At 67.4% G+C, this 56,560-nt stretch carries 51 protein-coding genes, 1 tRNA gene, 1 pseudogene and 1 riboswitch (1 of these 54 cut by a window edge); of the genes and pseudogenes, 28 read left to right on the forward strand and 25 right to left on the reverse strand.

From position 1 onward, the window contains the following. Positions 1-80 precede the first annotated feature (80 nt). The 4 genes and pseudogenes from BFF94_RS29355 to ribB all read left to right on the forward strand — a co-directional run bounded on the left by BFF94_RS29355 (position 81) and on the right by ribB (position 4,390). Positions 81-1,301, forward strand: coding sequence for an ISL3 family transposase (locus tag BFF94_RS29355; protein ID WP_128849836.1), 1,221 nt, complete (start codon positions 81-83; stop codon positions 1,299-1,301). 4 nt (positions 1,302-1,305) lie between these two features. Continuing rightward, positions 1,306-2,346 (forward strand): annotated as a pseudogene (locus BFF94_RS29360) (MFS transporter); the annotation flags it as partial. A 195-nt stretch (positions 2,347-2,541) separates the two neighbouring features. Further along, the gene (locus BFF94_RS29365) at positions 2,542-3,225 is read left to right on the forward strand and encodes a helix-turn-helix domain-containing protein (RefSeq protein ID WP_219140126.1); all 684 of its coding nucleotides are present in this window, start codon (positions 2,542-2,544) and stop codon (positions 3,223-3,225) included. A 187-nt stretch (positions 3,226-3,412) separates the two neighbouring features. Next, positions 3,413-3,561, forward strand: a riboswitch (FMN riboswitch). A 118-nt stretch (positions 3,562-3,679) separates the two neighbouring features. Next, on the forward strand, positions 3,680-4,390 hold the full coding sequence (ribB, locus tag BFF94_RS29370; protein ID WP_128844583.1) for a 3,4-dihydroxy-2-butanone-4-phosphate synthase: 711 nt from the start codon (positions 3,680-3,682) through the stop codon (positions 4,388-4,390). A gap of 92 nt (positions 4,391-4,482) precedes the next feature. Here ribB and BFF94_RS29375 read toward each other — a convergent pair whose 3' ends face one another. After that, the gene (locus BFF94_RS29375) at positions 4,483-5,169 is read right to left on the reverse strand and encodes an HAD family hydrolase (RefSeq protein ID WP_128844581.1); all 687 of its coding nucleotides are present in this window, start codon (positions 5,167-5,169) and stop codon (positions 4,483-4,485) included. 64 nt (positions 5,170-5,233) lie between these two features. Between BFF94_RS29375 and BFF94_RS29380 the strand changes: the two genes are divergently transcribed. After that, positions 5,234-5,428 carry a hypothetical protein gene (locus tag BFF94_RS29380; RefSeq protein WP_128844579.1) on the forward strand — a complete coding sequence of 65 codons (195 nt, stop codon included), beginning with the start codon at positions 5,234-5,236 and terminating at the stop codon, positions 5,426-5,428. A gap of 83 nt (positions 5,429-5,511) precedes the next feature. On the opposite strand, the gene BFF94_RS29385 is transcribed toward BFF94_RS29380, so the two are convergent. The 3 genes from BFF94_RS29385 to glpD form a co-directional block, all read right to left on the reverse strand. Further along, positions 5,512-6,228: an MIP/aquaporin family protein gene (locus BFF94_RS29385; RefSeq protein WP_128844577.1), complete on the reverse strand. Its 717-nt coding sequence runs from the start codon at positions 6,226-6,228 to the stop codon at positions 5,512-5,514. A gap of 81 nt (positions 6,229-6,309) precedes the next feature. Continuing rightward, a complete protein-coding gene (gene glpK, locus BFF94_RS29390) occupies positions 6,310-7,812 on the reverse strand; it encodes a glycerol kinase GlpK (protein ID WP_219140127.1) in 1,503 nt (500 codons plus the stop codon). 111 nt (positions 7,813-7,923) lie between these two features. Next, a complete protein-coding gene (gene glpD, locus BFF94_RS29395) occupies positions 7,924-9,447 on the reverse strand; it encodes a glycerol-3-phosphate dehydrogenase (protein WP_128844575.1) in 1,524 nt (507 codons plus the stop codon). A 161-nt stretch (positions 9,448-9,608) separates the two neighbouring features. On the opposite strand from glpD, the gene BFF94_RS29400 reads away from it, so the two are divergent. Beyond that, positions 9,609-9,977: a hypothetical protein gene (locus BFF94_RS29400; protein WP_219140128.1), complete on the forward strand. Its 369-nt coding sequence runs from the start codon at positions 9,609-9,611 to the stop codon at positions 9,975-9,977. A 90-nt stretch (positions 9,978-10,067) separates the two neighbouring features. Here the strand turns inward: BFF94_RS29400 and BFF94_RS29405 are convergent, their stop codons facing one another. Together BFF94_RS29405 and BFF94_RS29410 are read right to left on the reverse strand one after the other, a co-directional pair. After that, positions 10,068-10,265: a hypothetical protein gene (locus BFF94_RS29405; RefSeq protein ID WP_006477892.1), complete on the reverse strand. Its 198-nt coding sequence runs from the start codon at positions 10,263-10,265 to the stop codon at positions 10,068-10,070. Between the two features lie 301 nt (positions 10,266-10,566). Further along, entirely contained in the window at positions 10,567-11,346 is a 780-nt protein-coding gene (locus BFF94_RS29410; protein WP_006493999.1) for a DeoR/GlpR family DNA-binding transcription regulator, read from the reverse strand. Positions 11,347-11,558: 212 nt separating this feature from the next. On the opposite strand from BFF94_RS29410, the gene BFF94_RS29415 reads away from it, so the two are divergent. The 3 genes from BFF94_RS29415 (at position 11,559) to BFF94_RS29425 (ending at position 14,936) form a co-directional block, all read left to right on the forward strand. Continuing rightward, a complete protein-coding gene (locus BFF94_RS29415; RefSeq protein WP_128844571.1) occupies positions 11,559-13,199 on the forward strand; it encodes a gamma-glutamyltransferase family protein in 1,641 nt (546 codons plus the stop codon). Between the two features lie 332 nt (positions 13,200-13,531). Next, positions 13,532-14,359: a ferritin-like domain-containing protein gene (locus BFF94_RS29420; protein ID WP_128844570.1), complete on the forward strand. Its 828-nt coding sequence runs from the start codon at positions 13,532-13,534 to the stop codon at positions 14,357-14,359. A gap of 70 nt (positions 14,360-14,429) precedes the next feature. Then, complete coding sequence (locus tag BFF94_RS29425; protein WP_128844567.1) at positions 14,430-14,936, forward strand: hypothetical protein; 507 nt, start codon at positions 14,430-14,432, stop codon at positions 14,934-14,936. Here BFF94_RS29425 and BFF94_RS29430 read toward each other — a convergent pair. The 3 genes from BFF94_RS29430 to BFF94_RS29440 form a co-directional block, all read right to left on the reverse strand. Then, positions 14,930-16,381: a DEAD/DEAH box helicase gene (locus tag BFF94_RS29430; protein ID WP_128844565.1), complete on the reverse strand. Its 1,452-nt coding sequence runs from the start codon at positions 16,379-16,381 to the stop codon at positions 14,930-14,932. The two genes, BFF94_RS29425 and BFF94_RS29430, sit on opposite strands and share 7 nt — an antisense overlap. A gap of 127 nt (positions 16,382-16,508) precedes the next feature. Then, on the reverse strand, positions 16,509-17,807 hold the full coding sequence (locus BFF94_RS29435; RefSeq protein WP_128844562.1) for a c-type cytochrome: 1,299 nt from the start codon (positions 17,805-17,807) through the stop codon (positions 16,509-16,511). A gap of 19 nt (positions 17,808-17,826) precedes the next feature. Next, entirely contained in the window at positions 17,827-18,591 is a 765-nt protein-coding gene (locus tag BFF94_RS29440) for a c-type cytochrome (protein WP_128844559.1), read from the reverse strand. 378 nt (positions 18,592-18,969) lie between these two features. Between BFF94_RS29440 and BFF94_RS29445 the strand changes: the two genes are divergently transcribed. Further along, complete coding sequence (locus BFF94_RS29445; protein WP_128844557.1) at positions 18,970-19,902, forward strand: CopD family protein; 933 nt, start codon at positions 18,970-18,972, stop codon at positions 19,900-19,902. A 123-nt stretch (positions 19,903-20,025) separates the two neighbouring features. On the opposite strand, the gene dgoD is transcribed toward BFF94_RS29445, so the two are convergent. Continuing rightward, entirely contained in the window at positions 20,026-21,174 is a 1,149-nt protein-coding gene (gene dgoD, locus BFF94_RS29450) for a galactonate dehydratase (protein WP_128844554.1), read from the reverse strand. Between the two features lie 134 nt (positions 21,175-21,308). On the opposite strand from dgoD, the gene BFF94_RS29455 reads away from it, so the two are divergent. Beyond that, a complete protein-coding gene (locus BFF94_RS29455) occupies positions 21,309-22,013 on the forward strand; it encodes a FadR/GntR family transcriptional regulator (RefSeq protein WP_128844551.1) in 705 nt (234 codons plus the stop codon). A gap of 27 nt (positions 22,014-22,040) precedes the next feature. Here the strand turns inward: BFF94_RS29455 and BFF94_RS29460 are convergent, their stop codons facing one another. Then, complete coding sequence (locus BFF94_RS29460; protein ID WP_128844549.1) at positions 22,041-22,286, reverse strand: DUF1272 domain-containing protein; 246 nt, start codon at positions 22,284-22,286, stop codon at positions 22,041-22,043. A 154-nt stretch (positions 22,287-22,440) separates the two neighbouring features. On the opposite strand from BFF94_RS29460, the gene BFF94_RS29465 reads away from it, so the two are divergent. Beyond that, the gene (locus BFF94_RS29465) at positions 22,441-22,788 is read left to right on the forward strand and encodes a GFA family protein (protein ID WP_128844546.1); all 348 of its coding nucleotides are present in this window, start codon (positions 22,441-22,443) and stop codon (positions 22,786-22,788) included. Positions 22,789-22,822: 34 nt separating this feature from the next. On the opposite strand, the gene BFF94_RS29470 is transcribed toward BFF94_RS29465, so the two are convergent. The 3 genes from BFF94_RS29470 to BFF94_RS29480 form a co-directional block, all read right to left on the reverse strand. After that, entirely contained in the window at positions 22,823-25,930 is a 3,108-nt protein-coding gene (locus BFF94_RS29470) for a transglycosylase domain-containing protein (RefSeq protein WP_219140129.1), read from the reverse strand. A 247-nt stretch (positions 25,931-26,177) separates the two neighbouring features. Further along, complete coding sequence (locus BFF94_RS29475; RefSeq protein WP_128844544.1) at positions 26,178-27,068, reverse strand: LysR family transcriptional regulator; 891 nt, start codon at positions 27,066-27,068, stop codon at positions 26,178-26,180. A gap of 291 nt (positions 27,069-27,359) precedes the next feature. After that, positions 27,360-28,277 (reverse strand): LysR substrate-binding domain-containing protein, encoded by a 918-nt coding sequence (locus BFF94_RS29480; RefSeq protein WP_128844542.1) that lies wholly within the window; start codon positions 28,275-28,277, stop codon positions 27,360-27,362. Positions 28,278-28,476: 199 nt separating this feature from the next. Here BFF94_RS29480 and BFF94_RS29485 point away from each other — a divergent pair, with 199 nt between their 5' ends. The 4 genes from BFF94_RS29485 to BFF94_RS29500 all read left to right on the forward strand — a co-directional run bounded on the left by BFF94_RS29485 (position 28,477) and on the right by BFF94_RS29500 (position 33,034). Further along, positions 28,477-29,793 carry an MFS transporter gene (locus tag BFF94_RS29485; RefSeq protein ID WP_128844539.1) on the forward strand — a complete coding sequence of 439 codons (1,317 nt, stop codon included), beginning with the start codon at positions 28,477-28,479 and terminating at the stop codon, positions 29,791-29,793. Positions 29,794-29,832: 39 nt separating this feature from the next. After that, positions 29,833-31,305, forward strand: coding sequence for an amidase (locus tag BFF94_RS29490; RefSeq protein WP_128844536.1), 1,473 nt, complete (start codon positions 29,833-29,835; stop codon positions 31,303-31,305). Positions 31,306-31,421: 116 nt separating this feature from the next. Next, positions 31,422-32,624: a porin gene (locus BFF94_RS29495; protein ID WP_128844534.1), complete on the forward strand. Its 1,203-nt coding sequence runs from the start codon at positions 31,422-31,424 to the stop codon at positions 32,622-32,624. Between the two features lie 125 nt (positions 32,625-32,749). Further along, a complete protein-coding gene (locus BFF94_RS29500; RefSeq protein WP_085042324.1) occupies positions 32,750-33,034 on the forward strand; it encodes a PAAR domain-containing protein in 285 nt (94 codons plus the stop codon). Positions 33,035-33,092: 58 nt separating this feature from the next. Here the strand turns inward: BFF94_RS29500 and BFF94_RS29505 are convergent, their stop codons facing one another. Both BFF94_RS29505 and BFF94_RS29510 read right to left on the reverse strand, forming a co-directional pair. Continuing rightward, entirely contained in the window at positions 33,093-33,404 is a 312-nt protein-coding gene (locus tag BFF94_RS29505) for a cupin domain-containing protein (protein WP_128844531.1), read from the reverse strand. A gap of 59 nt (positions 33,405-33,463) precedes the next feature. Beyond that, a complete protein-coding gene (locus tag BFF94_RS29510) occupies positions 33,464-34,147 on the reverse strand; it encodes a DJ-1/PfpI family protein (RefSeq protein ID WP_128844529.1) in 684 nt (227 codons plus the stop codon). 115 nt (positions 34,148-34,262) lie between these two features. Between BFF94_RS29510 and BFF94_RS29515 the strand changes: the two genes are divergently transcribed. Together BFF94_RS29515 and BFF94_RS29520 are read left to right on the forward strand one after the other, a co-directional pair. Then, positions 34,263-35,234: a GlxA family transcriptional regulator gene (locus BFF94_RS29515; RefSeq protein WP_219140130.1), complete on the forward strand. Its 972-nt coding sequence runs from the start codon at positions 34,263-34,265 to the stop codon at positions 35,232-35,234. A 176-nt stretch (positions 35,235-35,410) separates the two neighbouring features. After that, complete coding sequence (locus tag BFF94_RS29520; protein WP_128844527.1) at positions 35,411-36,382, forward strand: LysR family transcriptional regulator; 972 nt, start codon at positions 35,411-35,413, stop codon at positions 36,380-36,382. Between the two features lie 199 nt (positions 36,383-36,581). On the opposite strand, the gene BFF94_RS29525 is transcribed toward BFF94_RS29520, so the two are convergent. The 4 genes from BFF94_RS29525 to BFF94_RS29540 all read right to left on the reverse strand — a co-directional run bounded on the left by BFF94_RS29525 (position 36,582) and on the right by BFF94_RS29540 (position 40,994). Next, positions 36,582-36,658 (reverse strand) — tRNA-Met (locus tag BFF94_RS29525). A gap of 157 nt (positions 36,659-36,815) precedes the next feature. Further along, positions 36,816-38,474, reverse strand: a complete 1,659-nt coding sequence (locus tag BFF94_RS29530; RefSeq protein ID WP_128844525.1) for an MFS transporter — start codon at positions 38,472-38,474, stop codon at positions 36,816-36,818. A gap of 220 nt (positions 38,475-38,694) precedes the next feature. After that, positions 38,695-40,248, reverse strand: a complete 1,554-nt coding sequence (locus BFF94_RS29535; RefSeq protein ID WP_219140131.1) for a sensor histidine kinase — start codon at positions 40,246-40,248, stop codon at positions 38,695-38,697. Between the two features lie 17 nt (positions 40,249-40,265). After that, positions 40,266-40,994 carry a response regulator transcription factor gene (locus BFF94_RS29540; RefSeq protein WP_219140132.1) on the reverse strand — a complete coding sequence of 243 codons (729 nt, stop codon included), beginning with the start codon at positions 40,992-40,994 and terminating at the stop codon, positions 40,266-40,268. A 191-nt stretch (positions 40,995-41,185) separates the two neighbouring features. Here BFF94_RS29540 and recA point away from each other — a divergent pair, with 191 nt between their 5' ends. The 9 genes from recA to BFF94_RS29585 all read left to right on the forward strand — a co-directional run bounded on the left by recA (position 41,186) and on the right by BFF94_RS29585 (position 50,441). After that, a complete protein-coding gene (gene recA, locus BFF94_RS29545) occupies positions 41,186-42,256 on the forward strand; it encodes a recombinase RecA (RefSeq protein WP_128844868.1) in 1,071 nt (356 codons plus the stop codon). Next, positions 42,256-43,125 (forward strand): recombination regulator RecX, encoded by an 870-nt coding sequence (gene recX, locus BFF94_RS29550; protein ID WP_128844861.1) that lies wholly within the window; start codon positions 42,256-42,258, stop codon positions 43,123-43,125. The genes recA and recX overlap by 1 nt, the downstream gene beginning before the upstream one ends. A 146-nt stretch (positions 43,126-43,271) precedes the next feature. After that, positions 43,272-43,880 (forward strand): DUF2889 domain-containing protein, encoded by a 609-nt coding sequence (locus BFF94_RS29555; protein WP_128844864.1) that lies wholly within the window; start codon positions 43,272-43,274, stop codon positions 43,878-43,880. 68 nt (positions 43,881-43,948) lie between these two features. Then, a complete protein-coding gene (gene sucC / locus BFF94_RS29560) occupies positions 43,949-45,115 on the forward strand; it encodes an ADP-forming succinate--CoA ligase subunit beta (RefSeq protein ID WP_096471695.1) in 1,167 nt (388 codons plus the stop codon). Positions 45,116-45,263: 148 nt separating this feature from the next. Continuing rightward, positions 45,264-46,145 (forward strand): succinate--CoA ligase subunit alpha, encoded by an 882-nt coding sequence (gene sucD, locus BFF94_RS29565; RefSeq protein ID WP_034178933.1) that lies wholly within the window; start codon positions 45,264-45,266, stop codon positions 46,143-46,145. A 157-nt stretch (positions 46,146-46,302) separates the two neighbouring features. Then, positions 46,303-47,007, forward strand: a complete 705-nt coding sequence (locus tag BFF94_RS29570; protein ID WP_128844866.1) for a TerC family protein — start codon at positions 46,303-46,305, stop codon at positions 47,005-47,007. 97 nt (positions 47,008-47,104) lie between these two features. Further along, on the forward strand, positions 47,105-47,701 hold the full coding sequence (locus BFF94_RS29575) for a pilin (RefSeq protein ID WP_219140133.1): 597 nt from the start codon (positions 47,105-47,107) through the stop codon (positions 47,699-47,701). 155 nt (positions 47,702-47,856) lie between these two features. Continuing rightward, positions 47,857-49,635, forward strand: a complete 1,779-nt coding sequence (locus tag BFF94_RS29580; RefSeq protein ID WP_128845492.1) for a PglL family O-oligosaccharyltransferase — start codon at positions 47,857-47,859, stop codon at positions 49,633-49,635. A gap of 455 nt (positions 49,636-50,090) precedes the next feature. Next, complete coding sequence (locus tag BFF94_RS29585) at positions 50,091-50,441, forward strand: TonB family protein (RefSeq protein WP_128845489.1); 351 nt, start codon at positions 50,091-50,093, stop codon at positions 50,439-50,441. Positions 50,442-50,544: 103 nt separating this feature from the next. Here BFF94_RS29585 and BFF94_RS29590 read toward each other — a convergent pair whose 3' ends face one another. The 3 genes from BFF94_RS29590 to moaC form a co-directional block, all read right to left on the reverse strand. Continuing rightward, positions 50,545-51,759 carry a hypothetical protein gene (locus BFF94_RS29590; protein ID WP_128845487.1) on the reverse strand — a complete coding sequence of 405 codons (1,215 nt, stop codon included), beginning with the start codon at positions 51,757-51,759 and terminating at the stop codon, positions 50,545-50,547. Positions 51,760-51,970: 211 nt separating this feature from the next. Further along, complete coding sequence (locus tag BFF94_RS29595; protein WP_128845484.1) at positions 51,971-53,110, reverse strand: WD40/YVTN/BNR-like repeat-containing protein; 1,140 nt, start codon at positions 53,108-53,110, stop codon at positions 51,971-51,973. 199 nt (positions 53,111-53,309) lie between these two features. Continuing rightward, positions 53,310-53,789: a cyclic pyranopterin monophosphate synthase MoaC gene (moaC, locus tag BFF94_RS29600; RefSeq protein ID WP_128845482.1), complete on the reverse strand. Its 480-nt coding sequence runs from the start codon at positions 53,787-53,789 to the stop codon at positions 53,310-53,312. A gap of 177 nt (positions 53,790-53,966) precedes the next feature. On the opposite strand from moaC, the gene BFF94_RS29605 reads away from it, so the two are divergent. Then, positions 53,967-55,661, forward strand: a complete 1,695-nt coding sequence (locus BFF94_RS29605; RefSeq protein WP_219140134.1) for a M48 family metalloprotease — start codon at positions 53,967-53,969, stop codon at positions 55,659-55,661. Between the two features lie 53 nt (positions 55,662-55,714). Here BFF94_RS29605 and BFF94_RS29610 read toward each other — a convergent pair whose 3' ends face one another. Together BFF94_RS29610 and BFF94_RS29615 are read right to left on the reverse strand one after the other, a co-directional pair. Next, positions 55,715-56,302, reverse strand: coding sequence for a DUF2946 family protein (locus BFF94_RS29610; protein ID WP_128844597.1), 588 nt, complete (start codon positions 56,300-56,302; stop codon positions 55,715-55,717). Continuing rightward, positions 56,295-56,560: the end of a hydrolase gene (locus BFF94_RS29615; RefSeq protein WP_219140135.1), read on the reverse strand. The gene runs 772 nt beyond the window's last position; only the last 266 of its 1,038 coding nucleotides appear in the window; its start codon lies beyond the right edge, outside the window; it ends in the stop codon at positions 56,295-56,297. The genes BFF94_RS29610 and BFF94_RS29615 overlap by 8 nt, the downstream gene beginning before the upstream one ends.

Raw genomic sequence — 56,560 nt, forward strand, 5'->3', positions numbered from 1 at the left:
GGTTCTTCGCAGGAAACCGTGGAGGGTTTGAGGGCGATTGCGTAATCTGACGCCTGACTTTAGGAGGTCAGGAGGAAGAATTGCTCGATCGCAAGGCACTTCAAGCGCTGGGTTGCTGGACCGGCTATCGGTTAGAGCGGGTGGAATGGCCGGAAGGAGAAAGCCACACGCTGTCGCTGTATCTGAAGCCGGTCAGCAAGGTGATGTACTGCGAACAATGCGGGGCGCGCTGCCAGCAGATCCACGAGACGACGGTTCGCCGGGTGCGTGACCTGCCCCTGTTCGAATACCGGGTGGTGCTGCACGTTCCCCGTCGCCGAGTCTGGTGCGAAAGCTGCGGCGGCCCGCGGCTGGAGAAGCTGGCGTGGCTGGGCCGCTACCAGCGCGTGACGGAGCGATTCGCCAAGGCCTGCGAGAAGCTGCTGCAATCGGCCAGTGTGCAGGCGGTGGCTGCCTTCTACGATCTGGGTTGGCACACGGTCAAATCGATCGACAAGATGCGCTTGCGAGCGCGTGTGGCCGAGCCGGACTGGTCGACGATCCGTTATCTGGCAATGGACGAGTTTGCTCTGCATAAAGGCCATCGTTATGCCACGGTGGTAGTCGATCCGATTGGCCGGCAGGTCCTCTGGGTCGGCCCGGGACGCTCGCGCGAAACGGCCCGAGCCTTCTTCGAACAGCTTCCCGAAGGCGTTGCCGAGCGCATCGAGGCGGTGGCAATCGACATGACCACGGCCTATGAGCTGGAGATCAAGGAGCACTGCCCGCAAGCGGAAATCGTCTTCGATCTGTACCACGTCGTGGCCAAGTACGGGCGCGAGGTGATCGATCGGGTACGGGTGGATCAGGCCAATCAACTGCGCCATGACAAGCCGGCCCGGAAGGTTCTGAAATCCAGCCGCTGGCTGTTGCTGCGCAACCGCCACAATCTGAAGCCGGAACAGGCCGTGCACCTGAAGGAGTTGCTGGCCGCCAATCAGTCGCTGTTATGTGTCTATGTTCTGCGCGATGAACTCAAACGGCTCTGGTTCTATCGCAAGCCAGCCTGGGCGGAAAAGGCCTGGGAGCAGTGGATCGAACAGGCTCAGCAAAGCGGAATCGCTGCCCTGCAAAAGTTCGCTGAACGCTTGCAGGGCTATTGGCACGGTATCGTGACTCGTTGCCGCCACCCGCTCAATACCAGCATCGTTGAAGGCATCAACAACACCATCAAGGTCATCAAGCGTCGGGCTTATGGGTACCGCGACGAGGAATACTTCTTCCTGAAGATCCGCGCCGCGTTCCCCGGTAATCCGCGATGAACCCGGCTATGCGCTCGGCGTCGCGGCCGGCGCGCCGCTGCTCGCGGTGCTGACGAGCCGCATGCCGCGCAAGGCCGCGCTGCAGCTGCTGATGGCGATCTTCATCGTCGGCAACGTGTTGTGCGCGATGGCGCCCGGTTACTGGATGCTGATGGTCGCGCGGGTCGTCACGTCGTTCGCGCACGGCTCGTTCTTCGGGATCGGCGCGGTGGTTGCCGCGTCACTCGTGCCGGCCGACAAGCGCGCCAGCGCGATCGCGCTGATGTTCACGGGGCTCACGCTGTCGAACGTGCTCGGCGTGCCGTTCGGCACGTTCGTCGGCCAGCTGCTCGGCTGGCGCGCGTCGTTCTGGATCGTCGCCGCGCTCGGCGTGCTGTCGCTCGCGGGCGTCGCACTGCTGGTGCCGAACCGGCACGACGGCGGGCCGGTCGGCCTCGGTCGCGAGGCGCGCGTGCTGAAGGAGCCGCAGGTGTGGCTCGCGCTGCTGATGACCGTGCTCGGCTTCGGCGGCGTGTTCGTCGTGTTCACGTATATCGCGCCGATCCTCCAGTCCGTGTCGGGCTACTCGCCGCGCTCGGTTGCGTTGATCCTCGTGCTGTTCGGCGCGGGGCTCACGATCGGCAACACGCTCGGCGGCAAGCTCGCCGACCGCGCGCTGATGCCGTCGCTGATCGCGATCCTGGTTGGACTGATGGCGGTGATGGCCGTGTTCGCGAAGACCAGCCACCATCCGGTCGCGGCGGCCATCACCGTGTTCGTATGGGGGATCGCGGCGTTCGCGACGGTGCCGCCGCTGCAGATGCGCGTGGTCCAGCAGGCCGCGAGCGCGCCGAACCTCGCGTCGACGCTGAACATCGGCGCGTTCAACGTCGGCAATGCGGGCGGCGCGTGGCTCGGCGGCCTCGCGCTCGGCCACGGGTTCGCGCTCGACATGCTGCCGTGGGTCGCCGTCGCGGTGACGTTCGCGGCGCTGGTCGTCACGTGGCTCGCGATGCGGCTCGACGCACGCGGCCTGGCTCGCGGCGCGGCGCCGGCGGCGCAATGAGCGACGTGATAGCGGCAGGAAAAGGTGCGCGAGAAACGCATTCCTCCGCGATGCTGATAACGGTGTGAAGATAACTTCGTTTGCCCGCACAGGGCCGGGTGATAGCGTCTCGATACGCGCCATTGCTGGCGTAACGCGATTCCGATCCCGGCTTACCCCCTACGCAGGGCCGCGCAGCGGCCCGGAGGCAACGCTATGTCTTCATCCCTGGCGCTCGTGCGCGATCTGTCTTCCTTCGAGTCCGGCAACGCCGCCGAAGCGCGGGCTGCCGCGTCGCTCGACGTTCTCGAACAGGTCGTCGGCGTGAACCTCGCGCGGTTGCGCGCCGAGCGGCAGTTGTCGCTCGATGCGCTCGCGCGGCTGTCCGGCGTGTCGCGCGCGATGCTCGCGCAGATCGAGTCGGCGCGCAGCGTGCCGTCGATCAAGGTGCTCTGCAAGATCGCTGCGGCGCTGAAGGTGTCGGTCGCCGCGTTCCTGCGCCGCCATGCGGTGAACGGCTTCGAGCACCTGGCGGCCGAGCGCGCGTCGCGCGTCGTCAGCTCGAACGGCCGTTTCTCGGCGCGCGCGCTGTACCCGGAAGGCGAGCCGGCCGCGGCCGAGTTCCACGAGCTGCGGATCGCGCCGCTGCATACGGAGCCCGGCGCGCGCCGCGCGCCCGGCACGACGGTCAACCTCGTCGTCAGCGAGGGCACGCTCGAGGTCAGCGTGCATGACCGCCGCCAGTTGCTCGCGACCGGCGACGCGATCGTGTTCGATGCCGACCAGCCGTACAGCCTGCGCAACCCGGGCGACAGCGAGGCGCGCGCGTTCCGCGTGACGGTGAGCCCCGAGGTGCCGCCGCGCTGGCTCGTGCCCGACGCGGCGCACGCGGCCAACTGACCGCGCGGGCCGTACGGAGCGTCCGTCTTCCCGCATCTCGTGCGGGATCGAGGCCCGGCGGTCGGCCGTTTGGACGATGCGGTTAGACGGAGTCGTCAGTAAGGTTTTAGGTGTGGTTCGCTGCGCGACGCGCGCGGCTGTTGTATGCTTGGCCCGCCGGTGATGGGCAGCCCCCATCCGGCAATCAGTGCGTCTTCAGGGCGGGGCGAAATTCCCCACCGGCGGTAGGCTGGCGTAAGCCGGCGAGCCCGCGAGCGCCCGCGCAACCGCGCGGGGTCAGCAGATCTGGTCGAATGCCAGAGCCGACGGTCATAGTCCGGATGAGAGAAGATGTGCAGATAGTCATGTCCGCCAGGGCCGCTTCGCCATGCGTGCGAAGCGGGTTGTCGTTCTGTCTGTTTGCAATGCCCTGAAACGTTTTTCGCCCAAATCGTATTTGCGAGGAGCGTTTCACATGTCCTTGATGTCCGTTTCGTCGGCACCCGCCGACGCCTTCGCCGATCTCCCGTTGCTGGATTCCGAACCGGTGCCGCCGCGCATCGCCGCTGCGCTCGAAGCGATGCGCGCAGGCCGTGCGGTCGTGCTGCAGGATGATCACGACCGCGAGAACGAGGCCGACCTGATCGTTGCCGCCGAGCGCATCACGCCCGAGACGATGGCGCTGCTGATTCGCGAATGCAGCGGCATCGTATGCCTGTGCCTGACCGACGACACGGTGCGCGCGCTCGAGCTGCCGCCGATGGTGCAGACCAACGAGAGCCGCAACGGTACCGCGTTCACCGTGTCGATCGAGGCGCGCGAAGGCGTGCATACCGGTGTTTCGGCGGCCGATCGCGTGACGACGATCCGCGCGGCGATCGCCGACGGCGCGAAGCCGCACGACATCGTGCGCCCCGGCCACGTGTTTCCGCTGCGCGCGCAACCGGGCGGCGTGCTCGCGCGCCGAGGTCATACCGAAGGCACGGTCGACCTGTCGATCCTCGCGGGCCTGAAGCCGGCCGGCGTGCTGTGCGAGCTGATGAATCCGGACGGCACGATGACGCGCGGCGACGACGTCGAGCGTTTCGCGCAACGGCACGGGCTGCCGATGCTGACGATTGCGGAACTCGTCGAATTCCGCGAGGCGCTGGCGGCCGCGCGCGAGCGCTGCTGCGAACCGGCCTGAACGAGGAGAAAACGGGCGCGTTCGCGCGCCCGTGGCGCGGTGTGCGTGAAACCGGCGCACGCCGGGTCGGCCTGATCCGGCCCGAATGACCGTCAGGACTGCACGTCGCCGAATTCGCCGCGCATGCCGGCTTCGACGAGCGCAGGCAGTTCGTCCATCTTGCGCATGATTCGCGTGATGCCCATCGCGCGCAGCGCGTCCGCGTAGTTGTCGGGGATGTGGCTCGCGCCGACGAACGCGATCGTCTTCATTCCCGCCGCACGCGCGGCATTCAATCCCGACACGCTGTCCTCGACGACGATGCAGCGCTCCGGCGCGACGCCGAGCGTTTGCGCCGCATGCAGGTAGACGTCGGGGTAGGGCTTCGGCCGCGCCACCTGCTCGGAACTGAACACGCGCTCGCCGAAGATTTCGGTGAGCGATGCGCGCTTCAGCGAGTTGCGCACGCGCACGAGCCGGCTGTTCGACACGACCGCGGCCGGCAGGCTGACCTTCAGCAGTGCGTCGCGCACGCCGGTGATCGGCGCGAGCGATTGCGCCAGCGCGATCTCGATGTTGTGCTCGACGGTCTCGATGAAGTTGGCGGGCATCTCGATCCCGAAGCGGGATTCGAGCCCCGCGAGGAAGCGTGACGTCTGCTGGCCGAACGCCGACTTCGCGGCGGCTTCGAAATCGATGTTCGGGAACGTGGCGGTCAGCGTTTCAAGCAGCACGCGGTCGGCGATGACTTCGCTGTCGACGAGCACGCCGTCGCAGTCGCAGATGAGGTGATCGAGCATGGTGGTGAAAAAGCGGGATGTCGGCGACGCCGATCAATGCGCCATCATACGTGCTTTCACGCGCATGCCGCGCGACGTTTCGGCAAATTTGCCCGATGCGGCCGTGCCGCCGCGGTGTGTCGTACCGGTCGTACAGGTGTGCTGCCGGGCGCGCGACGCGGGCCTCGCGGTCGAGCGCCGGATCGACGTGACGCCGGCTGCTGTCGCGGATACGGGAGTGAAGCTGAAATCGCTGGTGACGGCCGCGGGCGACCGGTAGCGGGAGTGAAGCGGAGGTGCTGCGTGGGAGGAGGGGAGAGAAGCGCGCGGCGGTGCATGCCGCGCGCTTCGGTCAAACCGCGCTCAGATCGTCGCGTGCAGGCGCAGATACAGGCCGGCCGCCGCGGCGCCGCCGAGCAGCGGGCCGACGACGGGCACCCACGCATAGCGCCAGTCGCTGTCGCGCTTGCCGGGAATCGGCAGCAGCGCGTGCATGATGCGCGGCGACAGGTCGCGCGCGGGGCTCATCGCATAGCCGGTCGGGCCGCCGAGCGAGATGCCGATGCCGAGCACGAGCAGGCCGACGGGCAGCGCGTCGAGTGCGCCGAGGCCGACTTGTGGCGATGCGAGGTACAGCACGCCGAGGATCAGCACGAACGTGCAGATCGCTTCGGTCAGCACGTTGTGCGTGACGCTGCGGATCGCGGGCGCCGTGCAGAACACCGCGAGCTTCAGGTCGGCATCGGCTTCCTTCGCGAAGTGCTGACGGTACGCGAGCCACACGAGCAGCGCGCCTGCCATCCCGCCGAGCATCTGCGCGAGGATGTAGCCGCCGACTTTCGACCACGCGAACTTGCCCGCGAGCGCGAGACTGATCGTGACGATCGGGTTCAGGTGCGCGCCGCTGAACGACGCGGTCACGTAGACGGCGACGAATACGGCCATCGCCCAGCCCATCACGATCACGATCAGGTCCGCGCCTTTGCCCTTGGTCTTTGCAAGCAGCACGTTTGCGACCGCGCCGTTGCCGAGCAGCACGAGGATCGCTGTGCCGATGAATTCCGCAATATAAGGTGACATGGTTGTCTCTCGTATGTCTCGGCGGACTCGCGCGTTGCGCGGTCCGCCGGTGTTGTTGTGTTTCTTCGGGATGCCTGACGGTTACTGGGTGTCGTCGGCCCACGCCTTCGCGGCGCGTACCGCACGTTGCCAGCCGGCCATGCGTTGCTCGACTTGCTCCTTCGGCATTGACGGCGAGAAGCGGCGATCGAGCTGCCACTGGCTGCGCACTTCGTCGAGGTTCTTCCAGTAGCCGATCGCGAGGCCCGCGAGGTAGGCCGCGCCGAGCGCGGTCGTCTCGGTGATCTGCGGACGCACCGCGTCGACGCCGAGCAGGTCGGCCTGGAACTGCATCAGCAGGTCGTTCGCGCTCGCACCGCCGTCGACGCGCAGCTCGCCGATGCTGATGCCCGAGTCGGCTTCCATCGCGGCGAGCACGTCGAGCGACTGGTACGCAATCGCATCGAGCGCCGCGCGCGCGAGGTGCGCGGAGGTCGTGCCGCGCGTGACGCCGAACACCGAGCCGCGCGCCCGCGCGTTCCAGTGCGGCGCGCCGAGGCCGGCGAACGCGGGCACGAGGTAGACGCCGTCGGTATGCGGCACGCTCGCGGCGAGCGCTTCGATCTCCGCGGCCGTCTTGATGATGCCGACGCCGTCGCGCAGCCACTGCACGACCGCGCCCGCGATGAAGATGCTGCCTTCGAGCGCGTACTGCACGTCGTCGCCGATCTGCCACGCGATCGTCGTGACGAGATTGTTCTTCGACTCGATCGGCTTGTCGCCGGTGTTCATCATCAGGAAGCAGCCGGTGCCGTAGGTGTTCTTCACCATGCCCGAGGTCGTGCACATCTGGCCGAACAGCGCCGCGTGCTGGTCGCCGGCGATGCCTGCGAGCGGGATCTTCGACGCGAATACGGTGGTCTTCGTATGGCCGTAGATTTCCGACGACGCCTTCACTTCCGGCAGCATGCTGCGCGGGATGTCGAGCAGCTCCAGCAGCTCGTTGTCCCACTCGCGCGTATGGATGTTGAACAGCATCGTGCGCGACGCGTTCGTCACGTCGGTCACGTGCAGTTCGTGCTTCGTGAAGTTCCACACGAGCCAGCTGTCGACGGTGCCGAACGCGAGCTTGCCCTGGCGCGCACGGTCGCGTGCGCCCGGCACGTTGTCGAGGATCCAGCGGATCTTCGTCGCGGAGAAGTACGAGTCGATCGGCAGGCCGGTCTTCGCGCGCACCTTCGCCTCGAGCCCCTGCTTCTTCAGCGAGTCGCAGAAGTCGGCCGTGCGGCGATCCTGCCAGACGATCGCGTTGTAGACGGGCTGGCCCGTCTCGCGATCCCAGACGATCGTCGTCTCGCGCTGGTTGGTGATGCCGATCGCGGCGATCGACGTGCCGTTCAGGCCCGTGCGCGTGACGGCTTCCGCGGCGACGCCGGCTTGCGTCGACCAGATTTCCTGCGGGTCGTGCTCGACCCAGCCGGGTTGCGGGTAGATCTGTTCGAATTCCTTCTGGGCGATCGATACGATATTGCCCTGGCGATCGAACAGCATCGCGCGGGAACTCGTGGTGCCCTGGTCAAGCGCGAGGATGTACTGGTCCTGCATGTCTCTCATCTCCATCCGTGGATTGGCTTAGTTGTGATGCGCGCCGCATATGGGGCGGCGCGTCGGTGAGTCAACGTCGGTGAGGCAACTGCAACTGCAACTACGTTTGGATCAGGCGTGCGGCGCGTGCGCGGCGGCGAACCAGGCATCGACCGCGGCCGTCACGGCATCGAGCGTGCCCGGCGCGACGTGCAGGCCGAGCTTCGAGCGGCGCCACAGCACGTCCTGGGCACAGGTCGCCCATTCGGCGTCGCGCAGGTAGCGCAGTTCGGCGTCGTGGATGCCCGGCGCGATTTCGGCGCCGAGATCGGCGAGCGACTTCGCGCCGTCGAGCACGCGCTCCGCGCGCGTGCCGTACGCGCGCGCATAGCGGCGGGCGAGTGCGGCGGGCAGCCACGGATGGCGTTTCGCGAACGCGCCGGCGAACACGTCGAACTTCGCGTTCGCGATGTCACCGCCCGGCAGCGCGACGCCGGCCGTCCAGGTCTTCGCGTCGCGGCCGAGCGCGCGGCACAGCATGTCGCCGGCTTCTTCCGCGAGCTTGCGGAACGTCGTGATCTTGCCGCCGAACACCGACAGCAGCGGTGCGCCCGCGCCGTCGTCCAGCTCGAGGCGGTAGTCGCGCGTGACGGCCGATGCGTTCGTCGCGTTCTCGTCTTCCAGCAGCGGGCGCACGCCCGAATAGGTCCAGTGCACGTCGGCCGGCGAGATCTTGCGCTTGAAGTAGCGGTTGATCGAATCGCACAGGTACTGCGTTTCGTCGCGATCGATCGCGACCTTCGCGGGATCGTTCGTGTATTCGACGTCAGTCGTGCCGATCAGCGTGAAGTCGTGCTCGTACGGAATCGCGAAGATGATCCGCTTGTCCGGGTTCTGGAAGATGTACGCGTGGTCGTGATCGAACAGGCGGTGCGTGATGATGTGGCTGCCCTTCACGAGCCGCACGCTGTGATGCGCGCCGCGGCCGAGCGCGCCGTGCAGCACTTCGCCGACCCACGGGCCGGCCGCGTTCGCGATCGCGCGCGCATGCACGACGCGGATCGAACCGTCGTCGTGCTGCAGTCGCGCTTCCCATTCGTCGCCGCGGCGTTCGGCGGAGACCAGCTTCGTGCGCGTCAGGATCTCGGCGCCGCGCTCCTTCGCATCCATCGCGTTCAGCACGACGAGGCGCGCGTCGTCGACCCAGCCGTCCGAATACACGAAGCCGCGCTTGATCGAGTCGATCAGCGGCGCGCCGGCCGCATGGCGGCGCATGTCGATGCCGCGCGAGCCGGGCAGCAGTTCGCGCTTCGCGAGGTGATCGTAGAGGAACAGGCCGATGCGGATCAGCCAGGCCGGACGCAGGTTCGGCATGTGCGGCATCACGAAGCGCAGCGGCCACATGATGTGCGGCGCCGCGCGCAGCAGCGTCTCGCGTTCCTGCAGCGCCTTGCGCACGAGCCCGAATTCGTTGTACTCGAGATAGCGCAGGCCGCCGTGAATCAGCTTCGTGCTGCACGACGACGTGTGCGACGCGAGGTCGTCCTGCTCGCAGAGCATGACCGACAGGCCGCGGCCGGCCGCATCGCGCGCGATCCCCGCGCCGTTGATGCCGCCGCCGACGACGAGCAGATCGTAGCGATTCGGTTGGGTCACCTGCTGTCCTTATCGTCTGATGGAATGGTTGAACACAAAATGTTCGAATTCGAAATTTAACGAACGAAATCGAAAAAGTAAAGTTCGAAGAAGCGGGGCCAGTAGCGCGCGGCGCGATCCCGGACGATACTGGCGGAATCGACCGTTTCGCGAGGTGAATCATGCGTATTGGGATGTGGGCGGGCGTGTGCGCCGTCCTTCTGGCGGGGTGCAGCGCCGGCACGCCGCCGCTCGCCGGCAACTGGCGGGCGCCGTCGTTCGTCGACCTGCAGTCGTCGTGCGGCGGCACGGCGCGCGACTGGGGCGCGGACGCGCAGCCGGTCTACTCGACGCTGTACGACGCATACGTGGCGAAACGGTATCGCGGGCTGACCGAAGCGAACTATTGTGCGTTCGTAAACGAACTTTCGACGCACTATGCGGCGCCTGACGCGGCGGCGCGCGCCGGCTGGATCGCGTATTTCAACGGTGCGCGGGCCCAGGCCATCAGCTGGCGGGCGGCGGTCGATCCGACGCTGCGCGGCGGCTGAAGCAGGCTGCGGCGAACCGGCGGGGGAAGCAGGAACGACCGCGCGGCCGGGAAGCCGGCCGCGCGGTCAGGTCACAGGAACAGCGGGATTTTATGAATAGCGGTACTTGATGGATCGCAGCGCGGCGTCGCCGGTCTCGGTCACGCAGTATTTGCGTCCCGAGCCGAGCCCTTCCAGGCGGACGAGCTGCTGTTCGAGCAGGATGTCGAGCTCATCCCGATCCATGTCGCGCTGGTCAGGCGCGTCCTTCACAAGCAATAGCGTGGCGAATTCATGCGGACTCAGCATCGTTCTCTCCATGGCAATCGGTCTGCCCGCGCGGCCGGCGCAAACGCCGACGCACGATACCCCGCGGGGTATGGCTTGGGGGGAAAGCTGTATTCGCCGGCCTGTGATTCGCACACGCCTTGGCACGGGCGGATCGGGCGAACGGGCCGGGGAACTGGAGTCTAGTCGAGTACGCACGCAACGACAAATCGTGCCCCGTTAATTTTCCATTTGACAGCCGGGCCGCGCGCAAGCGGTCGGGTCGCAGCGCCAACTTCTTGATTTCACTTGAAGTTTCGGGTGCGATGCAGCATCGCAAGCGTCATTCCGCGACGTACACCTGGGTGCCGGCGGCGGCCACCGTGTCGGCCATCTCGGGCGGCAGCGGCTTGTCGGTGAAGAGCGCGTGAACCTGGCTCAGGTGGCCCTGGCGCACCAGCGCGGGGCGTCCGACCTTCGAATGGTCGGTCACGAGGTAGACCGTGCGCGCGTGCTGCATGATCGCCTCGGCGACGCGCACCTCGCGCGTGTCGAAGTCGCGCAGCGTGCCGTCGGCCTCGATCGCCGACGTGCCGATGATCGCGTAGTCGACCTTGAACTGCCGGATGAAGTCGATCGCGAGCTCGCCGACGATACCCTTGTCCCACGGCCGCACGATGCCGCCCGTGATCAGCACCTCGCAGTCGGGGTAGCCGCTCATCATCGACGCGACGTTCAGGTTGTTCGTGATCACGTGCAGCCCGTGATGGCGGTTCAGCGCGCGTGCGACTTCCTCGGTCGTCGTGCCGAGGTTGATGAACAGCGATGCCTGGTCGGGGATGTGCGACGCCGCGAGCGCCGCGATGCGCCGCTTCTCGTCGTGGAACATTCGCTGGCGCGCCGTGTACGACACGTTCTCCGAGCTGGTCGGCAGGCTCGCGCCGCCGTGATAGCGGCGCAGCAGGTTCAGGTCGGCGAGCCAGTTCACGTCGCGGCGGATCGTCTGCGGCGTGACCGCGAAGTGCGCGGCGAGATCGTCGACGGTCACGAAGCCGTCGCGCTGCACCCATTCGAGCAGTTCCTGCTGGCGCGCGTTGAGGGTGAGGCGGGGATCTCGGGTCATGGCTCGATGGTCGTGTCGTGAGACGGAGCGGGTATTGTAAGGGCGGCAACGGCGTTCGGCCTGCCTGCGGGGCGTGGCTGCACGCAATTCATGCGGAAACTGCATGGATTCATGTGACAAATGAATTTGTGCGATTCCGCCGATCGCGCTGCAATGGCGGATTGCCCGCGCATGCGGGCGCGCTCATTTCAGCTTTCGACGAGGTGGAACCGATGACTGGCTTCAACTGGCACAACCCGTATCCGACGACCCGCATTCCGGTGTTCGCGCGCAACGTCGTGTCGACGTCGCACCCGCTCGCCGCGCAGGCCGGGCTGCGGATGCTGTGGAAGGGCGGCAACGCGATCGATGCGGCGCTGGCCGCCGCGGCCGCGATCACGGTCGTCGAGCCCGTGTCGTGCGGGCTCGGCGGCGACGCGTTCGCGCTCGTGTGGGACGGCGAGCGGCTGTCCGGGCTGAACGCGTCGGGCGTCGCGCCGGCCGCGTGGAACGCCGACTATTTCCGCAAGCGCCACGGCGAGGATGCGCACGGCATCGCGAACAAGCCGACGCGCGGCTGGGATACCGTCACGGTGCCGGGCGTGATCGCGGGCTGGGAAGCGCTGCACGCGAAGTTCGGCTCGCTGCCGTTCGCGGATCTGCTCGAGCCGGCGATCGAGATCGCGGAGCGCGGCTATGCGGTGCCGCCGATCGTCGCGCACAAGTGGGCGGCCGCCGTGCCCGAGCTGCAGGGGCTGCCGGGTTTCGCGGAGACCTTCATGCCGCGCGGCCGTGCGCCGCTCGTCGGCGAACGCGTATGCCTGCCCGGTCACGCGCAGACACTGCGCACGCTCGCGAAGGACGGCGCCCGCGCGTTCTATGAGGGCGAGCTTGCGGAGCGCATCGCCGCGTTCTCCCGCGAAGGCGGCGGCGCGATGACCGAAGCCGATCTCCGTGCGTACCGGCCGGAATGGGTCGAGCCGATCGGCAAGCGCTTCGGCCGTCACACGATTCACGAGATCCCGCCGAACGGGCAGGGCATCGCCGCGCTGATCGCGCTCGGGATCGCCGAGCATGCGGGGCTGACCGAATGGCCTGTCGATTCGGCCGACTCGCAGCATCTGCAGATCGAGGCGATGAAGCTCGCGTTCGCGGATGTCTATCGCTACGTCGCCGATCCGCGTGCGATGGAAGTTACGCCCGAGCAGATGCTTGACGACGCGTATCTCGCCGAACGCGCGAAGCTGATCGATCCCGCGCGCGCGACGCACTTCGGCGCCGGCCGGCCGCATTCGGGCGGCACGATCTACCTGTCGGCGGCCGACGAGCGCGGGATGATGGTGAGCTTCATCCAGTCGAACTACATGGGCTTCGGTTCGGGGCTCGTCGTGCCCGGCACCGGCATCGCGCTGCAGAACCGCGGGCACGGTTTCTCGATGGATCCGGCTTCGCCGAACGTCGTCGCGGGCGGCAAGCGGCCGTTCCACACGATCATCCCGGCGTTCGTCACCGAGGAGGTCGACGGTCGCACGGAGGCCGTGATGAGCTTCGGCGTGATGGGCGGCGACATGCAGCCGCAGGGCCACCTGCAGACCGTCGTGCGGATGCTCGGCTACGGGCAGCAGCCGCAGGCCGCCTGCGATGCGCCGCGCTGGAAGGTCAACCGCGACTTCACGCTCGACGTCGAATCGACGATGAATCGCGCGACGGTCGACGCGCTCGCCGCACGCGGCCATACGATCAAGTCGATCGACGATCCTTACATGGACTTCGGTTCGGGGCAGTTCATCTGGCGTCTCGACCGCGACGATCGCGAGCGCGGCTACGTGGCCGCGAGCGACAGCCGGCGCGATGGCCTGGCGGCCGGTTTCTGACGGTTCGCTTCCAGCGTTCACCAGCAGTTGTTGCGCTTCACGGGCGGCCGAAACGGCCGCCCGTTTCGTTGGGTGCCGGCATGTACCATCGAACGGCTGCAAGCGGTTCGAAGGACTCGTCTAACGAACGGCAACAGACGCCGTGGAACTGCGCTCGTCGGGCGTGGTCAGTGCTCTGGAGCACGAACATCAAAGTCCGGCTAAGATGCCTGAATGTGGTTCGGCCGGACCAATTCACTATAAACGAAGCAATACGCCGCTTGCGGGACGGTTGGCGCCTGTGCCGGAGGCATGGGCCGGCCCCCGCGCGCGACGACTGGGAGCGCACCACCATGGACACCAAAACGACGCATGTGATGCCGTGGCGTATCGAGGACATCGACCTGAACCGGATCGATCGTCAGCGTGCCGCCGCGAACGAGGATCTGTTGCTGCTGCTGTGCGCATCGTCGTTCATCGAAAGCGGCTCGGATCTCTACACGAGCAATCTGAGCGAATTCTTCAACGACGATCCGGAAGTCTCCGCATGGCTCAACAATGCATGGGAGCACGAAGAATTGCAGCACGGGCGCGCGCTGAAGGCGTACATCGCGCACGTGTGGCCCGAGTTCGACTGGGATACCGCATTCGCGAATTTCTTCGCCGAGTATTCGAAGACCTGCAAGGTCGAGGCGTTCGAGAAGACCCGTGCGCTCGAGATGGTCGCGCGCTGCGTCGTCGAGACGGGCACGGCCACGCTCTATCGCGCGATCAACGAATGTTCCGACGAGCCCGTGCTGAAGGAAATCACCGACAACATCCGCACGGACGAAGTGCGTCACTACAAGCACTTCTTCAAATTCTTCAAGAAGTACAACCAGGTCGAAGGCAACGGCCGGCTCGCCGTGCTCGGTGCACTCGCGCGCCGTGTGATGGAAATCAAGAACGAGGATTCCGAGATCGCGCTGCGCCACGTGTTCGCGGTCCGCTATCCGGATCGCGTCGGCGACAGCCAATACAACCGCGAGCGCGTCGCGCGCATCAGTTCGCTCGTGCGGCGCAACCTGTCGGCCGACATGTGCGTGAAGATGCTGCTCAAGCCGCTCGACCTGCCCGCGAAGATCCAGCCGGGCGTTCACTATCCGCTCACGAAGATCACGCGGCACGTATTCTTGCGCTGATCGCCGGCGCACGGCCCGCCGCGCGTATGCTGCGGCTTCGCCATCTGCTCTCCACCGGGGCCACGCCATCATGACCGATTCCCATCGCCACGCGCTCGAACAATGGACGTTCGACGCGTGGCCGCCGGCCGTCGTCTCGCTGTTCGACGGTACCGCGCTCGAGCGTCATGCCGACCTCGCCGCATCGCTGATCGTCGCGACCGACGACGGCCAGTTGCGCACGACGCTGCTCGGCGTCGGCGAGATCTATGCGCACGATGCGCGCACGCTGCTGATTGCGCTATGGCCGCAATCGCGTGCGGCGCGCGCGATCGCGCAACGGCGCACGGCCGCGTTGACGCTCGTCGCGGACGGTGCATTCTTTCAGGCGCAATTGAGGATCGAGCCGCTCGAAGGCGATTTCGGCGGGCTGGCCGGATTCGCTGCGACGATCGCACACGGCGATGCGCAGCGGGTCGGCTATGCGCGTCTCGCGACAGGCGTCACGTTCACGCTGGAAGGGGAGCGCGCCGCGGTGCTCGCACGCTGGCAACGCCAGGTCGAGCACCTGCGGCGCGCGGCCGCACGGCTTCAGTGACCGCGCTGGCCGCTGCGCGACGAACGGTTGCGGTTCGCGTGCGCGGCGTTGCCGCTCGCGGGGCGGGCGCTGTTGCCGCCGCCTGCCGGACGTCCGCCGCTGCTGCCGGCGCCGCCTTGCGTGCGCGGCTTCGCGGCCTTCTGCTGCGACGCTTTCGGTTGCGCGTTGCCGTCGCGTTTCGCGGCCGGCTGGCCTGAGCCGCCCGCGCGCGGCTGGCGATTGCCGCCACCACCGCCGCTGCCGCCACGCGGCTGCTGCTGCTGTTGCCCGCGGCGCTGCTGGATCGGCTCCGGCTTCACGTTCGGATCGGGTTCGAAGCCCGCGATCACTTCCTGCGGAATCTCGCGCTTGATCAGCCGCTCGATGTCGCGCAGCAGCAGCTTCTCGTCGACGCATACGAGCGACACGGCTTCGCCGGTCGCGCCCGCGCGGCCCGTGCGGCCGATCCGGTGCACGTAGTCTTCCGGCACGTTCGGCAGGTCGAAGTTGACGACGTGCGGCAACTGGTCGATGTCGATCCCGCGCGCGGCGATATCGGTCGCGACGAGCACCTGCAGCGTGCTGTTCTTGAACTCGGCCAGCGCGCGCGTGCGTGCCGACTGGCTCTTGTTGCCGTGGATCGCCATCGCGCTGATGCCGTCCTTCTCCAATTGCTCGGCGAGCCGGTTCGCACCGTGCTTCGTGCGCGTGAACACGAGCACCTGGAACCAGTTGTGTTCGCGGATCAGGTGCGTGAGCAGTTCGCGCTTGCGGTCGCGGTCGACCGGGTGAATCTTCTGCGCGATGCTCTCGGCGGTCGTGTTGCGGCGCGCGACCTCGATCAGCGCCGGCGAGTCGAGCAGGCTGTCGGCGAGCGCCTTGATTTCATCGGAGAAGGTGGCCGAGAACAGCAGGTTCTGGCGCTGCGGCGGCAGCTTCGCGAGCACGCGCTTGATGTCGTGGATGAAGCCCATGTCGAGCATCCGGTCGGCTTCGTCGAGCACGAGGATGTCGAGATTCGACAGGTCGATCGTCTTCTGCTGCATGTGGTCGAGCAGGCGCCCCGGCGTTGCGACGACGATGTCGACGCCGCGCTTGAGCGCATCGATCTGCGGATTGATGCTGACGCCGCCGAACATCACGGTCGAGCGCAGCTTCAGGTACTTGCCGTATGCACGGACGCTTTCCTCGACCTGTGCGGCGAGTTCGCGCGTCGGCGTGAGTATCAGCGCGCGCACCGCGCGCTTCGCGCCGCGATTCTCGGCGTAGAACGTATGCAGGCGCTGCAGGATCGGCAACGTGAAGCCGGCGGTCTTGCCGGTGCCCGTTTGCGCGCCGGCGAGCAGGTCGCCGCCGCCGAGGACGGCGGGGATCGCCTGCAGCTGGATCGGAGTCGGCGACGTGTAGCCGAGCTCATTGACCGCCTTGACCAGCGGTTCGGCCAAGCCGAGAGATTCGAAAGACATAGATACCACTCTTGAGTTTTATGATCTGCAACGCCTCGCGCGGCCCGCGCGGGATGTGGCGTTACAAAATGCAAAAGGGCGCGGCCGCGGTTTCCCGCAGCCGCGCCCCGTTTGTGTTGGCCGCTTCTTAGTCGAGCGGCGCGGAACGGAGATCGCTCACCTGTTGCGGCGAGATCGGCGTCCCGTTGTTACCCCATGACATGCGGATGTACGTGACGACTGCCGCGACTTCCTGGTTCGATAGCGACTGCGCGAACGGCGGCATCCCATACGGACGCGGATTCTTGAACGTGCTCGGCGGGTAGCCGCCATTCAGCACCATGCGGATCGGGTTGACTGCCGATTCCATCATGATCGAGTGGTTGCCCGCGAGCGGCGGATACGCAGGCGGCTTGCCGGCGCCGGTTTCGGCGTGGCAGGTCGCGCAGTTGTCTGCGTAGATCTTCTTGCCCTGGTCGAACAGCGCGTTGCCGAACTGCTTCGACGGTTCGTACTGCATGTTCTTCGGTGCTTCAGCCTTCTGCGGGATCGACTTCAGGTACGTCGACATCGCGCGCGTATCTTCGTCAGACATGTACTGCAGGCTGTTGTGGACCACGTCCGCCATCGGGCCGAACACCGCGCCCTTGTGCGACACGCCGGCCTGCAGCAGGTCGGACAGCTCCTGCACGTGCCAGTCGCCGAGGCCGAGTTCCTTGTCGTTCGTCAGCGACGGCGCATACCAGTTCTGCAGCGGGATCAGGCCGCCTGCGAATGCCGACGAGCTCACCGGGCCGCCCATCATGTTGATCGACGTGTGGCACATCGAGCAGTGGCCGAGGCCTTCGACGAGGTAGGCGCCGCGGTTCCATTCTACCGACTTCGTCGGATCCGGCTTGTACTCGCCTTCCTTGAAGAACAGCGTGCGCCAGCCGATCAGCAGGTTGCGGTTGTTGAACGGGAATTTCAGTTCGTGCGGACGGCTCGGCACGGATACCGGCGCAACCGAGCGCAGGTATGCGTAGATCGCGTCCGAATCCGCGCGCGTGACCTTCGTGTAGCTCGCGAACGGGAAGCCCGGGTAGAGCAGGCTGCCGTCCTTCGAGCGACCCGTGTGCATCGCGCGGTAGAAGTCGTCCGACGTCCACTTGCCGATGCCGTTCTGGTCGTCCGGCGTGATGTTCGGCGTGTACATCGTGCCGAACGGCGTCGCCATCGGCAGGCCGCCCGCGAACGACTTGCCGCCGCGCACGGTGTGGCACGCGATACAGTCGCCGACGCGTGCGAGGTATTCGCCCTTCTTGATCAGCGTGGCCTGGTCGGCCGGCGTGGCCGCGACGGCGGAGGCGCCGTGCAGCGTGTCGTTGCCCGGCCACAGGACCGGCACGAGGGCGGCGGCCGCGACGATCGCGGCAGCCGAGAGTGCAAACAGGGACTTGCGTTTCATTGTGTCTGTCTCCCTTGCCTTATTGCGGTTCGCTGCCGCAGGCGAGCGGAGTCTTCATCGAACGCGCCGGAGCCGGCACGGGGTTGGCGGGTGCCGATTGTGCGGCGAGCCATGCGGTCACGGCCGTCACGTCTTCGTCGGAAAGCTTCGATGCGATGTCGTGCATGCAGTCGGGCGCCTTCGCGTGGCGGTTGCCCGAGCGCCATGCGCCGAGCTGCGCGCTCAGGTAATCGGCGTGCAGGCCGACGAGGCCCGGGATTGCCGGCTGCATGCCGGTCAGCCCTGCGCCGTGGCAGGCCACGCAGGCCGGCAGCTTGCGTGACGGATCGCCCTGCGTGACGAGCTGCTTGCCGCGCGCGAGCGTCGCGGTGGGCAGCGTCGGCTTCGCCGGCGTCGGGTACGGCGGACGCTCGGCCGAGAAGTGCTCGGCGATTTCGCGCAGGTAGTCGTCGTTCAGGTACGTCAGCAGGTAGTTCATCGGCGGGTACTTGCGCCGGCCGTCACGGAAGTTGACGAGCTGGTTGTACAGGTACTCGGCCGGCTTGCCGGCAAGACGCGGGAAATAGTCGTTGTCCGTACCCTGGCCATGGACGCCATGGCATGCAGTACAGCCGCGAACGCGCTCGGCCATCGTATCGGGTGCCTTGAGCGGCGCCTGCTGGGCGTGCGCTTGCTCCGTTGGCTTGGTCTGCGCTTGGGCAGCGCTCATAAGGCCCGCACCGCCGATCAACAGAACGGCGAGCAGCGGACGGAAGAGGCGTCTTGAAGACACACGAGACTCCATGTTTATTCGTCGGGGACCTTGTCCGGGCTACGATCGGCTCGGCGCATGGACGGCAGGACAGGCGGGCTGCTGCGACGCGGCATTCTATCATCGATGGGTAATGACGGCTATTTGGCAAAAGGACATCGGTTCCTGTCTGTTTGCGACTTGCGACAATTTGACGCGCATTGCTTCGCGACTGTGTGAACCGGCGTGCGTTTTCACCATCGAAGACCGTACACTCGCGGGTCGCGCGGCGCCGCCTCCGCCGCAGGTCCAGTCATTTCTCCCGTTTCCGGATTCATCGATGACGTTTTCTACCGTGCCGTTGCCTTCTTCACGCTGTCCGTCCTGTTGCCGCCGCATTGCCGGCCTGCCGTTGCCGGGAGGGTGTGCGCGATGAAGTTCGACAGCTTGTGGATCGGGCAGGTCGCGCTCGCCGCGCTGATGGACGCCGCGTTCGCGATGGCGGTCGGCTCGGCACTGCTCAAGGCGTGGCTCGGCAAGGACGGCGCGCGGCCGATCATCGCGCCGTCGCATCCCGCATGGCTGCGCGCGCAACATTCGCTGGCCGCGGCGGCGCTGGCGCTCGTGCTCGCGGATCTCGGCTGGCTGGTCTACGAGGCCGCGACGATGAGCGGCGCGGGGCTCGGCGGCGCGTTCGCCGCGATTCCCGTCATGCTGATGCAGACGCACGCGGGCTTCGCGTGGAGCGTCGCGTTCGCCGGCGCCGTGTTGCTCGCGATCGTCGCGCTGGCGAAGCCGGACGGTCCGGCCGCGCATGCGGTGCTGTGGCTCGCGGTGATCGTGGTCGCGGCCGGCAAGGCATCGCTCGGCCATGCGGCCGATACGGGCGCGCTGTCCGCGGCGGTCGGCGTACAGACGCTGCACCTGCTCGCGACGGCCGTGTGGGGCGGCCTCGTGCTCGCGGGCGGGCTCGCGGTGCTGCCGGCGCTCGGTTCGTCGGTCGCGCGCGGTGCGCTGATCCGCATCGGCCAGCAACTGTCGCGTACGTCGATCATCGCGGTCGTATTCCTGCTCGGAACAGGCGTGCTCAATGCGCTGCGCGGGCTCGGCGGTTCGCTTGCGCCGCTCGACGGCAGCACGTGGGGGCGCGTGTTGCTGCTGAAGCTGCTGCTCGTCGCGCTCGCGCTCGTGCTCGGCGGCCTGAACCGCTTCTCGGCGCTGCCGCGCTTGCGCCGCACCGCCTCGACCGAGGACGCGCACACGTTCCGCAACATCCTGCATCTGGAAGGGCTGACGATGATCGGCGTGTTCGTCGCGGCCGCGGTGCTGTCGTTCAGCGTGCCGGGGTTCGCGGCGCTCGGCTGACGGCAGGTTTCGCGCGGCACCCTGGCGTGGCGCCGCGCATGCAAAAACGGCCGCCTGTCGGGCGGCCGCACTGAAGTCGATGCGTATCGCGCGGGCCGCGACCGCGCGCGATGCGCATCGCGCTCACCACTCGGCGACGCTGCCGTCCGCGTGGCGCCACACCGGGTTGCGCCAGCGGTGGCCCGTCTTCGCCATCTCTCGCACCTTCTCCTCGTTGACGTCGATGCCGAGCCCCGGGCCCTGCGGGATCGCGACGAAGCCGTCCTCGTAGCGGAACACCTCGGGGTTGCGCAGGTAGTCGAGCAGGTCGTTGCCCTGGTTGTAGTGGATGCCGAGGCTCTGCTCCTGGATGAACGCGTTGTAGCTGATCGCGTCGAGCTGCAGGCACGCGGCGAGCGCGATCGGGCCGAGCGGGCAGTGCAGCGCGAGCGCGACGTCGTAGCTTTCCGCGAGCGTCGCGATCTTGCGGCACTCGGTGATGCCGCCCGCGTGCGACGCGTCGGGCTGGATGATATCCACGTAGCCGCCCGCAAGGATGTGCTTGAAATCCCAGCGCGAGTACAGCCGTTCACCGAGCGCGATCGGCGTGTTGGTCTGGTTGACGATGTCGCGCAGCGCCTCGGCGTTCTCTGACAGCACCGGCTCCTCGATGAACATCAGCTTGTACGGATCGAGTTCCTTCGCGAGCACCTTCGCCATCGGCTTGTGCACGCGGCCGTGGAAGTCGACGCCGATCCCGACGTGCGGGCCGACCGCGTCGCGCACTGCCGCGACGTTCGCGATCACCTGCTCGACCTTGTCGTAGGTGTCGACGATCTGCAACTCCTCGGAACCGTTCATCTTCACGGCCTTGAAGCCGCGCTCGACGACCGCGCGCGCGTTGTTCGCGACGTCGCTCGGCCGGTCGCCGCCGATCCACGAATACACCTTGATGCGATCGCGCACCTGGCCGCCCAGCAGCGCGTGCACGGGTACGCCGTGATGCTTGCCCTTGATGTCCCAAAGCGCCTGGTCGACGCCCGCGATCGCGCTCATCATGATCGGGCCGCCGCGGTAGAAGCCCGCGCGGTACATTACCTGCCAGTGATCCTCGATCAGCAGCGGATCCTTGCCGACGAGATAGTCGGCCAACTCCTGCACGGCGGCCTCGACCGTGTGCGCGCGGCCTTCGACGACCGGCTCGCCCCAGCCGACGATGCCCTCGTCGGTTTCGATCTTGAGGAACAGCCAGCGCGGCGGGACGACGAAGGTTTCGAGGCGGGTGATTTTCATGATGCGTGTCTCCATGGTTGACCGGCGCGGCCGCTCGGGCGCGGCGCACGGTCGCGTGCTTTCACGGTTATCCTAGCGTAGCCCGATAAAAAATAGTATTAATAGCACTATTGTGCAGATAGTGGGCAGCCGGCCTGCCGGCCCAACGGAGAACGATCATTCAACGCGACCTGCATGGACAGACGGCCTTTCTGCTGGCGACGGCGATCCTGCGCGGCGACTATCCGCCCGAGTCGCTGCTGCCGAGGGAGCCCGACCTGATGGAGATGTACGGCGTGAGCCGCACGGTGATGCGCGAGGCGCTGCGCACGCTCACGTCGAAAGGGCTGGTCGAATCGCGGCCGAAGGTCGGCACGCGCGTGCGGCCGCGCCGCGCATGGAACCTGCTCGACGCCGACCTGCTCGAGTGGTATGCGCGCGTCGCGCCGCCGCTCGCGTTCGCGCTGAAGCTGCAGGAGATGCGCGAGATGATCGAGCCGTACGCGGCCGCGCTTGCCGCGCGTGCACATACGCCGGAGGCGTTCGATGCGATCGACGGCGCGGCGCGCGCGATGGCCGCCGCGCGCAACGTTGACGAATGGGTGCGGGCCGACCTGCGCTTTCACCTGAGCGTGCTGGAGGCCGGCGGCAACGAGCTGCTGGTGCCGCTCGGCGCGCTGATCGATCGCACGCTCGAGGCGCAATTGCAACTGAATGCGCGCCGCGCGGATGTTTACAACGCGTCGCTCGCCGAGCATACGGCCGTCAGCGACGCGATCCGCGTGCGCGACGAGGACGGTGCGCGCCGCGCGATGGCGACGCTGCTCGCGGTGACGCGCGCGCGGATCGAGATGTCGTGACGGGAAAGGGCGGGCGATGCGACGCGGTCAGGCGTTCGCGCAGCCACCCGGCTTGTGGATGCGCTCCGTCGACGCCGGGTATTTCGCGAGCAGGCTCGCCGACCGCCGCGGGCGCACGACCAGGTCGCCGCCGCAGTTCGGGCAGCGGCCCTTCAGCACGTCGTCGGTGCAGGTCGCGCAGAACGTACATTCAAACGTACAGATGCGCGCATCCGCCGAATCGGGCGGCAGGTCCTTGTCGCAGCATTCGCAGCCGGGGCGCAGTTCGAGCATGACGGTTTTCCTTGGTTTGGGTAGGGTCGGGACGGGCGCCGCCGGACATTGCGTGCGGCGCATGTGCGCGCTACTGTACGCGAATGGATCGGCTCGGCCAACGGTGTCCCGACCGGGCGCCGTCGTCGTGCACGGGCCGCACCGGGAGACGACCATGCTTTATCGCGGAAGCTGTCACTGCGGAGACGTGAAGTTCGAGGCGGAAGGCGACCTGCAGGGTGTGATGGCGTGCAACTGCTCGATCTGCCGGCGCAAGGGCGCGCTGATGTGGTTCGTGCCGCGCGACCAGATGAAGCTCCTCACGCCCGACGAGAACCTCGCGACCTACATGTTCAACAAGCACGTGATCAAGCACCTCTTCTGCAAGCGTTGCGGGATCCATGCGTTCGGCGAGGGCGTGCATCCGAACGGTACCGCGATGGCTGCGATCAACGTGCGCTGCCTCGAGGATGTCGACCTCGACGCGCTGCCTGTCACGCACTTCGACGGCCGCTCGCACTGAGCGGCGCGCCGGCGCAGGAACGGATGCGCGGCGCTCAGGACGGTTGTGCGGCAGCGACGCCCGGCGCAGGCGTTTCCGCTTGCGGCGCGGGGCCCGCGGTGCGCGTGCCGGCGCGGGCCGGGCGTTCGATCAGCGGCGCGAGCGCCGGCGCCATCGACTTCAGCAACTGCACGGCCATCGCACTCGTGAAGTCGTAGCGTGCCGCATACGGTTCGTGCGCGGTAGCCGTCAGGACCCCGAAGAACCGGTCGCCGAGCACGAATACAAACGTGCCGCTGCGGTTGACCTTGCGCGACTCGATCAGGCGCGCGCCGCGCGCATAGACGTTGAAGCGCTGGTCGCCCGTCCCCGTCTTGCCGTACACGTCGAGTGTCTTGCCGTCGGGCAGCGTGAAGCCGCCCGCGAGGCGGCGCGCGGTGCCGTTGAGCACGACGTCGCGCAGCAGCGTGTGCACAACGTTGACGATTTCCGGCGACAGCGTCGGCTGCGGCTGCGCGGCCGCGCGCACGAAGCGGGTTTCGTACGGCGTACCCTTCGCGAAGTCGAGCCGGGTGATCGTCTCGGTCGGTGCTTTCTGGCCGCCGTTCGCGATCAGGCCGATCAGTTTCGCGAGCGCGTCGGGCTGGTCGCCCGACGCGCCGATCGCGGCCGCGTAGGACGGCGTGACTTCCGCGAACGGGTAGCCGAGCGCGCGCCACGCTTTCGTGATCTCCGCGTATGCGCGCAGCTCGACCATGCGGCGGATGCGCCGGTCCTGGGTCCCGTGGTAACGGGTCTTGTACAGCCACGAGTACGTGTAGAAACGCGCATCGCGGCTGTCGCGCTGAACATCGCCGAGCGGCGCGCCCGGATGCGCGCGCAGGTAGTTGAGCGTCCACAGTGCGAGCGGATGGACGCTCGCGATATAGCCGCGATCGTTGAGGTTGAAGCGGTCGATCGCGTACTTCGCGTAGAGCGCGGCGAGATCGTCGTCGGACAGCGTCGCGGCCGGCGTGCCCTTCAGTTGCGTGCGCATCTGCGCATCGAACCACGCGAGCGATTCGTTCGGCGCGACGCTGCGCAGCACCGTCGCGATCTTCGGCGGCGACTTGCGCACGTCGTGCAGCATCAGCGCGAGCGCATCGTCGGGCGCCTTGCCCGCATAGCGCGTGTAGTAGCGCTTCACGTAGACCTGGCTTTCGCCGTCGACGAATTGTTGCAGGTAGTGCTGGCGCTGCGCGGGATCGCCGAGCCACGACGACGACGGGCCGGCCGCCTGCAGCGTCTCGTAGTGGACGATGTCGCGCATCAGCCGCACGAACACGAGGTTGACCGAGTGCTCGAACGCCGCGTGCAGCGTCAGGATGCGGCCATTGTCCGACTTCTCGAAGTTGGAAAACACCTGCGCGCCGCCGCCCGTGTAGAACACGTCGGGGCTCGCCGAATACTTGCGCTCGACGGCCGCGTCGAGCATCGCCTGCAGCGAGCGGTCGCGCGTATGCGACAGGTAGTCGAGCGCCCAGTGAGACAACCCGTCGACCGGGTCGGGCTTCACGCGCGCGAGCGCCGCGTTCGACAGGTTCGCATAGCGCGCATGCAGGTCGGAGACGATCTGCAGGTACGTGATCAGCGTGCGCAGTTTCGCGGTCGAGCCGAGGTTGATGCGGCCGCCGCGATTCACGTCGAACGGCTCGTTCACGCTGTCGGTCTGCACGCGCAGCAGGTTTGCGCCGTTGCGGCGTTCGTACAGCGTGAAGCTGTACGTGAGGTGAGACGGGTCGTCCTTTGGCGCGAGCATCTCGAAACCGTACAGGCCGGCGGCCTGCGCGCCGTCGCGCGTCGATGCCCGCGCGAGCCGTTCGGCGACGGCCTGCTGCACGCCGTTGTCGAGCGTGCTCGTCGCCTCCAGGTCGAACTGGTCGAGCTGGTACACGTCGCTGATACCAAGCGCCGACAGCAGCGATGCGCGCGCGGACGTCACGGCCTTGCGCGACACGAACGACTGCACGTGCGCTGTGGCCGGCGGCGCGCTGCGTTCGATCTGCGCGGAGAGCGCGGCATCGCGCAGCGCGGGGGAGATCACGCCGCCGCCCGACAGCAGCCGCAGGTAGCTGTCGGTCAGCCGCTGCAGCGCCGGAAAGCCGCCGTTGAGGAAGTACGACGGCGCGCGCTGCGCGATGATCAGCGACAGCACCTCGCGGAACGTCTTGCCCTGTTCGTCGACGTTGTCGCCGGTCGTCGGCGCGGACAGGATGCGGTTCACGTCGTTGAAGTCGCGGCCGTACCAGGCGGCGAGACCGTCGCCGATGCCGGTGATTTCGCCGATATGCGGCCGCGCGGCGAGCGGCACCGAGTTCAGGTAGCGCACGACGATCGTGCGGCGCGCGAGCATCGTCTGCGGGCCGTCCAGGTACGCGCGGATCGACGCGGACGCGATCTGCCGCAGCTTCTCGGGCGGCGTCGCGGTGCGGCCGTCGGGCGAATGGCGGAACTTCTCGATCTGCGTCGCGAGCGTGCTGCCGCCCGGGCGCGCCTGGTGGCGGTCGACGACGTGCAGCGCCTGGTCGGCGAGCGCGCGGCCGAAGCGCCCCCAGTCGATCGCGGGGTTGCGGTTCGGTTGGTTCGCGTCGAGCAGGTAGCGGTCCTCGATGAACAGCAGGGAATCGGTGATCACGCGCGGCACCGTGTCGAAGTCGGCGTAGACGCGTTGCGGGAACACGGTCGCGAACAGCGGCGAGCCGTTCGAATCGAACAGCATCAGGCCTGTCTGGTCTTTCTCTTCGTAAGGGAGGAACAACCCGCGACCGGCGAGCGACAGCATGCGTTGCGAATCGCGCGCCTGCTTGGCGACGACGAAGCCGCGCGCGAGCAGCCGCTCCTGGAACGATGGAATCATCGCGTAGCCGAGGCGCTCGTCGTAAGGGCCGTTCGCAGGGAAGCGGATGTGATCGCTCGCCCCCGTTTCGACCGTGTAGCCGACGTCGCGGGTGAGCTCGGACAGGTAACGGGCCTGCAGCCGGGACGTTTCGATCTCGGTCTGCACGAGTCGCGCGACGATTGCCACCGCGATCAGCAGTGCGGCGAGCAAAGACCACTTGACCCACGTCCAGACCGATGCGAGGCCGGTCACGCGGGGCAGGATGCGATTCAACGGCCGATTCATGGCGGCGTCTCCCTGAGGGCGCGAGTTGTCCGGCCGCACCCCATTAAGGATTAGTGTAGTCCTCCGCGGCGGGCTGCCAAGGGTGGTTGACTACCGAGATGCGCGGACGCAACAGGCGTGCCCGCGCCCGGCGATCGACCGGCCCGGAGCCTGTCGGGGCTTTGCCGGCGCGCCGTCCCGGCCGTTCGGGAGGCGGGCGGGACGGCTGCGAGCCGGTGCGAAAAAGGGTGCGGGATTCCACCTTCATTCAACTGACGAAATGGTCGATCAGGTGATCGACGAAAAGTCGGGCCTTGCGCGGAAAGTGGCGCCGGCTCGGGTACGCGATATTCATCTCGAGTTCCTCGAGCCGATAGCCGGGAAGCAGCGCCAGCAGCCGGCCGTCATCGAGATCCGGCTTGACGAGGAAGTCGGGCAGGACCGCGATGCCCATGCCCGACAGCGTCCAGTTCCGGATCAGCCCGATGTTGTTCGACGACGCGGACTTGTTCGGGCGCACGGTGAAGCGCGTGCGGTCCTCCTGGTCGAACGACAGATGCTCGCCCGCGAAATCGGCGTGAAACGTCAGGCACGCGTGGGACGCGAGGTCGTGCGGATGGGCCGGCGTGCCATGCCCGTCGAGATACTGCGGTGCCGCGCACACGATGCGTTCGAGTCGCATGAGCGGGCGTTTCACCAGCGTGTTGTTGCTGATGTGTTGGGACAACAGCAGCCCGACATCGAAACCCTCGGAGACGAGGTCGACATGGCGGTCCACGATCGTGACTTCCGGCACGATCGCTGGATGCAGCGTCTTGAACGCTTCGATCGCGGGCGCCAGCACGTGCATGCCGAACATGACCGGCGCGGCGATTTTCAGCGATCCGATCGGCTCGTGGTGCATCGACGCGATCGTTTCCTCGACCCGGTCGATTTCCTCGATCACATGACGTATCTGCGCCAGATAGAGGTGGCCTGCATCGGTCAGCGACAGGCTGCGGGTCGTGCGATTCAACAGGCGTGCGCCGAGCCGGTCCTCGATGCCCATGACGAGGCGGGTGGCCGACGAATTGGAGATGTTCAGTTCCGTGGCTGCGCGCGCGAAACTGTGCAGTTCGGCGACCTTGACAAATAGTCGCATCGGTAGGAGTTCGTCCATTTTTTTGTCGATAAAAAGAAAGCGGTGATTGAATTCTATCTATCGGTTTATTGAATTTGAACGAATCGTTTGGATGATTGATTATTATGAAATGGCGTGTTTATCTTGCGTGCTGGCGGCTGCAGAATAGCGGGTTCGAGGGGCGTTGGCAGTCGAATTGCAGATTCGATTCTGATTTTGTTTAAAGCTTTTTTATGAATTTGTATTTAGTAATTGTACGAAATTTTCGGGAAATATTGTGTGAAAGTATTCGATTTTATCGATGCAATATGATGCGAACGGGACGCGTCCCTATCGCCACAGCAGCTTCGCGCGATCGTGCCGGCGCACGGCCTCGACGAAGCAGTGGATCAGGTAGTCGCAGGCAATCGTGTTCAGCGCATCGCGGCGCGTGAGCACGCCGACCGACACGGCCGGAATCGTTTCCTCCACGTCGATCGCGACCATCCGCTCGCGGATCCAGTCGACCTCCATGAAGCCCTTCGGCACGCACGACACGGTATCGGTATGCACCGACAGCGAAAACGCCGCGCTGAACGACGTGCATTCGACGATCGGCTGCGGCGCCGGATAGCCGTGCGCGACGAACACGTCCTGCAGCAGCCGGCCGATACTTTCCGGCGACGTGTTGAGGATCCATTGCGCATCCTGAAGCTGCGCGAGCGACGTGCAATGACGCAGCGGATTGCTCGCGCGCGTCATCAGGATCAGTTCCGATTCGAGCAGCGACCGGAACGTGAATTCGGGCGACAGCCGTGCCGCGTCGACGATCGCGATCACGAAGTCGAGCGAGCCGTCGCGCAGGCGCGGCAGCGCCGTGTCGAGAAAACCTTCGCGCACGTCGAGGCGGATCGTCGGCATCCGCTGCCGGAACGCGTCGAGCGCGGCCGGCAGGAAGCCGAGCGACATCAGCGGCGTCAGCGCGCACGCGAGCGCGCCTTCCTTGCCGCCCGACAACTGGATCACGTCGTCGCGCGCGTGCTGCATCTCCGCGAGGATCAGCCGCGCGCGCGCATAGACGGCCTGCCCGCAACGCGTGAGTTGCGCGCCGCGCGCGTTGCGCGTGACGAGCGGCACGCCGAGATCGAGTTCGAGTTCGCGGATCGCCTTCGTCAGCGCGGGTTGCGACAGGTGGATCGCGCGCGCGGCCGCGCGCAGGCTGCCGTGTTCGGCAATGGCGGCAAGCGCCCGGAGCTGGTGGTGTTTCACGGCGTGGCGGGGCGCGGCGGCAGTGGCGACGTTCCTATCCTACACCGCGCCGCCGCGTTGAAAGCACGCGATAACCGTGCGTTATCACGATCGAAAAATGTCGCTCCGGGCTGCGTATTTTGAATGCCTAGACTGCATGCGCAGGCCGTCGAACCGGCCGCGCACATGACCGGCATAACCAGTACGGAGACACACCTTCATGAAGGCGCCCCGAGCGGACAGCATGTTCGGCGGGCATGTCGGCGACGCTGCCGCATCCCCGTCCAATCGCCAGCTGATCGTCGCGATCACGATCGGCAACGGCCTCGAATTCTTCGATCTCACCGTGTTCAGCTTCTTCGCGGTGCTGCTCGGCAAACTGTTCTTTCCGGCCGTGTCCGCGCAGCAGCAATTGCTGATGTCGGTCGCGACGTTCGGCGTCGGCTTCATCGCGCGGCCGGTCGGCGGCGTCGTGATCGGGCTCGTCGCCGACCGCTTCGGCCGTGTGCCCGCGATGAACCTCACGCTCGTCACGATGGCGATCGGCACCGGGATGATCGGCGTGCTGCCGACCTACGCGCAGATCGGTGTCACGGCGCCCGTGCTGGTCGTCGCCGCGCGGCTGCTGCAGGGCTTTTCGGCCGGCGGCGAGGTCGGCGTATCGACGTCGCTGCTCGCCGAGCGCGCGCCGCCCGGCGAGCGTGGCTATTACACGAGCTGGCAGTTCGCGAGCCAGGGCGCCGCGGCGCTCGCCGGCTCGTTCGTCGGCTTCCTGCTGTCGTCTTGCCTCGACACGGCATCGCTCGAATCGTGGGGCTGGCGCGTGCCGTTCCTGCTGGGCGTGCTGATCGCGCCGGTCGGCCTCTATCTGCGCGCGCGCTTCAACGCGATCGAGCAGCACGCACCGGCCGCGGCCGCGCGGCGTTCGTCCGCGGTGCTCCGCACCGTGCTGCGGCGCGACGGCCGCGCGGTGCTGACCGCACTCGGCCTCGTGATCGGCGGCACGGCCGCGCACTTCATCGTGCTCTATTACATGTCGACGTACGCGATCAGGGTGCTGCACCTGCCGATGGATACCGCGCTGTGGTGCGGAATCCTGTCCGGCGCCGTGATGTTCGTCGCCGCGCCGATCGGCGGGCGGCTGTCGGACCGCACCGGCAGCAAGCGCGTCGCGCTGTGGTCGCGCATCGCGCTGACCGTGCTGATCCTGCCGGGCTTCTGGCTGATTCGCGCGGTGCCGTCGATCGCGATGCTGTATGCGGTCGTGATGCTGCTCGCCGCGCTGCACTCGATCAACGCCGGCGCGAACGGCGTGATCCTCGCCGAGCTGTTTCCGAAGAGCACGCGCGCAACCTCGCTGTCGATCGCGTATGCGGGCGGCGTGTCGATCTTCGGGGGCTTCGCGCAGTTCATCGTCACGTGGATGATCGGCGCGACCGGCAACCCGGCCGCGCCTGCGTGGTACGTGATCGTCTGCGGCGTGCTGTCGCTCGTCGCGCTCGCGTTCGCATCGGATCGCAGCGATCACGATGCGTGACCGACGCCGCTTCCCTTTTTCCTCTTCGCCCCGAACCGTATGACCGCCACCGTTTCGTTTTCGCCCCCGCCCGCCGACGTCGCGGCCGGCGACCTGTGCGACCTGTCCGCGCGCACGATGCTCGACCTGCTGAAGAGGCGGCAGATCAGCGCGTGCGACCTGCTCGACGCGCATCTCGCGCGGATCGCGGCGGTCAACCCGCGCGTGAACGCACTCGTGACCGTGGTCGATCCCGACGTGCTGCGTGCCCGTGCGCGCGAGATCGACGCCCGCTGGATGCGCGGCGAATGGCAGGGGCCGCTGCACGGGCTGCCCGTGTCGCAGAAGGATCTCACCGCGACGCGCGGCGTGCGCACGACGTACGGCTCGCCGTCGTTCGCCGATCACGTGCCGCAGCACGACGCGCTCGTCGTGCGCCGCTGCGCGAGCGCCGGCGCGCTGATGATCGGCAAGTCGAACACGCCCGAATTCGGCGCCGGGTCGCATACGTTCAACGACGTGTTCGGCGCGACGCGCAACCCTTGGGACCTGACGCGTTCCGCGGGCGGCAGCAGCGGCGGCGCGGCCGCCGCGCTCGCGTGCGGGATGAACCCGCTTGCGTGCGGCAGCGACATGGGCGGCTCGCTGCGCAATCCGGCCGCATGGAACAACGTCGTCGGATTGCGGCCGTCGCCGGGGCGCGTGCCGCGCGCGCCGGACCTGAACGGCTGGGCGACGCTCGGCGTCGACGGGCCGATGGCGCGCGATGTGGCCGACACCGCGCTGCTGCTCTCCGCGATCGCCGGGCCGGGCGGCGAGACGGCAACCGAACTCGCGGAACCGGGTGCACGCTTCGCCGTGCCGCTCGAGCGCGACTTCCGCGGCACGCGGATCGCGATGTCGCGCGGCCTGCCCGGCGTGCCGGTCGATCCGGAGATCGGGCGTGCGGTCGATGCGCAGGCACGCGTGTTCGCGGCGCTCGGCTGCGAAGTCGAATTCGACGATCCCGATCTCTCGGAAGCCGAGGACGTGTTCCGCATCGAACGCGCGTGGATGATCGGCACGCTGGTCGACGGGCTCGACGACGCGCAGCGCGCGACGCTGAAACCCGAGATTCACGACGAATACCGGCTGCATCGCTCGCTCACGGCTGCCGATCTCGGCCGCATGTTCGTGCGCAAGACGCGCCTGTTCGAGCGGATGCGCACGTTCATGCAGCGCTACGCGTTCTACGTGCTGCCGACCACGCAGGTAATGCCGTTCGACGTCGGCTTGCGCGTGCCCGCGAACGTGCCGGGTGCGACCGGCGCGTCGTACATCGACTGGATGCGCGTGTGCTGGTACCTGTCGTCGACCGAGGCGCCGATCCTGTCGGTGCCGTGCGGCTTCGGCGCGACCGGTCTGCCGATCGGCATGCAGATCGTCGGCCGCTACCGCGACGACTGGGGCGTGCTGCAGTTCGGCCACGCGTACGAAGTCGCGGCCGGCCGCCGCTGGACACGGCCGGCTGTCGTCGCCGACGCGATGCGCTGACCGTCTTTCCCGATTCATCCCTGACCGTTCCGGTTCGCACCGGAGCAGGCCGCGCGCCTGCGGGGGACGCGCACGCCTGCGTTTCGCCATTCGACCCGCGCAATGGAGACCTTCCGATGAAAAAACGGCTGTTGGCAGGCGCGGGTGTCGCGCTGATCGCGGGTGCGGCGCATGCACAGAGCAGCGTGACGCTGTACGGCATTATCGACGAAGGGCTCACCTACACGAGCAACCTCGCAGTGGCCGGTCCGAACGGCACGGCGAGCGGCAAGCCCGCGTGGCGGATGCTGGGCGGCGTGCAGCAGGCGAGCCGCTGGGGGCTGCGCGGTGTCGAGGATCTCGGCGGCGGGCTGGCGGCGATCTTCACGCTCGAGAACGGCTTCGACCCGAGCACGGGCAAGCTCGGGCAGGGCGGGCTGATCTTCGGCAAGAAGGCGTTCGTCGGGCTGTCGGGGCCGTTCGGCACCGTCACGCTCGGGCGGCAGTACGACACCAATGTCGACTTCCTCGGGCCGCTCGAGGCCGCCGCGCTGTTCGGCGGCTACATGGTCGCGCACCCCGGCGACCTCGACAACGTGAACAACGCGAACTCGACCAACAACGCGATCAAGTTCACCAGCAACGATTACCACGGGTTCCGCTTCGCGACGATGTATGGCGTGGGCGGCATCGCGGGCGCGACGACGCGCAACCAGGTGTGGTCGATGACGGCCGGCTACGCGCGCGGGCCGCTCGCGGTCGCGGCCGGCTACCTGAATGCGCGCAACCCGAACGTGTCGTTCTTCGGCACGACCGGCGGCCCCGCGCCTGCCGTGGGCGGCGTGCCCGGCAACAACATGCTGTCGCCCGTGTATTCGGGCTATGCGTCCGCCCGCACACTGCAGGTCGCGGCGGCGGGTGGCACCTACGCGATCGGCGCGGTGACGCTCGGCGCGATGTACACGAACACGTCGTTCCGCCAGCTCGGCGACCTGTCGTCCGGGCCGAACCCCGGCGGCGTGTCCGGCAACGCGGTGTTCAACAATGTCGAGGCGAGCGTGCGCTACCAGTTCGCGCCCTACCTGTTCGGCGGCGTCGCGTACGACTACACGCGCGGCGGCGGCGTGAACGGCCGCGACGGCGCAACGTATCACCAGGTCGCGGCGGGGCTTGACTACTTCCTGTCGAAGCGCACCGACGTGTATCTGACCGCCGTCTATCAGCGCGCGTCGGGCACCGACTCGACGGGGCGGCCGGCGGTCGCCGCGATCAACGGGCCCGGTGCGTCCGCGAACGACCGCCAGTTCGAGGCGCGGATCGGCATGCGGCACAAGTTCTGAAGGGGGCGTCCGCGGCGAGCGGTGATATGCTCGCGGCACGCCCGCGACCGACGGGCGGATTCCGACTGTCCGTGCGCGGCCCCGACGCCGCGTTGCGCGGCGTTTCCGAGGGAAGAACCGACATCATGAGCCGCAAATTCATTCTGAAGGGCGACACGACCGACCACGGCGGCGTCGTGCTCGACGGGATCGCCAATTCGTCGTTCGACGGGCGCGAGCTCGCCTATCTCGGCGCGGCCGTGTTCTGCGCCGCGTGCAAGTCGCCTGGCGTGATCGTGTCGGACGGCGGCGAGCGGACGATGACCGTGATGGGCAAGGTCGTCGCGCTCGAACACGACCTGTGCCAGTGCCTGTGCACGCCGCAGCCGAAACTGATCGCGTCGCAGGCCACGGGCACGATCACGGGGTGAAACCCGCCGCGCGGATGCGGTTTCCGTCCGCGCAACATTGGCACACGGCCACCCGCCGTCAGGCGCTGCCTTCCGTCTCGATCACGAGGATGCGCGCTTCGCCGAGCGGATGCGCGACGTGCTCGGTGCCGGCCGTCGCGTGGAAGACGTCGCCCGTTTCGAGCACGGTCGCGTGCTCGACGCCTGCATCGCGATAGCGCATCTCGACGCGGCCATCGAGCACCGCGAACACTTCCTCGCCGTCGTTCACGTGCCATCGATACGGCTGGTCGGTCCAGTGTAGGCGGACCGTGGTGCCGTTCAGGTTCGCGATGTCGAGCGCACCCCACGCGCGGTCTGCGGTGAATCCGGTGCTGCGGATGATGTTCATCGATGCGTTCTCCTGCGCGAATGCGCGTCGTCTCCGGTCAATTCCCTCTGCACCCGCGTTCAGCGCGACATCGCGCGCAGCGCCTGCTCGATCTTCTGCTTGCGGTTCGCAAAGCTGGCCGCCGAACGTTCGGTGACGCGCTTCACGACCGAGGCCGGCGCGGTGTCGGGCGAACCGGCGTCGAACGGCGGCGCGGGCGCGTATTCGAGCTGCAGCTGTATCGACTGAGCCTCTTCATCGCCGGCCAGTTCCGCGGCGATCGTCAGCGCGAAGTCGATGCCGGCCGTCACGCCGCCGCCCGTGATCAGGTTGCCGTCGCGCACGACGCGCTCGCGCACTGGCACCGCGCCCAGCGGTTCGAGCAGCGCGTGGAACGCCCAGTGCGTCGTCGCGCGCCGCCCGCGCAGCAGGCCGGCCACGCCGAGCAGCAGCGCGCCCGTGCAGACCGACGTCACATAGCGCGCGGTGGCCGCACGCTGCTGCACGAACGCGATCGTTTCGGCATCGAGCAGCAGGTCGTTGATCCCGATGCCTCCCGGAATGCAGATCACGTCGAGCGGCGGGCAGTCGTCGAACGTGCAGGTCGGCGTGAGCGCGAGGCCGCTGCTCGACGCGATGGCCTCACGCGATTTCCAGACCAGATGGACGGTTGCGTCGGGCAGCGACGCGAGTACGTCGTGCGGGCCGGTGAGATCGAGTTGCTGGACGCCCGGAAACACGAGAAGGCCGATATGCAGGGGCATGCGGAGACTCCGAATGGAAGTGGAACGCGCCGTTCGGCACGGGATGGACAGATCGATTCTAGGCGCGTAGTGTTTGGCGAAATTGCCATATCACCCACGTTTTCAGCCAATCGCCATGCCTGCCGCCCCGCGTTCGATCCTGGTTCTCGCGTTCCCCCGTGCGCAACTGCTCGACGTGTCGGGGCCGCTGCAGGTGTTTGCGTCCGTCAACGAACTCGCGCTGGAACGCGGTCAGCCGGCGCCGTATGCGCCCCGCGTCATCGCGGCCGATGCCGGGCCGCTCGAGACGTCGTCGGGCCTCGTCGTGCTGGCCGAGTCGCTGCGCTCGGCCCCGCGCCATCCCGATACGCTGATCGTCGCCGGCGGCAAGGGCGTGCACGCGGCATCGCAGGATGCGCGGGTGGTGGGCTGGGTGCGGCAGCAGGCGGAGCGCGCACGGCGCGTGGCGTCGGTCTGCACCGGCGCGTTCCTGCTCGCTGAGGCCGGCCTGCTCGACGGGCGGCGCGCGGTCACGCACTGGGCGCGCTGCGACGAATTCGCGGCGCGCTACCCGAACGTGCGCGTCGAATCCGACCCGATCTTCATCCGCGAAGGTGCGCTGTGGACGTCGGCCGGCGTGACGGCCGGCATCGATCTCGCGCTCGCGCTGGTCGAGGAGGATCTCGGGCGGGCGACCGCGCTCGATGTCGCGCGCGAACTCGTCGTGTTCCTGAAGCGACCGGGCGGACAGGCGCAGTTCAGCACGTTGCTGTCGATGCAGCGCACCGACGACCGGTTCGGCGAGCTGCATGCGTGGATGGCCGAGCACCTGAGCGCCGACCTGTCGGTGCCCGCACTGGCCGAGCGCGTGCGCATGAGCGAGCGCAGCTTCGTGCGCCACTATCGCGCGGGAACCGGCCGTACGCCCGCGCGCGCGGTCGAGCAGATCCGCGTCGAGGCCGCGCAGCGCCTGCTCGGCGAAACGGCATGGCCCGTCAAGCGGATCGCCGCGCGTTGCGGCTTCGGTTCGGAGGAGACGCTGCGGCGCAGTTTCGTGCGCGTGCTGGGTGCGTCGCCGCAGGAGTATCGCGAGCGGTTCGTGCGGTGACACGCGGCACGTGATCGGGGCCGGAGCGGTTGCCGTCCTGGACTGAACGGAAACCGGTCGATTTCCAGTCCGAAATGCCGAAACTATTCGGGACGGGAGAACAATAGCCGGGGGCTTGTGCCGTGCCTGCCGCGCGCTCTATTCTGTTTCGTTGGCGATCCGAAGGGGGGAGCAGCATGGACCGAATCCAGGCAATGGAAGTTTTTACCCGCGTGGTCGACGCGAACAGTTTCACACGCGCGGCCGACACGCTCGCGATGCCGCGCGCGTCGGTGACGACCATCATCCAGAATCTCGAGGCGCTGCTCGGCGTGCGCCTGATGCACCGGACGACGCGCCGGCTGTCGCTGACGCCCGAAGGCGCCGCGTACTACGAGCATTGCACGAAGATCATCTCTGAGATCGCGGAAGCCGACGCGAGTTTCCAGGCGGGCAACCGCAAGCCGAGCGGCGTGCTGCGCGTCCACATGCCGAGTTCGCTCGGGCGGCGCATCGTGTTGCCGTCGCTGTCGATTTTCCGGCAGCGCTATCCGGACATCACGCTCGAGCTGGGGCTTTCCGACCGCTACGTGGATCCGGTCGAGGAGGGCATCGACTGCATGATCCGGGTCGGGCCGCTCGAGGATTCGTCGATGGTCGCGCGGCGGATCGGCATGTTGAAGCGCGTGACCTGCGCGTCGCCCGATTACCTCGCGCGTCACGGCGAGCCGCACGAGATTGCCGATCTTGCCGAACATCATGCGGTGAATTTTCGTTCGAGCCACGGCGCGCGTGCGATTCCGTGGGTATTCATGATCGACGGCAAGCCGTTCGAGGTGCGGATGAACGGGAGCGTCACGGTCAACGATTCGGATGCCTATGTGACGTGCGGGCTCGAAGGGTTCGGGATGATCCAGCCGACACTGTTCATGGTGCTGCCGAACCTGCTCGACGGCTCGCTGGTCGAGGTGCTGCCGGACTGCAATCCGAAGCCGAAGCCGATCTCGATCGTCTATCCGCACAACCGGCATTTGTCGCAGAAGGTGCGCGTGTTCGCCGACTGGATCGCGGAGGTGTTCGAGTCGACGCCGGCGCTGGAGGGTGGGGAGAACTGGCGCGGACGGGTGCAGGGCAAGGCGCAGGTGCAACGCAGTTCGGTAGCGGCGTAGTCCTGTGCGGGACGTGTGTGTGGTCGGCCGCGCGGGGTGCGGCCGACGAACATTGGCGGGCCGCTGGCGTAAAGAGCGGCGTTGATGTCTGTCGATGGGGAGCGGGCGGGATGCTCGAAGCGCGGAAGCGAAACCGGCGAATGGCCAAGACGCAATGAAAAAAGCCGCTGTTCCTTTCAGAACAGCGGCTTTTCGCATTTGGTGGCGAATCAGGGATTCGAACCCCGGACCTGCGGATTATGATTCCGTCGCTCTAACCGACTGAGCTAATTCGCCGAAGAAATGAATTATGCAGAATGGCTGTCGGGCTGTCAATACCTTTTTTCGTCACCCATGAAAAAAGTGGCCGGCAGCCCGTGCCGGCCTCGTCGCGGGGCGGGTTGCCTGTCGCCGGAACGCGTCCGGCAACCGGCAACCCGCCCGCACATCGACATCAATCCCGCGCGTAGATGTCCGAGTCCTTCGTCTCCTTGACGAACAGCAGGCCGATCACGAACGTGCCCAGTGCGATCACGATCGGATACCAGAGCCCCGAATAGATGTTGCCCTTCGCCGCGACGATCGCGAACGCGGTCGCCGGCAGGAAGCCTCCGAACCAGCCGTTGCCGATGTGATAGGGCAGCGACATCGACGTGTAGCGGATCCGCGTCGGGAACATCTCGACCAGCATCGCGGCGATCGGGCCGTAGACCATCGTCACGTAGATCACGAGGATCGTCAGGATCACGATCGTCATCGGCCAGTTGAGCTGTGCCGGGTCGGCCTTCGCCGGGTAGCCGGCCGACTTCAGCGTCGACGCAAGCGTCTTGTCGAACGCCGCGCCCTGCGCCTTCGCGTCGGTTGCCTTGCCGTCGTAGGCCGGGATCACCGTGTCGCCGACCTTGATCTCGGCTGTCGCACCGGCCGGCGCCGCGACGTTCTCGTAGTTCAGGCCGGCCTTCGAGAGCGCGCTTTTCGCGATGTCGCACGAGTTCGTGAACTTCGCCGTGCCCACCGGGTTGAACTGGAACGAGCAGGCGGCCGGATCGGCGACGACCGTGATCGGCGCCTTCTGCGTCGCGAGTTCGAGCTGCGGGTTCGCGTAGTGCGTGAGCGCCTTGAACAGCGGGAAATAGGTCAGCGCCGCGATCAGGCAGCCCGCGAGGATGATCGGCTTGCGGCCGATCTTGTCCGACAGCGAACCGAAGAACAGGAAGAACGGCGTGCCGATCAACAGCGCGATCGCGATCAGGATGTTCGCGCTGGCACCGTCGACCTTCAGCGTCTGCGTGAGGAAGAACAGCGCGTAGAACTGGCCGGTGTACCACACGACGGCCTGGCCGGCCGTCAGGCCGACGAGCGCGAGGATCACGACCTTCAGGTTCTTCCACTGGCCGAACGCTTCGGTCAGCGGCGCCTTCGACGTCTTGCCTTCCGCCTTGATGCGCAGGAACACCGGCGATTCGTTCAGCTGCAGCCGGATCCACACCGACACCGCGAGCAGCAGGATCGACGCGACGAACGGCACGCGCCAGCCCCAGCTGCCGAACGCGTCCTCGCCGATGAGCGTGCGCACGCCGAGGATCACGAGCAGCGACAGGAACAGGCCGAGCGTTGCGGTCGTCTGGATCCATGCCGTGTAGAAGCCGCGCCGGTTTGCCGGCGCATGCTCGGCGACGTAGGTCGCCGCGCCGCCGTACTCGCCGCCCAGCGCGAGGCCCTGCAACAGCCGCATCGCGATGAAGAGCACGGGCGCGGCGATGCCGATCGACGCGTAGCCGGGCAGGAAGCCGACCACGAACGTCGAGACGCCCATGATCACGATCGTCACGAGGAACGTGTGCTTGCGGCCGACGAGGTCGCCGAGCCGGCCGAATACGATCGCGCCGAACGGCCGCACCGCGAAGCCGGCCGCGAAGCCGAGCAGCGTGAAGATGAACGCGGCGGTCGGATTGACGCCGGAGAAGAAGCTCTTGCTGATGTAGGCCGCGAGTGAGCCGGCCAGGTAAAAGTCGTACCACTCGAACACGGTGCCGAGCGACGACGCGAAGATCACCTTCTTCTCTTCGCCCGTCATCGGCGAGTGCGAAATTTGCCCGCCTAACGTTGCCATGAATCGTCTCCAAGTCGCTTGATATAGATGTGCGGCCGCCTTGGGTGGGCGGGCCTGTCGACGATTATTGGCACGGAAACTTACGGCGGGCTGACTCGCGCGTGCAAAACGACTGCGCGTTAACCCGCGCCGAATCGGCCGCATCGGGTGCCGATCGTGGCGCGAACGTCCGGCAAAACACCGGTTTCGATGCGATCTCGGCGCGCTGCCGTGGCGCGCGTCAGGGTAAATCCGGGGCGGTTTCGGCCAGCGGCAGGCTGATGCGCACGAGCGTGCCGGCGAGGCGCGGTGCGTGCTGGTAGACGTGATCGTCGAGCGTCAGCGTGCCGCCGTGCTGCGTGACGATCTCGCGCACGATCGAGAGCCCGAGGCCGCTGCCGTCGCCTTCGCGGCCGAGGATCCGGTAGAAGCGCTCGACGACGCGCTCGCGTTCGGCGGCCGGGATGCCGGGGCCCGTATCCTCGACTTCGATATGCACGAATCGCGCCGCGTGCTCGGCGCGCACGCGCACCGTGATACGGCCGCCTTCCGGCGTATAGCGGACCGCGTTGTCGATCAGGTTGCCGAGCATCTCGCGCAGCATCACCGGATTGCCGTCGACGTCGAGCGGCGCGTCGTCCGGCGGGCCTTCGTAGCCGAGATCCATCCGCTTCGCGAGCGCGGCCTGCACCCAGTCGCGCACCGCGCGCCGCGCGAGCACGGCGATCTCGACCGGCTCGAACGTGAGCCCGCTTGCGCGGTTCTCGGCGCGCGCGAGCGCAAGCAATTGCGTGACGAGCCGCGCGGCCTGCTCGGAACCCGTCGCGATCTGCTCGAGCGAGCGCTGCACGTCGGGCGGGACAGGGTGGCGCAGCGCGAACTCGGCCTGCGTGCGCAGGCCCGCGAGCGGCGTCTTCATCTGGTGCGCGGCGTCGGCGATGAAGCGCTTTTGCAGCGCCATGTTCTGTTCGAGGCGCGCGAGCAGGTCGTTGAACGACGTGACGAGCGGCTCGATCTCGGGCGGCGCGCGCTGTGCCTCGACCGGCGACAGGTCGTCGGGCCGCCGCGCGCGGATGTGCGCCTGCAGCGCGTTGAGCGGCGCAAGCCCGCGCGACAGCCCGAACCAGACGAGCACGATCGCGAGCGGCAGGATCACGAACTGCGGCAGGATCACGCCCTTGATGATGTCGTTCGCGAGCGCGTTGCGCTTGTCCAGCGTCTCGCCGACCTGCACGAGCACGGGCTGCGTGCTACCCGATTGCGGCAGCGCGACCGTCGTGTACGCGACGCGCACGTCGTTGCCGCGCAGCAGGTCGTCGCGAAACACGACGACGCCCGGCGGCGGGCGATCCTCGTCGCGCGGCAGCGGCATGTCGGCTTCGCCCGCGACCAGCTCGCCGCGCGTGCCGAGCACCTGGAAGTAAACGCTGTCGACGTTGTCCGCGCGCAGGAAGTCGCGCGTCTGCTCCGGCAGCGTCAGCTCGGCGACGCCGTTCACCGGATGAATCTGCCGCGCGAGCACGTAGGCGTTGGTCTCGAGCGCGCGGTCGAACGGGCCGTTCGCGATCGTCTTCGCGACGAGATAGGTGACGGCGATGCTCATCGGCCACAGCAGCAGCAGCGGCGCGAGCATCCAGTCGAGGATTTCGCCGAACAGCGAGCGCGGGCGCGGGGCCTCGGGCGCATCGGTTTCGTCGGGCGGAGCGAACGGGTTCTCGTAGCGCGCGTCGCGCGCATCATCGGCGGCCGACGACGGTGCGCCGGTCGGGTGGCGGGAACGGGCCGGCGTGGCCATCGCGGCGACGCCCGGCTTCAGCGCAGCGGCGTGCCGGCCACCGCGGGCTGGGGCGCTGCCGTGTCGGCCGGCGCGGCCGGCGCGACCTTCTCGAGGCAATAGCCGAGGCCGCGCACGGTCGAGATCCGGACGCCGCTCGGTTCGATCTTCTTGCGCAGCCGGTGCACATAGACTTCGATCGCGTTGTTGCTGACTTCCTCGCCCCATTCGCACAGATGGTCGACGAGCTGCTCCTTCGACACCAGCCGGCCGATCCGCTGCAGCAGCACCTCGAGCAGGCCGAGCTCGCGCGCGGAGAGATCGAGCACGAGATCGTTCGCATACGCGATGCGGCCGACCTGGTCGAACGCGAGCGAGCCGTGGCGCACGACGGTCGGGCCGCCGCCCGCGCCGCGCCGGGTCAGCGCGCGCACGCGCGCTTCGAGCTCGTTGAGCGCGAACGGCTTGGCCATGTAGTCGTCGGCGCCGAGGTCGAGCCCCTTCACGCGCTGGTCGACGCTGTCGGCGGCGGTCAGGATCAGCACGGGGAGGGTGGAATTGCGGGCGCGCAGGCGCTTGAGCACGTCGAGCCCGGACATTTTCGGCAGGCCGAGATCGAGGATCAGCAGGTCGAAGGTCTGCATCGACAGCGCCGTGTCGGCCTCGATGCCGTTCTTCACGTGGTCGACCGCATAGCCCGATTGGCGGAGTGACCGGGTGAGGCCGTCCGCGAGTATGCTGTCATCTTCGGCGATGAGAATTCGCATGGTGCGTGACCGGTGGCCGGCAGGGCGCTTGCGCCGGTGCGGCTGTCTCCGAAGTTATTCGTGTACGACGCAGCCTGCATTGCGGGCTTGCATAAAACACTGTTTTTTTATACAGTGTCTGAATTCGTGGGCGGCGCTTGAAAGCGGGCGCGCCTCTAACAGACGCTGCTCATCATAGCAAAGGACGATTCATGGAAGAAAGCAAGAAAGGCTCCGGGATGACCGCCGAGAAGAGCAAGGCGCTGGCCGCCGCGCTTGCCCAGATCGAAAAGCAGTTCGGCAAAGGGTCGATCATGCGCATGGGCGACGGCGAGGCAGCCGACGATATCCAGGTCGTCTCCACGGGCTCGCTGGGTCTCGATATCGCGCTTGGCGTCGGCGGCCTGCCGCGCGGCCGGGTGGTCGAGATCTACGGTCCGGAATCGTCCGGCAAGACCACGCTCACGCTGCAGGTCATCGCCGAACTGCAGAAGATCGGCGGCACGGCCGCGTTCATCGACGCCGAGCACGCGCTCGACGCCCAGTACGCGGCGAAGCTCGGCGTGAACGTGCCCGAGCTGTTGATCTCGCAGCCGGACACCGGCGAGCAGGCGCTCGAAATCACCGACGCGCTGGTGCGCTCGGGCTCGGTCGACATGATCGTCATCGACTCGGTCGCGGCGCTCGTGCCGAAGGCCGAAATCGAAGGCGAGATGGGCGATTCGTTGCCGGGCCTGCAGGCCCGCCTGATGTCGCAGGCGCTGCGCAAGCTGACCGGCACGATCAAGCGCACGAACTGTCTCGTGATCTTCATCAACCAGATCCGGATGAAGATCGGCGTGATGTTCGGCAACCCGGAAACCACCACGGGCGGCAACGCGCTCAAGTTCTATGCGTCGGTGCGTCTCGATATCCGCCGGATCGGCTCGATCAAGAAGAACGACGAGGTGATCGGCAACGAAACCCGCGTGAAGGTCGTCAAGAACAAGGTGTCGCCGCCGTTCCGCGAAGCGATCTTCGACATCCTGTACGGCGAAGGCATTTCGCGTCAGGGCGAGATCATCGATCTCGGCGTGCAGGCGAAGATCGTCGACAAGGCGGGCGCCTGGTACAGCTACAACGGCGAGAAGATCGGCCAGGGCAAGGACAACGCGCGTGAATTCCTGCGCGAGAATCCGGAAATCGCGCGCGAGATCGAAAACCGCATTCGCGAATCGCTCGGCGTCGTCGCGATGCCCGATGGCGCAGGCAACGAAGCCGAGGCAATGGGCGAAGAAGAGTGATGGTCGGGCGCCGAGGTCAGGCTGGCGAGCCGGAGGAGAGCGACGCGCCGGAAACGGCGGGTCGCTCCAGCCGGCGAGCCAGGTCCTCGGGCGCCGACCGGCAGTTCGCAGGCAGCAGCGCTGCGAACCGCACCGCGACGAGGGCATCCGACGATGCCCTCGTTTCGTTTGAGATCGCCGCGCCGGACGATCCGTTCGATGGCGACGAATCGTTCGATGCGCACGACCGCTCCCGCCGTCGTGTTTCCGGTGTCAGCTTCCCGGGCGATCGCGCATCCGATGCGTCGGCGCCGGCCAGGGAAGATGTCTATACGCGCAGCAGCCAGCATCCGCGCCGCACGCGTCGTGCGGCCGGCGCTGCTTCAAGCACTTCTGCAGGCGACGATCCGGGCGCCGGCGTGCGCAAGTCGTCGAGGCCGCCGCGGTCATTGAAGGGCCGCGCGCTCGGCTATCTGTCCAGGCGTGAATACAGCCGCGCGGAGCTCGCGCGCAAGCTCGCGCCCTACGTCGGCGAAGACGAATCCGTCGAACCCGTGCTCGATGCGCTGGAAAAGGAAGGCTGGCTGTCCGACGCGCGCTTTGCCGAGAGCCTCGTGCATCGTCGCGCGCCGCGCGTCGGCGCCGCGCGTATCGTCAGCGAACTGAAGCGTCATGCGGTCGGCGACACGCTCGTCGAGGAAGTGAATGCGCAGTTGCGCGAGACCGAATGGGCGCGTGCGCAGGCTGTCTGGCGCAAGAAATTCGGTGCACTGCCGCAAACGCCGGCCGAGCGCGCGAAGCAGGCGCGCTTTCTCGCCGCGCGCGGCTTCTCGAGCGCGACCATCGTGAAGTTGCTGAAGGTCGGCGACGATTTCCCGATCGACGATTGATCGGGCCGGTCACGCGCGTGGCGCGCGATTTTGCTGCAACGCAACTGCTTCCGGACAGGCGGGAATACCCGCCGTCGCGTCAGACTGTCGCAAATACCCAATATGCTAAAATCCGTGGGTTTTCCTCTTCGGCCTCAACCTCCAGCATGCCGCTATCCGAGCCCGTGCCCCGTCAGTTGCGACATCGACGCGCAATCCGAGCGGAAGCTTACGAGCGCGGCGACGGCTTGTGGGACATCGAAGCCTGCCTGACCGACCACAAGCCGCGCGATGTCGCGCTTGCGTCGGGCATCCGGCCCCAAGGCCTGCCGATCCACGAACTCTGGCTGCGCGTGACTATCGATCGTGAACTCAATGTCGTCGACGCCGAAGCGTCGTCGGAATGGGTGCCCTATCCCGGTCAGTGTCAATCCGCCCCTCCCGCCTATCGAGCCCTCATAGGGCTCAATCTTTTCCGCCACTTCCGCCGCGATGCGAACCGACTGCTGTCCGGTGTCGCAGGCTGCTCCCATCTCACCGAACTGTGCGCCGTGCTGCCGACTGCAGCAATCCAGGCGTTCGCCGGTGACGTATGGAACGTGCGCGAAGAGGGCGGTGAAGGGCCGGATCATGACGGCGTGCACGCCGAACCGCCGTTCCAGCTCGGCCGCTGCCGCGCGCTGCGGTTCGACGGCGAGGTCGTGCGGCAGTACTACCCGCGCTGGTATGGCGCGAGCCGGCCGGACGTGCCCGGTGAAGGCAACACGAAGGAATGAACGGAAATCATTCGAAGAAGCGTCTTAAGCGACTTTTCATCCAACTCTCAGACTGAAGGGAATCACGCATGAAGATTCACGAGTACCAGGGTAAGGAAATCCTGCGGAAATTCGGCGTCGCGGTACCGCGCGGCAAGCCGGCGTTCTCGGTTGACGAGGCCGTCAAGGTGGCGGAAGAGCTCGGCGGCCCGGTGTGGGTCGTGAAGGCTCAGATTCATGCAGGCGGCCGTGGTAAGGGCGGCGGCGTGAAGGTGGCGAAGTCGATCGAGCAGGTTCGCGAATACGCGAACCAGATCCTCGGCATGCAGCTCGTCACGCACCAGACCGGTCCGGAAGGCCAGAAGGTCAACCGTCTGATGGTCGAAGAAGGCGCCGACATCAAGCAGGAACTGTATGTCAGCCTCGTCGTTGATCGCGTGACGCAAAAGATCGTTCTGATGGGTTCGAGCGAAGGCGGCATGGACATCGAAGAAGTTGCCGAAAAGCACCCGGAACTGATCCACAAGGTCATCGTCGAGCCGTCGACCGGCCTGCTCGACGCCCAGGCGGACGACCTCGCCGCGAAGATCGGCGTGCCGGCTGCTTCGATTCCGCAAGCGCGCGCCATCCTGCAAGGCCTGTACAAGGCATTCTGGGAAACCGACGCGTCGCTGGCTGAAATCAACCCGCTGAACGTCTCCGGCGACGGCAAGGTCATCGCACTCGACGCGAAGTTCAACTTCGACTCGAACGCGCTGTTCCGCCACCCGGAAATCGTCGCGTACCGCGATCTGGACGAAGAAGATCCGGCTGAAATCGAAGCGTCGAAGTTCGACCTCGCGTACATCTCGCTCGACGGCAACATCGGCTGCCTCGTGAACGGCGCAGGCCTCGCGATGGCGACGATGGACACCATCAAGCTGTTCGGCGGCGAACCGGCGAACTTCCTGGACGTCGGCGGTGGCGCGACGACCGAGAAGGTCACGGAAGCGTTCAAGCTGATGCTGAAGAACCCGGATCTGAAGGCGATCCTCGTGAACATCTTCGGCGGCATCATGCGCTGCGACGTGATCGCGGAAGGCGTGATCGCCGGTTCGAAGGCCGTGAACCTGAAGGTGCCGCTCGTCGTGCGCATGAAGGGCACGAACGAGGACCTCGGCAAGAAGATGCTGGCCGACTCGGGTCTGCCGATCATCTCGGCGGACAGCATGGAAGAAGCCGCGCAGAAGGTCGTCACGGCTGCCGAAGGCAAGTAAAGAAGCGCCCCCAGACCTGGCGCTATGCGCCAGGCCCCCGGGGAGGTCAAGAAAACTTGGGGCGGCCCGGCGTTTTCTTGGCGCGCTCAATGAACACGCATGGCGGCGCGGTTTGCACGCGACGCCAATCGAACAGAGGTCAAAATACATGTCGATTCTGATCAACAAGGACACGAAGGTCATCACGCAGGGCATTACCGGCAAAACCGGTCAGTTCCATACGCGCGCCTGCCGTGAATACGCAAACGGCCGCGAAGCATTCGTCGCGGGCGTGAACCCGAAGAAGGCCGGCGAAGATTTCGAAGGCATTCCGATCTACGCAAGCGTCAAGGAAGCGAAGGAAGAAACCGGCGCGACCGTGTCGGTCATCTACGTTCCGCCGGCAGGCGCAGCTGCTGCGATCTGGGAAGCAGTCGAAGCCGACCTGGATCTTGCGATCTGCATCACGGAAGGCATCCCCGTGCGCGACATGATCGAAGTGAAGGACCGCATGCGTCGCGAAGGCCGCAAGACGCTGCTGCTCGGGCCGAACTGCCCGGGCACGATCACGCCGGACGAACTGAAGATCGGCATCATGCCGGGCCACATCCACCGCAAGGGCCGCATCGGCGTCGTGTCGCGTTCGGGCACGCTGACGTATGAAGCCGTTGCGCAGCTGACGGCACTCGGCCTCGGCCAGTCGTCGGCAGTCGGTATCGGCGGCGACCCGATCAACGGTCTGAAGCACATCGACGTGATGAAGATGTTCAACGACGATCCGGATACGGACGCAGTCGTGATGATCGGCGAAATCGGCGGTCCGGACGAAGCCAATGCGGCTGAGTGGATCAAGGCCAACATGAAGAAGCCGGTCGTCGGCTTCATCGCAGGCGTCACCGCGCCTCCGGGCAAGCGCATGGGCCACGCCGGCGCGCTGATCTCGGGCGGTGCGGATACGGCCGAAGCGAAGCTGGAAATCATGGAAGCGTGCGGCATCACCGTCACGCGCAACCCGTCGGAAATGGGCCGCCTGCTGAAGGCAGCGCTGTAATATTTCCGCTGGGTTCGTCCTGCAGAAAACGCCGGCTTTGCCGGCGTTTTTTGTTATGCTCGCGCAATGAATTCGTAAGCACCGGGCATGCGCCACGCATGTGCCGGCGATGAACCGGGCCGCCCGCCGGGCGGCCGCTGCCCTGCCCGTCACCGCCATGCTCGAATTCCTGACGTCGCTGCACTGGGGCGCCATTGTCCAGATCGTCATCATTGACATCCTGCTCGGCGGCGACAACGCGGTCGTGATCGCGCTCGCGTGCCGCAACCTGCCGGCGAACCAGCGGCTGCGCGGCGTCGTCTGGGGCACCGCGGGTGCGATCCTGCTGCGCGTCGCGCTGATCACGTTCGCGGTCGCGCTGCTCGACGTGCCGTTCCTGAAGTTCGGCGGCGGGCTGCTGCTGCTGTGGATCGGCATCAAGCTGATGGCGCCGGCCGCTGATGCGCACGACGACGTGAAACCGGCCGACCGGCTGTGGGATGCCGTGAAGACGATCGTGATCGCCGATGCGGTGATGAGCCTCGACAACGTGATCGCGATCGCCGGCGCGGCCGAACAGGCCGACCCGTCGCACCGGATCGCGCTCGTGATCTTCGGGCTCGTCGTCAGCGTGCCGATCATCGTGTGGGGCAGCACGCTGGTGCTGAAACTGCTCGACCGTTTCCCGATCGTCGTGGCGCTCGGCGCCGCGCTGCTCGGCTGGATAGCGGGCGGGCTGATCGTGAACGACCCGGTCGGCGACCGCTGGCCGGTGCTCGATACGCCGCCGGTGATCTACGGCGCGAGCCTCGCGGGCGCGCTGTTCGTCGTGGCGATCGGTTACGCGCTCAGGAAACGCCGCGACGCGCCGCACGCGCACTGACGCTGGCCGTCCGGCCGACTGCCGGCTTCGCGGCCCGCTGGCTACGATCGAGACGCCTGCCTTTATCGGCAGGCGTTTTTCGTTTCCGGAGCCTGCCATGTTCGAAGCCTTTTCCGTATCCCTGTTCCGTCGCGTTGCCGCCGATCTGCGGCGCGCGAACCGGCCTTCGCCGCGCTGGCGGCCGGCCGGCTTCACGTTGATCGAGTTGATGATCGTGCTGGCGATCGTCGGCGTGATCGCGGCCTATGCGATTCCCGCGTACCAGGATTACCTTGCGCGCTCGCGCGTCGGCGAGGGGCTCGCGCTCGCGTCGTCCGCGCGGCTCGCGGTTGCCGACAACGCGGCGAGCGGCGCAAGCCTCGACGGCGGCTACAGCCCGCCGGCCGCGACCCGCAACGTCGAATCGGTTGCGATCGACGGCCAGACCGGCCAGATTACGGTCGCGTTTACCACCCGCGTCGCCGCGGCCGGCACGAATACGCTGGTGCTCGTGCCGTCGGCGCCCGACAAGGCCGACACGCCTACCGCGCGCGTGCCGCTCAAAAAGGGCGCGATGCAGGCCGGCGCGATCGCGTGGGAGTGCTTCGCCGCGGGCAAGGATGCGTCGTCGCTGCCGGCGCCGGGGGCCGGGCCGTTGCCGGGCGACGCCGCGACGCTGCCTGCGAAATATGCGCCGGCCGAGTGCCGCGCGTAGCGGCGGCGGCAGAGCAGGGCGGCGGCGCGTGCGGCATGCCGGCCGCCGCTTCGGCGGCCGGGGCGGTCGCTCCGCGTCGGGTCGTGGCGCGAAGGCCCCGCACAGAGGAGGGAAAGTTTTGTATAGTGCGCCGGTTGCTGACATCCGGTTCGCTCATGCCTTCTACTTTTTCCCGTTCGTTGCCGCTCGTTGCGCTGGCTGTCGCCCTGATCGTGCCGTACGCGATCACGAATCACACGTATCCGATCCCGACCTTCTATTCCGAGTTTTCCGCGCTGGTGTTGTATCTGCTGGTGGGGGTGTCCGTCGTGCTGCTCGCGCGCACCGGCCGCCCGGCCGCGCCGTTCGCCGCGCCGGCCGCGTTCGTCGTGCCGCTCGGTTTCGCCGTGGTGCTGATCGCGCAGGTCGCGCTGATTCCGCTCAAGGTGCCGTCGATGAACTGGCTGGCGCTCGGCTATCTCGCCGTCGCGCTGGTCGCGATGCAGGCCGGCTACACGCTCGCGCGCGACGGGTTGGCCGAAGCCGTGTCGCGGATGATGGCCGGTGCGCTGCTCGTCGGCGGCGTGTTCGCGGTCGGAACCCAGATCGTGCAGTTGTTCCACCTCGAGTCGGCCGTGTCGCCGTTCGTCGTGATGTACAACGTCGCGGTCGATCGCCGGCCGTACGGCAACATGGCGCAAGCGAACCATCTGGCCACCTACATCGCGTTCGCGCTGGCGGGCGCGCTGTATCTCGTGCAGACGCGCCGGCTCGCGGTATGGGCGTGGTTCGCGCTGTCGATCGTGCTGTCGGTCGGTCTCGCGCTGACGGTGTCGCGCGGGCCGTGGCTGCAGGTCGCGGTGATGGTCGTCGCGGGTTTCTGGATGGCATGGCTCGAATCGCGCCGCGCGCAGGGCAATGCGCGCGCGTGGCTGATACCGGTCGTGCTCGCGGTCGCGTTCATCGCGGTGAACGTCGCGGTGCGCTGGGCCAACGTCCACTACCACCTGAATCTCGCGGAATCGGCGGCCGACCGGATGCGCGACGCGGGGCAGATCGCGCCGCGCCTCGCGTTGTGGAAGTACGGGCTCGCGATGTTCCGCGAGCATCCGCTGCTCGGCGTCGGCTGGGGCGAGTTCCCGTCGCACCAGTTTGCGCTCGTGCGCACGCTCGGCGGCGTCGAGATCGCGAACAACTCGCACGACATCTTCATCGACCTGCTCGCGAAGTCCGGTCTCGTCGGCCTCGGCGTGCTCGCCGTCACGCTCGTGATGTGGTTCGTGCGTGCGCTGCGCGCGCCGCAGTCGAGCATGCGCGTGTTCGGCTTCGCACTGATCGGCATCCTGCTGATGCATGCGCTGGTCGAGTATCCGCAGCAGTACATGTTTTTCCTGCTGCCGGCGATGTTCGTGATCGGGCTGCTCGACGTGAAGCCGCTGCGCATCCTGCCGGGACGCGCGGCATTCGGGCTGTTCGCGGTGCTGTCGTTCGGCGGCGTGCTGGCGGCGGTGCCCGTGCTGCGCGACTACCAGCACGCGGAAGTGCTGTATTACGGCAACGATCCGGCCGCACAGTACCGCGATGCACCGTCGCTGCTGTTCGGCGCGTGGGGCGATTACGGTGCGGCCACGCTGCTCGCGATTTCGCCGGACGACTTGCCGGCCAAGCTCGCCGCGCACGAACGCGCGATCGCGCTGCTGCCCGGCGAGACGGTGCTGCGCCGCTATGCGGCGCTGCAGGCGCTGGCGGGCCGCGAAGCCGACGCGCTCGATACCGTTGCGCGCCTGCATGTGTTTGCGAAGGAGTTGAAGGACTGGCCGCAACAACTGGCCTTGCTGTACAAGCTGTGCGACCAGCAGCCTGCGCTGAAGACGTTCAAGGCGGCCGTCGTCGCGAAGTACGGGGAAGTTCCGGCCGATGCGGCCGACGACTCGGACGACGACGATTCGGACTGACGTGCGCAGCGCCCGCCGGGGCGGGGAATCCCGGCGTTTGCCGCGCCGCGATGAAGCGGGGGCCGGCGTCGGGCAGGTCGGCCTGGCGTGAACCCGGCGAATCCGGCCAGGTATCGATTACCTCGTGGATTGCGTGGATTCCGGCCGCATGCGCGGCGATTCGCGTCAACCATTGTCAAATCGCCGCCGCTGGCCGGATGGCGCGTGCACAATGCGCGAAAGCGCTCGTGTGCCGCGCTCGCGTGGGCCGGGGCCGGCGTGAACACAGGCAACGCCCCGGCTATCCGGGAAGTCCGCCAGGCAGGATCGCGGCCGAGCATCGATCGGCCGTGCGGCCGTAACGGGGCGCCGGTCCGATGGCCGCGGCGCAGTGTGACGCATGTGATGCGGCCGGGCGGTGTGTTCCGGTGCGCGGCGCGTTCGTCCGGAACAGTGCTGAAGAACGATATTCGACCATGGCTATTCGCCCGACCTACCTGATCCTGCCCGCCGTCGCGATGCTGTTTTCCGGCTGCGCGATGCTGTCGTCGTCGCAGGAAAGCAAGCTGACCTGCCACATTCCGCGCGCCGTCTATCCGGATACCGCGAAGCCGCTCACGCGCCCGGCGACAGTACTGGTGCGCGCGCTGATGACGACGTCGGGCGAAGCGCAGAACGTCACCGTGACGACGAGCAGCCGCAATGCGGCGGCCGATCGCGCGGCCGTCGACGCGATGACGCACGCGACCTGCGTGCAGACGGGCGCAACCGCGAACCCGTTCCTGCTGACCCAGCCGTTCGTGTTCGGGCCGCAACGCGGCCAGTGATGCGCGTGCGGCTTGCCGTCCGGTTTCGCCTCCGGCCTGCCGCACCGTTGCATGGCCGGCCAAAGTCGAGACGCGCGGCCGTTGCGGCGCACGCGTTCCATGTTCAGTGCCGCGGCATCAGGTTCGCGCCGCGGCAGGCCGGTTCGGCCGCATTGCGCAGCCCGAGCATCGTGAATCCGTTGCGCTCCTGGCGAATCAGCGCATAGCGCCGTGCGACGGTTTCCCCGCTCTTGCCGGTCAGATCCAGTTCGACCTGAAAGCGATCCTTGCTGTCCGCGCAGCCGCGCACCGGGCCGTACGCGAACCCGATATCGGGCGCCTTGCTTTCCGCGTTGAACGCCTGCCGGGCCTTCAGCGCGGCGGCCGCGGCGGCGGGCTCGCTCCATTCGCGCGCAAGCGCATCGTCCACCTTCAGCCACTCGTCGACGAAATCGCGGCCATTGACCGCCACGGGCTGCACGCGCTGCACGGTGTCGCCGTCGACGCGGTAGCGGAAGATGCCCGGCCGCGTCATCACTTCGCTATCGATCGAGCCGACCGTCGTGCGCAGCTCGAAGCCGTCGGGGCGCGCCTTGAACCGGATTGCGTCGTCGTCGATCACGTAGCCGTGCTCCGTATGGAACAGCGTGCGTTGCGCGGCCGGGCCGTTTGCCGGTGCGACCACGTCTGCCGCGAACCGGCTCCAGCGCGACGAGCACCACGGCGTGCCGTGGACGACCGCGACTTGCCCGCCGGGCAGCGCCGAGAACCAGAAGCCGCCGCCGTAGGCGCCGCCGATGTCCTTGTAGTCGTCGGCCTGCCAGCGCAGCACGCGCCGCCAGTTGCCGTTTTCCCATGCGTACGCGGTGAGCAGGTTGTCGTCGCCGCACGCGATGTCGAAGCCGGCGCGCACGAAGAGGCGCGGGCGGGACGTGTCGCTGCGTTCGACGTCGACGTCCGGATTGCGGCCGAATGCCGATTCGCCGCTTTTCGGCGCGGCCGAGCGGATTGATGGAGCCGGCACGCCGAGCGCGGCCGCAAGCGTGCGCTTCAGCGCAGCCGGGTCGACGTGTTCGTCGCTGCATGCGAGCCGCGCGTCGATCGCGCTGACGAGCGCCTGCTTGTACGCACGAAGCGCGTCGCGCAGCGGCGGCGAGATATCGACGTTGCCACCACCGTCGCCTTGCGGATTGCGGACCTGCTGCACGCGCTGCTGCGCGTCGATGGCTGCGCGCGCGGCGATGTCGGCGGCGGGGCAGGGGCCGGCGGCGAGAGCGGCGGCGGGTGCGGCGCAGGCGACGGAGAGCGCGAGTGTCGCGCGTTTCAGCATGTTCTTCATCGAATCTTGTCTTCGTTCTTTTCTTCGTTCATGACGGAAAGCGGTTGGCCGGACACCGAACCGGATGCGATGGACGAATCATTCGACCCATGGCGCCTGTTCAGCAGGGGCACGCATTGCCATCGTGCGGCACGATACCTCGCTGCGGCCCGGGATTGTCACGATCGTGCTACCGCAGCGAGGGCCGGCCGCCGAGGCGTCCGGCACGTGGTCAGAAGGTCCGCTTCTTTAGCGTGAATGCGTGCAGCCAGTACAGCGTGTTGGTCTGCGCGTCGAAGTAGCCGCCTTGTGCGGTTTTGTCGGTCGTTTTATTCCACGACTTGCCGGCGTCGGTGCTGCTGAACGTCAGGTCGATCGGTGCGCCGCCGCCGGTGCCGCCGCTTCCGGAGTTCGGATCGGTTGCATAGACGAGCAGGAGGCCGTTGCGACCGATGCTCATACTGTCGAGTGTGAGCTTCTCGTCGAACGTGCGCAGTTGCTGCACGGCCTCGGGATGGTCGTTCGTCCACGTGAAAATGGCGCCCGTCCGGCGGCCGTTGTCGTGACCCTCGCCGTTTTGCGGCTTGTCGAGATGCGACAGCGTGTACAGCGAATAACGTGATCCCGATTCCGGCGTGGTGTCGAGCGCAGTGACGACCTGGCCTGGCAGCACCGTATCTGTCACGAATGCGTGCTGCCCCCAGTCGAGCCGGTCGACCACGCTGTGAGCGGGTGCTTCGGCAGTCTGTGCGACATGGTAGGCGATCCGCAGAACACCGTCCGGGCCGAGGCTGATTGCATTGAAATCCTGGCGCGTCTCGCTGCCGACGTGTGCATCGGCCGGCACGTCGATCGCTTGCCACGTGTTTCCGCCGTCGGAAGTTCGCCATACGCGGGGCCCCCAGCCGGCCGCGTAGCCACGCTGCGGATCGAGAAAGAGCAGGCGGCCGATGTTCTGGCTTTCGGGCCATTGAAGTTGCGACCATGTTTGGCCGCCATCACTCGATTTCCACAGCTTGGTGGTTTGCGGCGCGTCGCCACCTTGCGCCTCGGGAGCCTTGTAGTTCATCCACGACGTGCTGATGAACTGGGCGGACCAGTCCGGCGAATACCACCAGGCGGCATTCTGGCCGACCTGCTGGAAATGGCGCTTCATCCCGCCGTCGATGGTGCCGCGGAAGAAGCTGATCGTCATGCGGTTCAGCGACTCGCCGGTGTCGTTCATCCATGCTTCGGTCGGCTCGGCCCGCTGCGGCTCGTTCGATTCGGCATGGGGCTTGAACGTCACCTCGGGATTGGCGAGCTTGACGCTCATCACGTCATTGCCCTTGATGCGGAAGTTGCCGCCGCCATAGGGCGTGTCGTTTCGCATGAAGCTTGTCGTAAGCGTTTCCCAATCCGTCGTCGTGCGAACATAACTGTATGTCGCAACGACCAGGGCGGCGAGGCTCCCGACGACCGCTATCCGGCGCGTGTGTTTTTGCATGTCGTTGGGCAGGCGGTCACCCCGATATATGACCGACCCGGGAGGGCCGATACGGCATTGAAGGAAAGGCTTGTAAATCAAGCCCTTAATCTTCCGCCTTCCAGTCCCCCGACTTCCCGCCGCGCTTCTCGCGCACGCTCACCTCGGTGATCACCATCCCGCGATCGACGGCCTTGCACATGTCGTAGACGGTCAGCAGCCCGACCTGCACGGCGGTCAGGGCTTCCATCTCGACACCGGTCCGGCCGAACGTTTCGACCTGCACGGCGCAGTGGACGCCGGGCAGCGCGTCGTCGAGTTCGAAGTCGACGGCCACGCGCGTCAGCGCGAGCGGGTGGCACAACGGGATGAGGTCGGCCGTGCGCTTGGCGCCCTGGATGGCCGCGATGCGCGCGACGCCGAGCACGTCGCCTTTCTTGGCACGGCCGTCGCGGATCAGCGCGAACGTGGCCGGCAGCATCCGGATCGTGCCGCGCGCGATCGCGATGCGTCGGGTTTCCTGCTTGTCGCCGACGTCGACCATGTGCGCATGGCCGGCGGCATCGAAATGGGTGAGTCCTGACATGTCATGCTCCGTCTCAACGGGCGCTTATCATAGCAGCGGCGTTCGCGTCGCCGGGGGCGCAGATGGCGCATGCGCGGCACGAGACAGTCGCGCACGCGCCGGTACAATGACCCGAATATTCAGACCAAACGCCGCGATGCGCGCCCGGCGCGCGGACGGTGTCGCCTTCATCCTGCCATGCGTGTCAAACAGTTGCTTGCCATGTTGCTGTCGACGGCGCTCGCGTTGCCGCCGAACGGCCATGCGCAGAGCGCGTCCGCGCCGCCGCTCGAGCCGGCGACCGGCGACTCCCCGGCGATTTCCACCGTGCCGTCCGGCATCGCGACCGGCGTGTTCGGCACGTACGGCGGCGCGGAGAGCCGCTTTTCGGGCGCCGGCGGCGCGTCGGCGCCGGCCGCGAGCCTGCGTGCGCCGCTTCGTGCGCTCGAGCTGCCCGATCTCGGCGACGGCTCCGGCGGCTCGCTGACGCCGCGGGCCGAGCGCCGGCTCGGCGAGCGCGTGATGCGCGAGGTGCGGCGCGACCCCGACTATCTCGACGACTGGCTCGTGCGCGACTACCTGAACGCGATGGCGGCGCGGCTCGCGGCCGCGGCCGCCGCGCGTTTCATCGGCGGCTACACGCCGGACTTCGACCTGTTCCCGGTGCGCGATCCGCAGATCAACGCGTTCTCGATGCCGGGCGGCTTCATCGGGATCAACAGCGGGCTCGTCGTCACGACGCAGACGGAGTCGGAGCTTGCATCGGTGGTCGGCCACGAGATGGGCCACGTGCTGCAGCGGCACATCGCGCGGATGATCGGCGCGAGCGAGAAGAGCGGTTACACGGCGCTCGCGACGATGCTGCTCGGCGTGCTGGCCGGCGTGCTCGCGAGAAGCGGCGATCTCGGCAGCGCGATCGCGGTGGGCGGGCAGGCGTACGCGGTCGACAACCAACTGCGCTTCTCGCGTTCGGCCGAGCGCGAGGCCGATCGGGTCGGCTTCCAGCTGCTCGCGGGCGCGGGCTACGACCCGTACGGGATGCCGGGCTTCTTCGAGCGGCTCGACCGCGCGTCGATGGGCGATGCGGGCGTGCCGGCCTATGCGCGCACGCACCCGCTGACCGGCGAGCGGATCGCCGACATGGAGGATCGCGCGCGCCGCGCGCCGTACCGGCAGCCGCGCCAGTCGGCCGAGTACGGGTTCGTGCGCGCGCGGCTGCGCATCCTGCAGAACCGCGCGCCGACCGATATCGCGGCCGAAGCGCGCCGGATGCAGCTCGAGATCGACGATCACACGGCGCCGAACGTCGCGGCGAACGAGTACGGCATCGCGCTCGCGAACATGCTGCTGGGCGAATACGACGCGGCCGGCAACGCGCTCGCGTCGGCCCGCACGGCGTTCGACGCGCGCGAGCGGCGCGAGGGCGACCCGGCGACCAGTTCGCCGAGCCTCGACGTGCTGGCCGCCGACATCGCGCGCCGCGCGGGCCGGACCGACGACGCGGTGCGGCTCGCGGTGCTCGCGCAGCGGCGCTGGCCGGCGTCGCACGCGGCGATCGTCGCGCACCTGCAGGCGCTCATCGCCGCGCGCCGCTTCGCCGAAGCGCAGGCGCTCGCCCGCGCGCAGGCGAAGGCCGACCCCGAGCAGCCGGACTGGTGGGACTACCTCGCGAAGGCGAGCGACGGCAAGGGCGACGTGCTCGCGCGGCGCCGCGCGCTCGCGGAGAAGCTCGCGCTCGACGGCGCGTGGCCATCGGCGATTCGCCAGTTGAAGGAAGCGCGCGACATGAAGGAAGTGTCGTTCTACGAGCAGTCGATAATCGGCGCGCGGCTGCTGGAATTCGAGGCACGCTACAAGGAAGAGCGCGAGGACGAGAAGAACGGCCGCGGGTAGCGGCCGGCGAACGGCGAGTGGCGAGTGGCGAACGCGGATGGGGCGGCTGCGGGTCAGTTGCCGCCGTCGGCCGCGTCGCGCGCCTGTCGCGCCGGGCTCGCGATGTAGCCGAACCGCGCGGGCACGTCCTCGCAGACGATGTTGCCGAGCGGCAGCGCGCGGCCGTCGCGCCAGCGCAGCACGGGCGGTGCGGCGTCGAAATCCGCGTGATCGGCGAACAGCCCGAGGTCGTGATCGTGCAGCGCCGCGACGCGCGGCGGCGCGCCGGCAGCGCGAAACAGCACGCCGCCCGCGTCGTCCAGCCACGCTTCATCCGGCTCGAACGGTGCGCCCGTCTGGTCGGTGAACGCGAGGTGCCCGTCGCGCTCGGCGAGCCGGACGACCCACGGCGTATAGGCCAGCTCGACGTACACGCGCTGTGGCCCGTTCTGGAAGAACCACTGGCCCTGCGCGTCGCATTCGTAGTTGCGGCCGATGAACGCGTTCAGCGCCGCATGCCGGACCGGCGAGCCGAGCTCGCCGGCTGCCTGCGCCGCGTCGTCGCGCAGCCGCCATTCGCCGCGCCGGTCGAGCAGCAGCCAGCCGGTGCAGTGCGGCACGTTCGGCCATTTGGCGAGCGCCTGCCTGACGATGTCATCCATGGTCGACGAATTTCGAGCAATAGCCGAACACCCGCGCCGACAGCCAGTCGAGGCGGCCGGGGAACGGCCCGGTCATGAATCCCGCGTGCCCGCCGGCCGCGGGCTGGTCGAGCTCGACGGCCGGCGATACGTCGGCCGGGCCCGGCAGCGCCGATTCGGGCAGGAACGGGTCGTTGCGGGCATTGAGGATCAGCGTCGGCACGTCGATCGCGGGCAGCAGCGGCCGGGTCGTCGCCTTCGTCCAGTAGTCGTCCGCGT

It is taken from the genome of Burkholderia catarinensis, assembly GCF_001883705.2.
GTDB lineage: Bacteria > Pseudomonadota > Gammaproteobacteria > Burkholderiales > Burkholderiaceae > Burkholderia > Burkholderia catarinensis.

Coding starts and splice junctions, on each gene's coding strand:
- BFF94_RS29365 (WP_219140126.1), top strand. CDS start 2,542: ATGTCTTCATCCCTGGCGCTCGTGCGCGATCTGTCTTCCTTCGAGTCC.
- ribB (WP_128844583.1), top strand. CDS start 3,680: ATGTCCTTGATGTCCGTTTCGTCGGCACCCGCCGACGCCTTCGCCGAT.
- BFF94_RS29375 (WP_128844581.1), bottom strand. CDS start 5,169: ATGCTCGATCACCTCATCTGCGACTGCGACGGCGTGCTCGTCGACAGC.
- BFF94_RS29380 (WP_128844579.1), top strand. CDS start 5,234: ATGCCGCGCGACGTTTCGGCAAATTTGCCCGATGCGGCCGTGCCGCCG.
- BFF94_RS29385 (WP_128844577.1), bottom strand. CDS start 6,228: ATGTCACCTTATATTGCGGAATTCATCGGCACAGCGATCCTCGTGCTG.
- glpK (WP_219140127.1), bottom strand. CDS start 7,812: ATGCAGGACCAGTACATCCTCGCGCTTGACCAGGGCACCACGAGTTCC.
- BFF94_RS29400 (WP_219140128.1), top strand. CDS start 9,609: ATGCGTATTGGGATGTGGGCGGGCGTGTGCGCCGTCCTTCTGGCGGGG.
- BFF94_RS29405 (WP_006477892.1), bottom strand. CDS start 10,265: ATGCTGAGTCCGCATGAATTCGCCACGCTATTGCTTGTGAAGGACGCG.
- BFF94_RS29410 (WP_006493999.1), bottom strand. CDS start 11,346: ATGACCCGAGATCCCCGCCTCACCCTCAACGCGCGCCAGCAGGAACTG.
- BFF94_RS29415 (WP_128844571.1), top strand. CDS start 11,559: ATGACTGGCTTCAACTGGCACAACCCGTATCCGACGACCCGCATTCCG.
- BFF94_RS29420 (WP_128844570.1), top strand. CDS start 13,532: ATGGACACCAAAACGACGCATGTGATGCCGTGGCGTATCGAGGACATC.
- BFF94_RS29425 (WP_128844567.1), top strand. CDS start 14,430: ATGACCGATTCCCATCGCCACGCGCTCGAACAATGGACGTTCGACGCG.
- BFF94_RS29430 (WP_128844565.1), bottom strand. CDS start 16,381: ATGTCTTTCGAATCTCTCGGCTTGGCCGAACCGCTGGTCAAGGCGGTC.
- BFF94_RS29435 (WP_128844562.1), bottom strand. CDS start 17,807: ATGAAACGCAAGTCCCTGTTTGCACTCTCGGCTGCCGCGATCGTCGCG.
- BFF94_RS29440 (WP_128844559.1), bottom strand. CDS start 18,591: ATGGAGTCTCGTGTGTCTTCAAGACGCCTCTTCCGTCCGCTGCTCGCC.
- BFF94_RS29445 (WP_128844557.1), top strand. CDS start 18,970: ATGAAGTTCGACAGCTTGTGGATCGGGCAGGTCGCGCTCGCCGCGCTG.
- dgoD (WP_128844554.1), bottom strand. CDS start 21,174: ATGAAAATCACCCGCCTCGAAACCTTCGTCGTCCCGCCGCGCTGGCTG.
- BFF94_RS29460 (WP_128844549.1), bottom strand. CDS start 22,286: ATGCTCGAACTGCGCCCCGGCTGCGAATGCTGCGACAAGGACCTGCCG.
- BFF94_RS29465 (WP_128844546.1), top strand. CDS start 22,441: ATGCTTTATCGCGGAAGCTGTCACTGCGGAGACGTGAAGTTCGAGGCG.
- BFF94_RS29470 (WP_219140129.1), bottom strand. CDS start 25,930: ATGAATCGGCCGTTGAATCGCATCCTGCCCCGCGTGACCGGCCTCGCA.
- BFF94_RS29475 (WP_128844544.1), bottom strand. CDS start 27,068: ATGGACGAACTCCTACCGATGCGACTATTTGTCAAGGTCGCCGAACTG.
- BFF94_RS29485 (WP_128844539.1), top strand. CDS start 28,477: ATGAAGGCGCCCCGAGCGGACAGCATGTTCGGCGGGCATGTCGGCGAC.
- BFF94_RS29490 (WP_128844536.1), top strand. CDS start 29,833: ATGACCGCCACCGTTTCGTTTTCGCCCCCGCCCGCCGACGTCGCGGCC.
- BFF94_RS29495 (WP_128844534.1), top strand. CDS start 31,422: ATGAAAAAACGGCTGTTGGCAGGCGCGGGTGTCGCGCTGATCGCGGGT.
- BFF94_RS29500 (WP_085042324.1), top strand. CDS start 32,750: ATGAGCCGCAAATTCATTCTGAAGGGCGACACGACCGACCACGGCGGC.
- BFF94_RS29505 (WP_128844531.1), bottom strand. CDS start 33,404: ATGAACATCATCCGCAGCACCGGATTCACCGCAGACCGCGCGTGGGGT.
- BFF94_RS29510 (WP_128844529.1), bottom strand. CDS start 34,147: ATGCCCCTGCATATCGGCCTTCTCGTGTTTCCGGGCGTCCAGCAACTC.
- BFF94_RS29515 (WP_219140130.1), top strand. CDS start 34,263: ATGCCTGCCGCCCCGCGTTCGATCCTGGTTCTCGCGTTCCCCCGTGCG.
- BFF94_RS29520 (WP_128844527.1), top strand. CDS start 35,411: ATGGACCGAATCCAGGCAATGGAAGTTTTTACCCGCGTGGTCGACGCG.
- BFF94_RS29530 (WP_128844525.1), bottom strand. CDS start 38,474: ATGGCAACGTTAGGCGGGCAAATTTCGCACTCGCCGATGACGGGCGAA.
- BFF94_RS29535 (WP_219140131.1), bottom strand. CDS start 40,248: ATGGCCACGCCGGCCCGTTCCCGCCACCCGACCGGCGCACCGTCGTCG.
- BFF94_RS29540 (WP_219140132.1), bottom strand. CDS start 40,994: ATGCGAATTCTCATCGCCGAAGATGACAGCATACTCGCGGACGGCCTC.
- recA (WP_128844868.1), top strand. CDS start 41,186: ATGGAAGAAAGCAAGAAAGGCTCCGGGATGACCGCCGAGAAGAGCAAG.
- recX (WP_128844861.1), top strand. CDS start 42,256: ATGGTCGGGCGCCGAGGTCAGGCTGGCGAGCCGGAGGAGAGCGACGCG.
- BFF94_RS29555 (WP_128844864.1), top strand. CDS start 43,272: ATGCCGCTATCCGAGCCCGTGCCCCGTCAGTTGCGACATCGACGCGCA.
- sucC (WP_096471695.1), top strand. CDS start 43,949: ATGAAGATTCACGAGTACCAGGGTAAGGAAATCCTGCGGAAATTCGGC.
- sucD (WP_034178933.1), top strand. CDS start 45,264: ATGTCGATTCTGATCAACAAGGACACGAAGGTCATCACGCAGGGCATT.
- BFF94_RS29570 (WP_128844866.1), top strand. CDS start 46,303: ATGCTCGAATTCCTGACGTCGCTGCACTGGGGCGCCATTGTCCAGATC.
- BFF94_RS29575 (WP_219140133.1), top strand. CDS start 47,105: ATGTTCGAAGCCTTTTCCGTATCCCTGTTCCGTCGCGTTGCCGCCGAT.
- BFF94_RS29580 (WP_128845492.1), top strand. CDS start 47,857: ATGCCTTCTACTTTTTCCCGTTCGTTGCCGCTCGTTGCGCTGGCTGTC.
- BFF94_RS29585 (WP_128845489.1), top strand. CDS start 50,091: ATGGCTATTCGCCCGACCTACCTGATCCTGCCCGCCGTCGCGATGCTG.
- BFF94_RS29590 (WP_128845487.1), bottom strand. CDS start 51,759: ATGAAGAACATGCTGAAACGCGCGACACTCGCGCTCTCCGTCGCCTGC.
- BFF94_RS29595 (WP_128845484.1), bottom strand. CDS start 53,110: ATGCGAAACGACACGCCCTATGGCGGCGGCAACTTCCGCATCAAGGGC.
- moaC (WP_128845482.1), bottom strand. CDS start 53,789: ATGTCAGGACTCACCCATTTCGATGCCGCCGGCCATGCGCACATGGTC.
- BFF94_RS29605 (WP_219140134.1), top strand. CDS start 53,967: ATGCGTGTCAAACAGTTGCTTGCCATGTTGCTGTCGACGGCGCTCGCG.
- BFF94_RS29610 (WP_128844597.1), bottom strand. CDS start 56,302: ATGGATGACATCGTCAGGCAGGCGCTCGCCAAATGGCCGAACGTGCCG.